Source organism: Rhodococcus sp. AC861, from assembly GCF_979256035.1.
Genome location: NZ_CEEDMW010000009.1, coordinates 1 through 55,895, shown reverse-complemented (window position 1 = coordinate 55,895; position 55,895 = coordinate 1). Strand labels below are relative to the sequence as shown.

General features: G+C 64.5%; 61 protein-coding genes and 1 pseudogene (1 of these 62 running past the window's edge). 24 read left to right on the top strand and 38 right to left on the bottom strand.

All coding sequences use genetic code 11. The annotated features are described in order from the left end of the window. Nucleotides 1-190 carry the end of a 5-oxoprolinase subunit PxpA gene (locus AC0IX4_RS22590; RefSeq protein WP_471831366.1) on the top strand. It extends 536 nt beyond the left edge of the window, so 190 of the gene's 726 nt are visible here — the last part of the coding sequence; its start codon lies off the left edge, out of view; the stop codon is at nt 188-190. A 71-nt stretch (nt 191-261) separates the two neighbouring features. Next, on the top strand, nt 262-1,485 hold the full coding sequence (locus tag AC0IX4_RS22585) for an MFS transporter (RefSeq protein WP_471831280.1): 1,224 nt from the start codon (nt 262-264) through the stop codon (nt 1,483-1,485). A gap of 296 nt (nt 1,486-1,781) precedes the next feature. Here AC0IX4_RS22585 and AC0IX4_RS22580 read toward each other — a convergent pair whose 3' ends face one another. From AC0IX4_RS22580 to AC0IX4_RS22500, 17 genes are all read right to left on the bottom strand, one after another. Then, nucleotides 1,782-3,023, bottom strand: coding sequence for a purine-cytosine permease family protein (locus AC0IX4_RS22580; protein ID WP_471831279.1), 1,242 nt, complete (start codon nt 3,021-3,023; stop codon nt 1,782-1,784). Between the two features lie 275 nt (nt 3,024-3,298). After that, nucleotides 3,299-4,636 carry an acetyl-CoA carboxylase biotin carboxylase subunit gene (locus AC0IX4_RS22575; protein ID WP_471831278.1) on the bottom strand — a complete coding sequence of 446 codons (1,338 nt, stop codon included), beginning with the start codon at nt 4,634-4,636 and terminating at the stop codon, nt 3,299-3,301. 37 nt (nt 4,637-4,673) lie between these two features. Beyond that, the gene (locus tag AC0IX4_RS22570; RefSeq protein ID WP_471831277.1) at nt 4,674-4,919 is read right to left on the bottom strand and encodes an acetyl-CoA carboxylase; all 246 of its coding nucleotides are present in this window, start codon (nt 4,917-4,919) and stop codon (nt 4,674-4,676) included. Between the two features lie 377 nt (nt 4,920-5,296). Then, the gene (locus tag AC0IX4_RS22565) at nt 5,297-6,049 is read right to left on the bottom strand and encodes an enoyl-CoA hydratase/isomerase family protein (RefSeq protein ID WP_471831275.1); all 753 of its coding nucleotides are present in this window, start codon (nt 6,047-6,049) and stop codon (nt 5,297-5,299) included. Nucleotides 6,050-6,156: 107 nt separating this feature from the next. Beyond that, nucleotides 6,157-7,164: a cyclase family protein gene (locus AC0IX4_RS22560; RefSeq protein WP_471831274.1), complete on the bottom strand. Its 1,008-nt coding sequence runs from the start codon at nt 7,162-7,164 to the stop codon at nt 6,157-6,159. A gap of 317 nt (nt 7,165-7,481) precedes the next feature. Beyond that, entirely contained in the window at nt 7,482-8,249 is a 768-nt protein-coding gene (locus tag AC0IX4_RS22555; RefSeq protein ID WP_471831272.1) for a GntR family transcriptional regulator, read from the bottom strand. Nucleotides 8,250-8,333: 84 nt separating this feature from the next. Beyond that, nucleotides 8,334-8,618, bottom strand: a complete 285-nt coding sequence (locus AC0IX4_RS22550; RefSeq protein WP_471831269.1) for a BMC domain-containing protein — start codon at nt 8,616-8,618, stop codon at nt 8,334-8,336. Further along, nucleotides 8,611-8,919 carry a EutN/CcmL family microcompartment protein gene (locus tag AC0IX4_RS22545; RefSeq protein WP_471831268.1) on the bottom strand — a complete coding sequence of 103 codons (309 nt, stop codon included), beginning with the start codon at nt 8,917-8,919 and terminating at the stop codon, nt 8,611-8,613. The genes AC0IX4_RS22550 and AC0IX4_RS22545 overlap by 8 nt, the downstream gene beginning before the upstream one ends. Continuing rightward, nucleotides 8,916-9,356 (bottom strand): hypothetical protein, encoded by a 441-nt coding sequence (locus AC0IX4_RS22540; protein ID WP_471831267.1) that lies wholly within the window; start codon nt 9,354-9,356, stop codon nt 8,916-8,918. The genes AC0IX4_RS22545 and AC0IX4_RS22540 overlap by 4 nt, the downstream gene beginning before the upstream one ends. After that, complete coding sequence (locus AC0IX4_RS22535) at nt 9,353-9,958, bottom strand: hypothetical protein (RefSeq protein WP_471831266.1); 606 nt, start codon at nt 9,956-9,958, stop codon at nt 9,353-9,355. Before AC0IX4_RS22535 ends, AC0IX4_RS22540 begins: the two co-directional genes overlap by 4 nt. Then, entirely contained in the window at nt 9,951-11,303 is a 1,353-nt protein-coding gene (locus AC0IX4_RS22530) for an aspartate aminotransferase family protein (protein WP_471831364.1), read from the bottom strand. Before AC0IX4_RS22530 ends, AC0IX4_RS22535 begins: the two co-directional genes overlap by 8 nt. A gap of 206 nt (nt 11,304-11,509) precedes the next feature. After that, nucleotides 11,510-12,205 carry a microcompartment protein gene (locus tag AC0IX4_RS22525; RefSeq protein ID WP_471831270.1) on the bottom strand — a complete coding sequence of 232 codons (696 nt, stop codon included), beginning with the start codon at nt 12,203-12,205 and terminating at the stop codon, nt 11,510-11,512. Beyond that, the gene (locus AC0IX4_RS22520) at nt 12,202-12,486 is read right to left on the bottom strand and encodes a BMC domain-containing protein (protein WP_471831269.1); all 285 of its coding nucleotides are present in this window, start codon (nt 12,484-12,486) and stop codon (nt 12,202-12,204) included. The genes AC0IX4_RS22525 and AC0IX4_RS22520 overlap by 4 nt, the downstream gene beginning before the upstream one ends. Continuing rightward, nucleotides 12,479-12,787, bottom strand: coding sequence for a EutN/CcmL family microcompartment protein (locus tag AC0IX4_RS22515; RefSeq protein WP_471831268.1), 309 nt, complete (start codon nt 12,785-12,787; stop codon nt 12,479-12,481). The genes AC0IX4_RS22520 and AC0IX4_RS22515 overlap by 8 nt, the downstream gene beginning before the upstream one ends. Further along, nucleotides 12,784-13,224: a hypothetical protein gene (locus tag AC0IX4_RS22510; protein WP_471831267.1), complete on the bottom strand. Its 441-nt coding sequence runs from the start codon at nt 13,222-13,224 to the stop codon at nt 12,784-12,786. Before AC0IX4_RS22510 ends, AC0IX4_RS22515 begins: the two co-directional genes overlap by 4 nt. Beyond that, a complete protein-coding gene (locus AC0IX4_RS22505) occupies nt 13,221-13,826 on the bottom strand; it encodes a hypothetical protein (protein ID WP_471831266.1) in 606 nt (201 codons plus the stop codon). The genes AC0IX4_RS22510 and AC0IX4_RS22505 overlap by 4 nt, the downstream gene beginning before the upstream one ends. Further along, complete coding sequence (locus tag AC0IX4_RS22500) at nt 13,819-15,306, bottom strand: aldehyde dehydrogenase family protein (RefSeq protein WP_471831265.1); 1,488 nt, start codon at nt 15,304-15,306, stop codon at nt 13,819-13,821. The genes AC0IX4_RS22505 and AC0IX4_RS22500 overlap by 8 nt, the downstream gene beginning before the upstream one ends. Nucleotides 15,307-15,661: 355 nt before the next feature. On the opposite strand from AC0IX4_RS22500, the gene AC0IX4_RS22495 reads away from it, so the two are divergent. The 5 genes from AC0IX4_RS22495 to AC0IX4_RS22475 all read left to right on the top strand — a co-directional run bounded on the left by AC0IX4_RS22495 (nt 15,662) and on the right by AC0IX4_RS22475 (nt 19,523). Further along, nucleotides 15,662-16,777 carry a phosphotransferase enzyme family protein gene (locus tag AC0IX4_RS22495; RefSeq protein WP_471831264.1) on the top strand — a complete coding sequence of 372 codons (1,116 nt, stop codon included), beginning with the start codon at nt 15,662-15,664 and terminating at the stop codon, nt 16,775-16,777. Further along, nucleotides 16,674-18,020, top strand: a complete 1,347-nt coding sequence (locus AC0IX4_RS22490; protein ID WP_471831363.1) for a putative manganese transporter — start codon at nt 16,674-16,676, stop codon at nt 18,018-18,020. The genes AC0IX4_RS22495 and AC0IX4_RS22490 overlap by 104 nt, the downstream gene beginning before the upstream one ends. Before the next feature lie 20 nt (nt 18,021-18,040). Then, nucleotides 18,041-18,463, top strand: a complete 423-nt coding sequence (locus AC0IX4_RS22485) for a PAS domain-containing protein (RefSeq protein WP_471831263.1) — start codon at nt 18,041-18,043, stop codon at nt 18,461-18,463. A gap of 194 nt (nt 18,464-18,657) precedes the next feature. Beyond that, a complete protein-coding gene (locus AC0IX4_RS22480) occupies nt 18,658-18,915 on the top strand; it encodes a DUF3263 domain-containing protein (protein ID WP_471831262.1) in 258 nt (85 codons plus the stop codon). Between the two features lie 254 nt (nt 18,916-19,169). Beyond that, nucleotides 19,170-19,523 carry a histone-like nucleoid-structuring protein Lsr2 gene (locus AC0IX4_RS22475; protein ID WP_471831261.1) on the top strand — a complete coding sequence of 118 codons (354 nt, stop codon included), beginning with the start codon at nt 19,170-19,172 and terminating at the stop codon, nt 19,521-19,523. A 669-nt stretch (nt 19,524-20,192) separates the two neighbouring features. On the opposite strand, the gene AC0IX4_RS22470 is transcribed toward AC0IX4_RS22475, so the two are convergent. From AC0IX4_RS22470 to AC0IX4_RS22460, 3 genes are all read right to left on the bottom strand, one after another. Beyond that, nucleotides 20,193-21,200: a hypothetical protein gene (locus AC0IX4_RS22470; protein WP_471831260.1), complete on the bottom strand. Its 1,008-nt coding sequence runs from the start codon at nt 21,198-21,200 to the stop codon at nt 20,193-20,195. A 189-nt stretch (nt 21,201-21,389) separates the two neighbouring features. Beyond that, on the bottom strand, nt 21,390-21,764 hold the full coding sequence (locus AC0IX4_RS22465; protein ID WP_471831259.1) for a hypothetical protein: 375 nt from the start codon (nt 21,762-21,764) through the stop codon (nt 21,390-21,392). A 363-nt stretch (nt 21,765-22,127) separates the two neighbouring features. Continuing rightward, nucleotides 22,128-22,625, bottom strand: coding sequence for a hypothetical protein (locus AC0IX4_RS22460; protein ID WP_471831258.1), 498 nt, complete (start codon nt 22,623-22,625; stop codon nt 22,128-22,130). A 316-nt stretch (nt 22,626-22,941) separates the two neighbouring features. Here AC0IX4_RS22460 and AC0IX4_RS22455 point away from each other — a divergent pair, with 316 nt between their 5' ends. The 4 genes and pseudogenes from AC0IX4_RS22455 to AC0IX4_RS22440 all read left to right on the top strand — a co-directional run. Further along, nucleotides 22,942-23,091 (top strand): hypothetical protein, encoded by a 150-nt coding sequence (locus AC0IX4_RS22455; protein ID WP_471831256.1) that lies wholly within the window; start codon nt 22,942-22,944, stop codon nt 23,089-23,091. A 13-nt stretch (nt 23,092-23,104) separates the two neighbouring features. Further along, nucleotides 23,105-23,365: an excalibur calcium-binding domain-containing protein gene (locus AC0IX4_RS22450; protein ID WP_471831255.1), complete on the top strand. Its 261-nt coding sequence runs from the start codon at nt 23,105-23,107 to the stop codon at nt 23,363-23,365. Nucleotides 23,366-23,411: 46 nt separating this feature from the next. Beyond that, nucleotides 23,412-23,504 (top strand): YegP family protein, encoded by a 93-nt coding sequence (locus tag AC0IX4_RS22445; protein ID WP_471831253.1) that lies wholly within the window; start codon nt 23,412-23,414, stop codon nt 23,502-23,504. A 12-nt stretch (nt 23,505-23,516) separates the two neighbouring features. Further along, nucleotides 23,517-23,588, top strand: a pseudogene (locus tag AC0IX4_RS22440) (DUF1508 domain-containing protein); the annotation flags it as partial. A gap of 180 nt (nt 23,589-23,768) precedes the next feature. Here AC0IX4_RS22440 and AC0IX4_RS22435 read toward each other — a convergent pair. Next, nucleotides 23,769-24,005: an ANTAR domain-containing protein gene (locus AC0IX4_RS22435; protein ID WP_471831252.1), complete on the bottom strand. Its 237-nt coding sequence runs from the start codon at nt 24,003-24,005 to the stop codon at nt 23,769-23,771. A gap of 185 nt (nt 24,006-24,190) precedes the next feature. On the opposite strand from AC0IX4_RS22435, the gene AC0IX4_RS22430 reads away from it, so the two are divergent. Continuing rightward, complete coding sequence (locus AC0IX4_RS22430) at nt 24,191-24,901, top strand: GAF and ANTAR domain-containing protein (protein WP_471831251.1); 711 nt, start codon at nt 24,191-24,193, stop codon at nt 24,899-24,901. A 254-nt stretch (nt 24,902-25,155) separates the two neighbouring features. On the opposite strand, the gene AC0IX4_RS22425 is transcribed toward AC0IX4_RS22430, so the two are convergent. Both AC0IX4_RS22425 and AC0IX4_RS22420 read right to left on the bottom strand, forming a co-directional pair. Then, entirely contained in the window at nt 25,156-25,371 is a 216-nt protein-coding gene (locus AC0IX4_RS22425; protein ID WP_471831250.1) for a hypothetical protein, read from the bottom strand. Nucleotides 25,372-25,523: 152 nt separating this feature from the next. Beyond that, nucleotides 25,524-26,213 (bottom strand): ANTAR domain-containing protein, encoded by a 690-nt coding sequence (locus AC0IX4_RS22420; RefSeq protein ID WP_471831249.1) that lies wholly within the window; start codon nt 26,211-26,213, stop codon nt 25,524-25,526. A gap of 202 nt (nt 26,214-26,415) precedes the next feature. On the opposite strand from AC0IX4_RS22420, the gene AC0IX4_RS22415 reads away from it, so the two are divergent. Continuing rightward, nucleotides 26,416-26,775 (top strand): STAS domain-containing protein, encoded by a 360-nt coding sequence (locus AC0IX4_RS22415; protein WP_471831248.1) that lies wholly within the window; start codon nt 26,416-26,418, stop codon nt 26,773-26,775. Between the two features lie 29 nt (nt 26,776-26,804). On the opposite strand, the gene AC0IX4_RS22410 is transcribed toward AC0IX4_RS22415, so the two are convergent. After that, nucleotides 26,805-27,350: a hypothetical protein gene (locus tag AC0IX4_RS22410; RefSeq protein WP_471831246.1), complete on the bottom strand. Its 546-nt coding sequence runs from the start codon at nt 27,348-27,350 to the stop codon at nt 26,805-26,807. Nucleotides 27,351-27,895: 545 nt separating this feature from the next. Between AC0IX4_RS22410 and AC0IX4_RS22405 the strand changes: the two genes are divergently transcribed. The 3 genes from AC0IX4_RS22405 (at nt 27,896) to AC0IX4_RS22395 (ending at nt 30,237) form a co-directional block, all read left to right on the top strand. Further along, nucleotides 27,896-28,693 (top strand): ANTAR domain-containing protein, encoded by a 798-nt coding sequence (locus tag AC0IX4_RS22405; protein ID WP_471831244.1) that lies wholly within the window; start codon nt 27,896-27,898, stop codon nt 28,691-28,693. Between the two features lie 138 nt (nt 28,694-28,831). Beyond that, nucleotides 28,832-29,026, top strand: a complete 195-nt coding sequence (locus AC0IX4_RS22400) for an ANTAR domain-containing protein (protein WP_471831242.1) — start codon at nt 28,832-28,834, stop codon at nt 29,024-29,026. A 185-nt stretch (nt 29,027-29,211) separates the two neighbouring features. Then, nucleotides 29,212-30,237 carry an NHL repeat-containing protein gene (locus AC0IX4_RS22395; RefSeq protein ID WP_471831241.1) on the top strand — a complete coding sequence of 342 codons (1,026 nt, stop codon included), beginning with the start codon at nt 29,212-29,214 and terminating at the stop codon, nt 30,235-30,237. Between the two features lie 24 nt (nt 30,238-30,261). On the opposite strand, the gene AC0IX4_RS22390 is transcribed toward AC0IX4_RS22395, so the two are convergent. The 10 genes from AC0IX4_RS22390 to AC0IX4_RS22345 form a co-directional block, all read right to left on the bottom strand. Beyond that, nucleotides 30,262-30,636 (bottom strand): GtrA family protein, encoded by a 375-nt coding sequence (locus tag AC0IX4_RS22390; protein WP_471831240.1) that lies wholly within the window; start codon nt 30,634-30,636, stop codon nt 30,262-30,264. 23 nt (nt 30,637-30,659) lie between these two features. After that, nucleotides 30,660-31,340, bottom strand: coding sequence for a TIGR04282 family arsenosugar biosynthesis glycosyltransferase (locus tag AC0IX4_RS22385; RefSeq protein ID WP_471831238.1), 681 nt, complete (start codon nt 31,338-31,340; stop codon nt 30,660-30,662). After that, complete coding sequence (locus tag AC0IX4_RS22380; RefSeq protein ID WP_471831237.1) at nt 31,337-31,993, bottom strand: glycosyltransferase family 2 protein; 657 nt, start codon at nt 31,991-31,993, stop codon at nt 31,337-31,339. The genes AC0IX4_RS22385 and AC0IX4_RS22380 overlap by 4 nt, the downstream gene beginning before the upstream one ends. 2 nt (nt 31,994-31,995) lie before the next feature. Next, nucleotides 31,996-33,057 carry an NAD-dependent epimerase/dehydratase family protein gene (locus AC0IX4_RS22375; protein ID WP_471831236.1) on the bottom strand — a complete coding sequence of 354 codons (1,062 nt, stop codon included), beginning with the start codon at nt 33,055-33,057 and terminating at the stop codon, nt 31,996-31,998. Between the two features lie 38 nt (nt 33,058-33,095). Beyond that, on the bottom strand, nt 33,096-34,475 hold the full coding sequence (locus tag AC0IX4_RS22370; RefSeq protein ID WP_471831235.1) for a hypothetical protein: 1,380 nt from the start codon (nt 34,473-34,475) through the stop codon (nt 33,096-33,098). Continuing rightward, a complete protein-coding gene (locus AC0IX4_RS22365) occupies nt 34,472-35,173 on the bottom strand; it encodes a methyltransferase domain-containing protein (protein WP_471831234.1) in 702 nt (233 codons plus the stop codon). The genes AC0IX4_RS22370 and AC0IX4_RS22365 overlap by 4 nt, the downstream gene beginning before the upstream one ends. 201 nt (nt 35,174-35,374) lie before the next feature. Continuing rightward, nucleotides 35,375-36,064 carry a hypothetical protein gene (locus tag AC0IX4_RS22360; RefSeq protein WP_471831233.1) on the bottom strand — a complete coding sequence of 230 codons (690 nt, stop codon included), beginning with the start codon at nt 36,062-36,064 and terminating at the stop codon, nt 35,375-35,377. 159 nt (nt 36,065-36,223) lie between these two features. Beyond that, the gene (locus tag AC0IX4_RS22355) at nt 36,224-36,730 is read right to left on the bottom strand and encodes a hypothetical protein (protein ID WP_471831231.1); all 507 of its coding nucleotides are present in this window, start codon (nt 36,728-36,730) and stop codon (nt 36,224-36,226) included. Further along, entirely contained in the window at nt 36,727-37,956 is a 1,230-nt protein-coding gene (locus tag AC0IX4_RS22350; protein WP_471831229.1) for a molybdopterin-dependent oxidoreductase, read from the bottom strand. The genes AC0IX4_RS22355 and AC0IX4_RS22350 overlap by 4 nt, the downstream gene beginning before the upstream one ends. A 392-nt stretch (nt 37,957-38,348) precedes the next feature. After that, nucleotides 38,349-39,584, bottom strand: a complete 1,236-nt coding sequence (locus AC0IX4_RS22345; RefSeq protein ID WP_471831227.1) for a DUF3761 domain-containing protein — start codon at nt 39,582-39,584, stop codon at nt 38,349-38,351. 537 nt (nt 39,585-40,121) lie between these two features. Between AC0IX4_RS22345 and AC0IX4_RS22340 the strand changes: the two genes are divergently transcribed. The 3 genes from AC0IX4_RS22340 to AC0IX4_RS22330 all read left to right on the top strand — a co-directional run bounded on the left by AC0IX4_RS22340 (nt 40,122) and on the right by AC0IX4_RS22330 (nt 42,788). Continuing rightward, nucleotides 40,122-40,481, top strand: coding sequence for a chorismate mutase (locus AC0IX4_RS22340; RefSeq protein WP_471831226.1), 360 nt, complete (start codon nt 40,122-40,124; stop codon nt 40,479-40,481). Between the two features lie 661 nt (nt 40,482-41,142). Further along, nucleotides 41,143-42,300, top strand: coding sequence for an ImmA/IrrE family metallo-endopeptidase (locus AC0IX4_RS22335; RefSeq protein WP_471831224.1), 1,158 nt, complete (start codon nt 41,143-41,145; stop codon nt 42,298-42,300). After that, nucleotides 42,300-42,788, top strand: a complete 489-nt coding sequence (locus AC0IX4_RS22330) for a DUF4411 family protein (protein ID WP_471831222.1) — start codon at nt 42,300-42,302, stop codon at nt 42,786-42,788. Before AC0IX4_RS22335 ends, AC0IX4_RS22330 begins: the two co-directional genes overlap by 1 nt. 33 nt (nt 42,789-42,821) lie before the next feature. Here the strand turns inward: AC0IX4_RS22330 and AC0IX4_RS22325 are convergent, their stop codons facing one another. Further along, a complete protein-coding gene (locus AC0IX4_RS22325; protein WP_471831220.1) occupies nt 42,822-43,994 on the bottom strand; it encodes a site-specific integrase in 1,173 nt (390 codons plus the stop codon). 1,495 nt (nt 43,995-45,489) lie between these two features. Between AC0IX4_RS22325 and AC0IX4_RS22320 the strand changes: the two genes are divergently transcribed. After that, nucleotides 45,490-46,410, top strand: a complete 921-nt coding sequence (locus AC0IX4_RS22320) for a ParA family protein (protein ID WP_471831218.1) — start codon at nt 45,490-45,492, stop codon at nt 46,408-46,410. A gap of 915 nt (nt 46,411-47,325) precedes the next feature. Here AC0IX4_RS22320 and AC0IX4_RS22315 read toward each other — a convergent pair. Beyond that, on the bottom strand, nt 47,326-49,263 hold the full coding sequence (locus tag AC0IX4_RS22315) for a bifunctional DNA primase/polymerase (RefSeq protein WP_471831216.1): 1,938 nt from the start codon (nt 49,261-49,263) through the stop codon (nt 47,326-47,328). 230 nt (nt 49,264-49,493) lie between these two features. Next, entirely contained in the window at nt 49,494-49,673 is a 180-nt protein-coding gene (locus AC0IX4_RS22310; protein WP_471831214.1) for a hypothetical protein, read from the bottom strand. 781 nt (nt 49,674-50,454) lie between these two features. On the opposite strand from AC0IX4_RS22310, the gene AC0IX4_RS22305 reads away from it, so the two are divergent. Together AC0IX4_RS22305 and AC0IX4_RS22300 are read left to right on the top strand one after the other, a co-directional pair. Further along, nucleotides 50,455-51,849 (top strand): cytochrome P450, encoded by a 1,395-nt coding sequence (locus AC0IX4_RS22305; RefSeq protein WP_471831212.1) that lies wholly within the window; start codon nt 50,455-50,457, stop codon nt 51,847-51,849. A gap of 64 nt (nt 51,850-51,913) precedes the next feature. Beyond that, nucleotides 51,914-52,933: a GAF domain-containing protein gene (locus AC0IX4_RS22300; protein ID WP_471831210.1), complete on the top strand. Its 1,020-nt coding sequence runs from the start codon at nt 51,914-51,916 to the stop codon at nt 52,931-52,933. Between the two features lie 154 nt (nt 52,934-53,087). Here AC0IX4_RS22300 and AC0IX4_RS22295 read toward each other — a convergent pair whose 3' ends face one another. Further along, entirely contained in the window at nt 53,088-53,585 is a 498-nt protein-coding gene (locus tag AC0IX4_RS22295) for a helix-turn-helix domain-containing protein (RefSeq protein WP_471831208.1), read from the bottom strand. 479 nt (nt 53,586-54,064) lie between these two features. On the opposite strand from AC0IX4_RS22295, the gene AC0IX4_RS22290 reads away from it, so the two are divergent. Both AC0IX4_RS22290 and AC0IX4_RS22285 read left to right on the top strand, forming a co-directional pair. Then, nucleotides 54,065-55,234, top strand: a complete 1,170-nt coding sequence (locus AC0IX4_RS22290) for a hypothetical protein (protein ID WP_471831207.1) — start codon at nt 54,065-54,067, stop codon at nt 55,232-55,234. Between the two features lie 73 nt (nt 55,235-55,307). Continuing rightward, a partial coding sequence (locus AC0IX4_RS22285; RefSeq protein WP_471831205.1) for a hypothetical protein occupies nt 55,308-55,895 on the top strand: 588 nt, incomplete at its 3' end.

The following is a 55,895-nucleotide window of genomic DNA, read 5'->3' as shown; positions in this document are numbered from 1 at the left end:
GTTCACCGACTTGTCATACACACGTGCACAGACAACGAGCGTCCACACGCGCCGTGAGATCGTGACGAATGCGGGCACGGCTATCCCCGTTCCGGAAGCGGAGGCACTGCTCTTTCATTCCGACGGGCCCAATGCGGTCGACGTGGCGGCCACGATCCGCGACGCCCTGAGTACCTCGTCATCGGTCTGACACATCGCCGCGCCCCGAACGATCCGACACGCCGATCACTGGAGTTGATCACGCCGAAACTGGGCCGGACAATGAAGCTGCACCGCCATCGTGCCTACCTCGTCTGGGGTGTCGGAGTTCTGGCATACGTCGCGGCCGTCTTTCAACGGACCTCGCTCGGCGTAGCGGGTCCTCAGACCATCGACCGTTTCGTCGCCAGCCCGGCACTGCTGTCCGGCCTCGTCGTTATGCAGGTGGGCGTGTACGCCGCCATGCAGATCCCTGCTGGCCTGTTGCTCGACCGGTACGGAACGCGCATCCTCGTCACGACAGGATGCATCGTGATGGCCCTCGGCCAGGCAGCACTCGCGGTCACGACGTCGCTTCCCGTGGCAGTAGCGGGAAGGATTCTGGTGGGCCTCGGTGATTCGCTCACTCTCATCGCTGTCCTACGCCTCGTGGCTCGATGGTTCCCCTCTGCCCGAGCGGCACTGCTGTCGCAGATGACTGGAATGATCGGACAACTGGGCCAGGTCGTTTCGGCCCTGCCGTTCGCCTTCTTGCTTCGGCACAACGGATGGTCGGCTGCGTTCGCGAGCGCATCAGCGCTGAGTGTGTTCATTGCCGTGCTGGTGTTCTCGACGGTGATCGACTCACCCGACGAAACCTCTCATACCAACACAGGGGGTCGAACCGATATAACTGCGGCCATCACGGCTGCGGTGCGGAACTCCGGCACTCGACTCGGATTCTTCGTGCACATGGGAACAATGTTCTCCCTCACGTCCTTCGTGCTGCTCTGGGGAGTGCCTTACCTGATTCGCGCGCAAGGCCTCGATCCCGCCACCGTGGGTGCGATGTTGACGGCCTCGGTCGGAGCATCTCTCGTCGGAGGCGTCCTTCTGGGGACAGTCAGCGCTCGCAGGCCCACATGGCGCCGTGGCGCAGCGCTGGCAATCATCGCCGCGAACATGGTGGCGTGGGGCTCGGTTCTGATCAACGATGGGCGGTCGCCGACGTGGCACCTGTACCTCCTCGTCGTCGTCATGTCGCTCGGTGCACCCGGTTCCCTCATAGGGTTCGACATCGCGAGAACCGCAAACCCGCCGGAACGTCTCGGCGCGGCGCAGGGCATCGTCAACACGGGCGGGTACCTCGCCACACTCGTCATCGTGATAGGGATCGGCCATGTCCTGTCTGTCCGCGGTGGCTACGACTTGGAATCTTTTCGGTCCGCGTGGGCTCTTCAATTCATCGTGTGGATCGTTGCCGCCGGCGGGGTATTGATGAGCCGGGATCACACGACGAAGCCGTGAGCGTCGTCACGAAAGCGCCATCACATCCGCGCCTCCGGCATCGAGCCACACCATTTCTGCTTGCTCGACGCCCGCGGACGCCCTGGCCTCCGGCCTAGATACGTGCAGAGGAAACTTTCGAGCGCACGGGAGGCGCCGGCGGACGGCCGCGTGGCGCGAGCGACTGTAGATGCTGCCGCCGCAGAACCCACCGAATCTGTCAGGAGCTCCGCACGACGACTGACACGACATCGCCCCGAGGCATTCGGCCTCGGGGCGATGTCGTGTTCCCCTCCGTGCGTTTACAGATAGCGTCCCTACGCCTCGGTTGCGCCGACCACTGTCGTGCCGTCTGGTTGCGTTCGCGGTTTGCGACGCGACACGACCCACGGTAGGTACAGAGCCACCGTCACCACCACAGTGATCATCGGTGCAAGCAACGAAGTCTCCAAGGACATCTTCTGTTCGACCAGAACAATTCCAAGCACTGACGCGATCACCCACGCCCAAACCGGCCAACCCACCCTGCGCTGCGCCCTATCGCTGTCGGGCTGGTCGGCCGTACGACCGTCCATCTTCAACCAGACCAGGGCGATGATGACCCACGCGGTGATGAACACACCTTGCCAGGCCAGAGCGCGCGTGAGGTAGCTGACCACGTTGGTCAACATGAAGAGGTAGACCGCGACTCCCACGACGACCACCCAGAGCAGACGTGGCGTGGCTTTGCCGGTGATCTGCTCGACGAAGCGTTCCAGGTTTCCCGAAGCAGAGAAGAAGTTCGCGCTCTGAATTCGGATCTGCGAGATGAGAAAAATGACGAGGCCGAATCCGCCGAGCGAGCTCAGGATCGATGTGATGATCGCAGCCTCGCTGTTTCCGTGGTCCCAGGAAGACGTGAGGTAGATGCCACACAGCCCGGCGAGGATGAAGCACACGACATAGAAGACCCACCCGAAGGTCACAGTGGCATGAAACTTCGAATCCTTCTTGTCGCCGTGTCGCGCGAAATCGAAGGTGTACATCATCATGACCCACGCACCCATGAAGATGAGGTACGCCTGTAGCCATCCTGGCAAGGGAAGGTCCGCCGGCGCGGGTGCGGTAAGCCAGCCGTCGGGGTACCCGCGCTTGACGGTCGAGGCAATGATGATGGCGGCTAGGCCGATGACGTAGAACGGCAGCAGGAAACCGTTCAGTCGGTCCAACCAGTTCTGAACACCTCCTGCGACCAGGGGTACGGAGATCACGATGATGACCAGGTACCACACCTTGATGTCGCCCCCGAAATACTGCTGCAGTGCGATCGACATCAGCGAGCCTTCGAACGTCGCAAAGTACAGGGCTGTGACGCCGAAGAGAAGCGCGGCGACTGCTGATCCACTCGGCCCGAAAACGCGATCGGAGAACAGACTGATCGTCTCTCCCGTCGAAATGGCACGTCGGGTCAGTATCGCGTTGATGACACCGTAGGTGATCACGGTGAGCACCATGGCAACGATGGTGTTGACAGGCCCCACCGCTGCACTTGCTGCCTGCCCGATGTAGAGCCAGATCATGGCAGACGTCATGCCCCAGAAGGCCATCATCAACGACCACTTGGGAACTCGTTTGTCGGTGGGCAGTGCGGATCCGTCGAGACTGTCCTCGTCTCCGGTAAGGTTGACTTGCATGTCGCTCCGATTCTGATTGTCGAGGATGCTGAAACATGTGCACTAGGCATCCGGTCAGTTCGCCGCTGGCCGGATGCCTCACTGAACGAGCCCGGTGATTCCGGGAACGCGGGACTTGCATCGAAAACCGTTGTGGCCGGTTTTGGATGTTTTCGAATTCGTCAGAGAATCGACTGTTCGATGAACTTCGTGTGATGGCTCATCGCGCCGAACTCGTCGGTCCGAAGGAGCTGTTCGAGGAACGCTCGGGTGGTGTTCAGGCCGGTCACCTGCAGTTCATTCAGTGACCGCGTCATCCGTGCGATCGCTGCTTGCCGACTGGTGTCCCAAGCGATCACTTTCGCCAGCATCGAATCGTAAAAGGGGGATACGACCGATCCGTTCGCGACTCCGCTGTCCACTCGAACACCGGGACCGCCCGGCCAGGTAACCGTGTTGATGGTGCCCGGCGACGGCATGAAGTTTCGGCTCACGTCCTCAGCGCACACTCGCACCTCGATCGCATGACCACGGACGTCGATGTCGTCCTGATTCAACGACAGTGATGCTCCATCTGCAATGAGCAACTGCTCTCGGACCAAGTCCACCCCTGTGATCATCTCGGTCACGGGGTGCTCGACCTGCAAGCGCGTGTTCATCTCGATGAAACAGATCTCTTCCCGGTCCAGGTCGTAGAGAAATTCGACGGTTCCCGCGCCTCTGTACTTGCAGGCTTCCGCCAATACCACGGCAGCACTGAGCATTTCTCCACGCAGCCGGGGTGGTACGCCGACAGCAGGCGCCTCCTCGATCACTTTCTGCTGCCGCCGTTGCATCGAGCAGTCTCGGTCGAACAGATGTATCGCGCGCTCACCGTCACCGAGAATCTGCACCTCGACGTGGCGCGCGCGCTCTATGTAGCGCTCCAGATAGACGGACGCGTCACCGAAACCTGCCAGCGCCTCTGCGGAGGCTATCGAGAACTGCTTCTCGAGCTGGTCGGGATCTCGAACGATGCGTATACCTCGGCCACCGCCACCTGCCGACGCTTTGATCAACAGCGGGAACCCGATCCGCTCCGACGCGGCACGCAGCGAGTCGAGGCCGTCGATCACGCCGTCGCTGCCCACCATGACCGGCACTCCTGCAGCGTGCGCAGCATCCCGAGCAGCGGCCTTGTTGCCCATCAGTTCGATGGACTCAGGGTCGGGTCCGACCCACGTCATGCCAGCGTCCACAACGGCGGCGGCGAAAGCTGCATCCTCGGACAAGAACCCATAGCCCGGATGTACAGCATCCGCACCGCAGGACACCGCAGCGGAAAGCATTGCATCCCGAGAGAGATAGCTCGCAGACGCCGAAGAAGGTCCGACGAGGACGGTGCTGTCGCTGAGTTTCGCAGCGACGCTGTCCTTGTCGGCTTCACTTACTGCCAGGACCGTCTCGATGCCAAGCTCGCGTGCGCTGCGGATCACACGGACTGCGATCTCGCCGCGGTTGGCGACGAACAACCGCTTCACTCCGTCACCGCCGTGGACGCGACGTCCACCAGACAGATCACCGAGCGACCTCTATGACGTCTTGCCCCGGGCTGACCTCGGCGCCGTCGTCGACGAGGAATGCGACAACCGTGCCGTCGACGTCAGTGACAAGTGGGTGAAAACTCTTCATGATCTCGATCAGACCCACTGTGTCTCCCAGCGCGATTCGCGTCCCGACCTCGGAATAGGCCTCCTCGCTGGGAGATGGACGCCGGTAGAAGATCCCCGGTATGGGGGTCTTGATCGTGTACGTGTCGGTCATCGTGTTTACTCTCACTCCCTGAATCTGATTGCTCATGCGCCCGATGGCGCTGCGACGAGCGGTGCGGCGCGTGTCCATGCGTTCAACTCTTTTTCGGGCCGCATGGTGACCCGAACGGCGACGCTGTCGTTGTGTCGACGATCACAACTGTAGGGGTACGCAACAACCATTACAAGGGTTTGGTTGTTTCGGTTGTTTGCGCGGGAGTTGCTATCTGGTTACGCCTCGCCCCGCGGTTCTCGACGAGTTGTCCTGCGGCTTCTCATGCCGAAACCCATGGCGTCCCCTGCGGTCGGCGAGCAGTGCCGAACTGCACCGAAATCAGAGTGAGGCAAGTGCGGTATCACCGGATACGACCAGGTGGGACACGCGTTTCCTCACCGCGACAACGATTTCAAGTACTGCTCGATGCTGCCGTCCTCTGCGGCCTTCACCCAGGCCGCCGTCACCGCGCGATTCTCCCCCAGGTTGGCTTCGATCGATGCCATGAACGGGGCGCGGAGCTGGCGCTTAGCGGAGGAGAACACCGCCGGCCGCACCGCCGCGAGACGGCGACCTTCCTCACGGGCGATGTCGAGCGGGCTTTCGGTCGTCGCGGTGGTCACCAATCCAATGTCGCATGCGTCTCGTGCACTCATCAGTGCAGCGTCGGCGAGGACCTGCGTGGCGCGGTGCCCGACAGCTGACCTGAGCACTTCGACACCTGCCACAGGAAGAGGCACGCCGACCGAGAACTCGGGGAGTCCGATCTTGCCGGTGTTCATCACGCGCAGGTCTGACGCGATCGCCAACAGGCACCCGCCTGCGATCGCGTGGCCGTTGATCGCTGCCACCACCGGGAGTGGACACTGGAAAATATCGAGAATGGTTGCCGACAGCGCTGGTAGAAACGACCGGACGTGGTCGCTTCCCCCATCGACGATGCTCGCCAGATCGACGCCCGCGGAGAATGAGCGGCCGGCTCCGGTGATCACGACGGCACCATCGTTGGCGCTGTGCAGCGCTCGAAACTGTTTCGACAGTTCGTTCAGGATGTTTGTGTCCAGAGCGTTCACCTTCCCGTTCTCGAGTGTCAGTGTGGTGATGCCGTCTTCGTACTCGACATGCAACAAGAGAGTGCCTTTCAACATCGGAACAAACCGGGAACACACGTCGACTGCTGTGGCCGACGTGACGAAAACACCCGCTCACGGTTCGCCGTTTCCGGCGAACCGTGAGCGGGTGCGGGTGCTGCGAACTACAGAACTGCCAACGGGTTGACCATCGAGGACGTCGAGCCTTTGGTCTTGACCGGGGACATGATGAACAGGAATTCGGATCGTCCGGTGCTCAGCAACTCATCGGTCTTCATGTTCTCGATCAGGTGTGTTCCGGTCTCTGCAAGCAAATGCTGATGAACGACGAAGGGGGCCCCGGCCACTTCACCCGGCAGTACCTCGACTGCCCAGGTATCGGCTCCCACCGCGGACACTCGTCGGTCGCTCAGCCAATGCGCTGCGTCCCAACCGATTCCGGGCTCGTCGTAGTTGTACCTCTCGTTGTCGACCATCCAGAGGGCGCCGTAACCGGTGTGGAGAATCACCGCATCACCGCGCTTGACCTCGACACCTTGCTTCTCACAAGCCTGCTCGAGATGCTCGGGAGTGATGACGTAACCCTCGGTCAACATGTCGACCCCCTCGACTGCCGCCATGTCGAGCAGAACACCGCGGGTGACCCACGGACGCACGTTGTGAATACCCAGCTTGTTCATCGCCGCCGGCGCGTAGAAGTCTTTGTAGTGCAGACCGTTGTAGTAACGACCGCCGATACCGATATGGCTGAGACCGTCGAGATGGGTGCCGATATGGTAGATCTGCGACACATGTTCTTCCATGTACCCGAGTTGATTGGTATCGCCCAGCAGCATTGCGTCCATCTGACCATGCGCAGCAATCAGCTGGTGGTACCAGCGCGAACCTTCTTTGCCCGGCGGCGACCATGTGGGTGCACCGTATTCCAGAACCTGCGCAAGCTCGATGATCCGCCCCTCGCGAACCAGGCGAATGGCCTCGAGTGTCAATTCGGGACCGAGCTCGTTGCCGGCTCCCAGCTCGTCGTCCTCACCGTAGCGGGACGGCCACCACTGAGGACTGTTGTCTCCTGTGCCGTCATACGTGGACTGACCCGTATCTGCGAACGGTTCCAAGTTCACCGATTCGTCGATCTTGCGGGTCGAACCCGCTTCGTTGCAACCGATACACATGTTCGCTCCCTGTCTCCCGCGCTCACCACGCGGCTCGTGAAAGTTGACGAGTCGAGCTCTCGCGTGACTCCGATCACAGAGTAGACGGGGATGCAACCACAAGCAACCAAATAGTTATTTGGGCGAGTGCGCGTATAGTTAGGCGACACACTGGAATTCGACACGACCCCGCGCAGCGGGACTTGCGTGTCTGATCTCGGAGTGTGGCGGAAGATGATGCTTCACCCATCGACCGCACGTCGACCTCGCATCGGCGAATGCATTCCGGCTGCGGTGCGGCATCCCGCAAAGCAGCACGGGACAGATGTTCCGTGTTCTCAGGAATCGATGGTGGTCCTCGACCCGTCTCCGTTGCCGTCGCTGTGGACTGTGATCGTGGTGCGGTCCGCCCTGTAAAGCTCGTGGGAGTACTCGAAGGGTCGGCCGTTCTCGAGCTGTGTGGTCCGGGTGATCGACAGCAATGGGGCTCCGACGGATACCTGCAATATCGCGGAAACTTCTCGTGTCGCCGCTACCGCGGTAATGGTTTCCACCGCGGCGCCTTTGTGTACTCCGTACTGGCACTCGATGACCTCGTACAGAGACCCACCGAGCGGCTGCTCGAGCAGCCCGGGAAAAAGATCGCAGGGAAATCGCGCAGCCTCGAGCACCAGAGGTAGACCGTCTGCCAGGCGAAGCCGGTCGATGTGAAAGATCCAGGCGTCTGTTTCCAGGCCGAGTTGTTTCGCGGTGTCCTCGTCGGCGGGTGCCGCTCGGGTGGCGAGAACGGTACTGCCGGAGGCGACGCCCTGCGCACGCAGATACTGTGGCAGTCCGACCAACGGCGTGGATCGGATGAGCCGCTTCGGCGCTACGAAGACTCCTCCGCTGCGTCCGTGTGTACGAAGGATCTCATTGCCGGTCTCCAGTTTCTGGAGACCCAGGCGTATCGACCATCTGCTGACACCGAGCATGGTGGCCAGTTCGCGTTCTGCACCGATTCGGTCTCCCGGTTCGAGACCCCGGTCGACGATCATCGCCCGAATCGCAGCTTGAATATCGTCTGCGTTCATCGCGGGACGGCCGGGTGTGGTGTCGTCAGTCACTGATCCTCCTGACCGGGAGCCTAGCAAATGGTCGCCACGCCCGACCGCATACCGCGTCGGGTCGATCCTAGTGAACGGGTGTGGTCATTTCTGGGTGGTGCTGACGGTGAAGTGCTTGGTCAGGTCCGTGTGCGGGCGAGGAATGACGTGCACCGACACCAGGTCGCCGATGTTCGACGCCGTCTCCGCGCCTGCTTCCGTCGCGGCCTTCACAGCGCCGACGTCGCCGTTGATGATGACCGCGACCAGGCCGTCGCCGACTTCCGCTCGGCCGACGAGGGTGACGTTGGCCGCCTTGACCATCGCGTCCGCCGCAGCCAGTGCCGCGACATATCCGCGAGTTTCGATCATTCCGATTGCATCACTCATGAGTCGTCTCTTCTTTCCCGGTGGTGGTTGTGTGGTTGGTGGTAGTGGTGTCGTGTGGCGCCGAAGGCAGATCGAGTACCCCCACGACAAGGGCATCGACCGGAGCCGAACCGGGCAGATGGCTCGACACGGAGCTACCGAGAGCGATCAGCACTCGATCTCCCGGTCCGCTGCCGAGATGATCCAGCGCGACGACCCGCTCGCTCGTCTCGTCCCGCTGCACGTCGAGCAACGCCCCGGAGGGAAACCCGTCCACACGCTTCGTAGCCCAGACCGGGCCGATGACAGTGGCTTTGATCATGACGACCGAACCACGTCGAGCGAGTTCTTGCGGATCTGCTCCCGCGCCAGTGGGGTGATGACAACGCTCCGCCCCAGCACCAGGCGTGCCCCGGACGCGACTGCGCGTGCGGCGATGCGCTCGCTCAACACCCCCCGCTCCACCTCGATGGTCTCGACATCACTCGAACTCGCCGTGATCGACGGCACCCTCGCCGAGAAAGCACCCGACTCCGGCAGCCCCTTCTGGAAACGGAAGGTCAGACTCCCCGACCGCACCAGCGGACCCGTCAACGGGCTGTCCAGCAGCTCCACGATCCGACCGACGAACCTCGCCAAATCGTCATCGCCGGCGATCGAGACCGGGAGCGCCGTCGTCAACGCCTGCAGCTGGGGGGCGATCTCACCGATCACATCACGAATGAGCGCCCGCAGATCGTCCGCACCCAGGGCAGTCATCGCCGCATCTCCAACGCCGCCCCGGCCGCCTCCGCCGCCGTCCGGACTGCATCCTCGTTGCCGGCCAGATACACCCGACCCGACGCACCCATCATCCGGTAGTCGACGACCTTGATCGGACTGGCCTTCTCCGCCTCATTGGTAGCCAGGATCGCGTACGACGCCGGCTGCATCTCCATCACGAACAACGAATCGCCGGGCAACAACATCGAACCGGCCTTGTTGCGATTGATCAGGAACGCATGCTCATCGTCGACATTGGAGATGATCTTCGACGCGATCACCTCCGGCGGCCGCGTGTCCGACTCAGACGCCCCTAACGCCTCGAGCACCGCCTGCGCCGCCAACCGCACCGCATCCGCCGACTTCGAATGGATCTCCAGATAACCGAACTGCCGCTCCACCACCAACATGCCCGCGCGCACCTGAGAATTCTTCAACGCCACATCCGTCAGAGGCTCGATGTCGAGCCCGGGCGCGATCTCGATGACCTGCGCGGACATGTTCGCCCGCGGCAGACTCCCCCGAACGAACGTACCCAGATAACACATCGTCTGAGGCTGCAACTTGTCGATGAAGATGAACGACCGCAGATCAGCCATGCGACGGACCGATCAATCCACGCAACTCCTCGACGATCAACCGCCGCAACTCCTCACGCGCCGTGCCGTGTCCCGCTCCGGACGACGACCCGTTCTGCCCGGATCCAGATCGGGTTTGACGTAGATCGCGCGCGACCTTTTCGAACTCGGTCAGCATGCGGTCGGTATCGGACTGACTCAGGATGATCGGCGGGCGCACCTTGATGACGTTGCCGTAGCTACCGGCAGTGCTGGTGAGGATGCGTCGATGCCGGAGGCCGTTGACGAATGCGAGAGTGGTTTGTGTATCAGGCGTCTTGGTGTCCAGATCGGAGACGAACTCCACACCCAGATACAGGCCTGCGCCTCTTACGTCGGCGGCGAACTCGTACCGATCGAGGATCCCCCGCATCCCATCGGTCAGTTGCTTGCCCTTGTCGAGGGCATTCGCGACCAGCTTCTCGTCATGAATGACGTCCAGTACTGCCTGAGCTGCAGCGACCGGCACGTTCTCCCCTCCGAACGTGTTGAAGTAAGCGACGTCCCGAGCAAATTTGGCAAGCAGCTCGCTCTGCGCGACGACCCCGCCGATGGGCATACCGTTGCCCATGGGCTTGCCCATGGTCACCAGGTCGGGAACGAAGCCGCTTCGCTGATAGCCCCACATCGCTTCGCCTGTTCGACCGAACCCCGATTGAACCTCGTCGCTGATCACCAATCCGCCTGCAGCGTGGACGATCTCGGTCGCTGCTCGCAGGATACCCTGATCCGGAAAGATTCCGTCCGACGAGAAGAGACTGTCCACGATGAGCGCGGCGAGTTGTATTCCGCGCCGTCGGAGGTCCTCGATTTGAGCGCGGAGGGCTCCCAGAAAATGTGACTCCATCTCCGACTCTGTGCGGCGGAACATGTCCGGAGGTGGCACGAGACGAACGTCGGCACCGAGGACGGTGCCGTTCCCTGAGGACGGAGACCAGGATGCGACGTCGCGCGTACATCCGTGGTACGCGTACTCGGAGACGATGACCCCGGTTCCCCCGCTGACGGAGCGTGCGATGCGCACCGCGAGGTCGTTGGCTTCCGAACCGGTACAGGTGAACATCACGTTGTCGAGAGCATCGTCGTGGGTGGCGACGAGGTTCTCGGCGTACTCCACGATGTCGCGTTGCAGGTAACGGGTGTTGGTGTTGATCGTGCGCAGCTGACGTGACACCGCGTCGACGACGCGGGGATGATTGTGCCCGACGCTGGGCACGTTGTTGTACGCGTCGAGGTACTCGTCGCCATTGACGTCGTAGATCTTGGTTCCTTCGGCACGCACCGGCTGGAACGGTTGCTCGTACGCCAAGCGGTAGGCGGGTCCCATGACGCGACTTCTTCGCTCGACCAGGTCACGCGTCTGAGCGTCGAGCGAGGACAACCCTTCGGCACTCAGGGTGTTCAAGGAGACGATTTCGGTGCGCTCGGGACCGGTGGTCGACTGTTCCTGCATGTGACGTCTTCTTTCGTATCGGGGTGACTCGATGCTCGGGGTAGGGGCGTCCGCACAGACGCGTCAGAGACCCTGCTGCGTCATCGGCCGGTCACCTCGTTGAGAACACGGGTGATCTCGTCCCGGGCAGCGGTCACACTTTCCATGTCACCGGAGATGAACAAGCGGCCGGCAGCGCCGATCATCTGAACATCGACGAGCGTCAAGTCAGGGGCCACACGTTCCGCGCTGTTCGCTGCGACGGCGGCGAACAGCGCGGGGGCCATCTCGTACACGAGCAGAGCGGAACCCGGCAGGAGCATCGAGGCATCACGAGTTCGGTTCAGGATCACCGCGTGCTGATCCCCGATGTCTTCGATGATGTCGCTGTAGAGAATTTTCGGCTTGAGTTGGTCCTCCGCCTTCGCGTCGAGCGTGGAGAGGATAGCGGCGCCAGCTTGCTCCAACACCGTCGGACTTGGGCTGTGCACCTCAAGTATCCCGTACTGCCGTTCGACGTATAGCAGGCCCGGTTCGACGTCCGGCGATGCCTTGAGTGCGGCGTCGATAACTCGCTGGATCGCGAGTGCCGGCGCAACTTCCACAATCAGGGAATGGTCACCTGCTTTGGGTGGATAGCCGCGCGCTCGGGTCGGCGTCGCCAGGGTGGCGGCGAACTGCGGCTGAAGGCCGTCGATTCGGAGATATACCCTGAGTTCGGTGGCCGGCTCGGATGAGGCAGATGTCGCCGATTTTGCCGTAGTCGTGGCGGGCAACGCCGCGGAGGGTGTGGTCATTTCTGGGTGGTGCTGACGGTGAAGTGCTTGGTCAGGTCCGTGTGCGGGCGAGGAATGACGTGCACCGACACCAGGTCGCCGATGTTCGACGCCGTCTCCGCGCCTGCTTCCGTCGCGGCCTTCACAGCGCCGACGTCGCCGTTGATGATGACCGCGACCAGGCCGTCGCCGACTTCCGCTCGGCCGACGAGGGTGACGTTGGCCGCCTTGACCATCGCGTCCGCCGCAGCCAGTGCCGCGACATATCCGCGAGTTTCGATCATTCCGATTGCATCACTCATGAGTCGTCTCTTCTTTCCCGGTGGTGGTTGTGTGGTTGGTGGTAGTGGTGTCGTGTGGCGCCGAAGGCAGATCGAGTACCCCCACGACAAGGGCATCGACCGGAGCCGAACCGGGCAGATGGCTCGACACGGAGCTACCGAGAGCGATCAGCACTCGATCTCCCGGTCCGCTGCCGAGATGATCCAGCGCGACGACCCGCTCGCTCGTCTCGTCCCGCTGCACGTCGAGCAACGCCCCGGAGGGAAACCCGTCCACACGCTTCGTAGCCCAGACCGGGCCGATGACAGTGGCTTTGATCATGACGACCGAACCACGTCGAGCGAGTTCTTGCGGATCTGCTCCCGCGCCAGTGGGGTGATGACAACGCTCCGCCCCAGCACCAGGCGTGCCCCGGACGCGACTGCGCGTGCGGCGATGCGCTCGCTCAACACCCCCCGCTCCACCTCGATGGTCTCGACATCACTCGAACTCGCCGTGATCGACGGCACCCTCGCCGAGAAAGCACCCGACTCCGGCAGCCCCTTCTGGAAACGGAAGGTCAGACTCCCCGACCGCACCAGCGGACCCGTCAACGGGCTGTCCAGCAGCTCCACGATCCGACCGACGAACCTCGCCAAATCGTCATCGCCGGCGATCGAGACCGGGAGCGCCGTCGTCAACGCCTGCAGCTGGGGGGCGATCTCACCGATCACATCACGAATGAGCGCCCGCAGATCGTCCGCACCCAGGGCAGTCATCGCCGCATCTCCAACGCCGCCCCGGCCGCCTCCGCCGCCGTCCGGACTGCATCCTCGTTGCCGGCCAGATACACCCGACCCGACGCACCCATCATCCGGTAGTCGACGACCTTGATCGGACTGGCCTTCTCCGCCTCATTGGTAGCCAGGATCGCGTACGACGCCGGCTGCATCTCCATCACGAACAACGAATCGCCGGGCAACAACATCGAACCGGCCTTGTTGCGATTGATCAGGAACGCATGCTCATCGTCGACATTGGAGATGATCTTCGACGCGATCACCTCCGGCGGCCGCGTGTCCGACTCAGACGCCCCTAACGCCTCGAGCACCGCCTGCGCCGCCAACCGCACCGCATCCGCCGACTTCGAATGGATCTCCAGATAACCGAACTGCCGCTCCACCACCAACATGCCCGCGCGCACCTGAGAATTCTTCAACGCCACATCCGTCAGAGGCTCGATGTCGAGCCCGGGCGCGATCTCGATGACCTGCGCGGACATGTTCGCCCGCGGCAGACTCCCCCGAACGAACGTACCCAGATAACACATCGTCTGAGGCTGCAACTTGTCGATGAAGATGAACGACCGCAGATCAGCCATGCGACGGACCGATCAATCCACGCAACTCCTCGACGATCAACCGCCGCAACTCCTCACGCAGCTCCACGCCCGCAGATACTGTCGTCGCGTCACCTGCCACGGCCCCAGCCGGTCGCAACCCCTCGAAATCCGGGAATGCCGCATTGTCGGGATAGGCTGTGCGAGTCCACTGCACAAGGTGCTCAGGCGACAGATTCTCGCCGAGTGAGCTCCCCCCGATGAAGCCCGTGCCGATCGACATCGTCAGAGGGAGCCCTGTTCCGATGCCCGCGTTGCCCAGGCTTCCACCGATATTGACGGCGACGCGATGCACCGGGAGCGAGTGCGAGTAGTCCAGTACGTGCTGAGGGTTCTCGCTGTGGATGACTGCCGAGTGCCCGACACCCACGATGTCGACGAGCGCGCGAGCCTCGGAGAGCGCTTGATCGAAGGTCGGAACCGTTCGTACTGCGAGAACCGGACTGAGCTTCTCATGCGTCATGGGTTCCTCGTCCCGCACAGCATCGATCGGCACCAGAAGCAGCGTTGTGCGAGCTGGCACGGACACCCCTGCCTTCGCTGCGATCTCGCGGGCGGGGCGACCGACCACCTTCGTGTTGAACTTCCCCTTCGGATACATGAAGTCTCGAACGCGGCGCGCTTCTTCCGTCGTGCAGAGGTGCGCACCGCGCTCTACCAAGAGCTTTTGTAGGCGTGGTGCCACGGTCTCGACGACGATCAGCACCGATTCGGCCGTGCATAATACCGAGTTGTCGAAAGCTTTCGAAGCCGAGATCTGTTCCGCAGCCTGCACCAGATCGGCGGACTCGTCCACCAGCACTGCCGCGTTACCAGGGCCCACACCGATGGCCGGCGTCCCGGAACGATAAGCCGCCCTGACCACCGCAGAACCCCCAGTTGCGAGGATGAGGTTCACCCGATGATCGCCCATAACCGCTTCGATCAGCGGGACTGACGGCTCTTCGAGGATCTGTATGACGTCTTCCGGGGCTCCGGCGTCGGTCGCCGCCCGTGCGAGGATTCGGGTAGCTTCGATGCTGGTCTTCACCGCCGCGGGATGCGGGCTGATGACGATGGCGTTGCGGGTCTGTAGGGCTGAAAGCACCTTGAAGTAGAGGTTCGCGACGGGACTGGTTGATGGTGTCACCGCGAAAATGACTCCTGCCGGCACCGGGTCGAGGATCATTTTCCTCGCGTGATCGATGCGGTGTGACACGAAGTCCGACGATGCGTACTCACGAAGGAAGCCGGTAGACACAGCCTCGTTCTTGGCCGCCTTGTCCTCGAAAACACCGAAGCCGGTTTCGTCGGTGGCCTTACGTGCGAGCTGGCGACCGTTATGAGACGCGACTTCGGCAACTGCCCGCACGATCGCGTCGACGCGTGCGTGATCGTAAGCACCGAAGGCCGACGACGCAGATCGGGCCCGGCTGAGGGCAGCGTCGACAACTGGAGGAAGAACCGAGTCTGACGGCTTCACGATGACCTTTCATCGAAGTTGATGTGCGCGCTCACGTCCCAGTGGGCTGATCTCGGGAGCGGGACCGCCCAAACTTTATTGGTCGTAAACGGTTGCCTTACCGTCCCATGGTCGTGGGACTGTGTCAAGAAGCACAGCGACACCGTCGACTTCGCCGCACATTGCCAGGCCACAGACCCATATAGCCACTTCAAACACGGACAAGGGGTGGGGGTGGGCACGGACACTTCCCCGAAATCGCTCAGGCAACTCCCTGGTGTGAGGCAGCCTGGGATCAGCCCTCCTGAACAACATTGGTTTGCATTTGGTTGTTGGGTGGTGTACTACTCCATGTGATCACCGTCACCATGACGACGTGTACTGGTGGCATTCATGGCGGCGGGACTGCCAATCATCCGCAAGAGGAGACACAATGCTCGGAACGGCCGCAGACTACGAACCGTTTGCCCGAGATGCGCTACCGATCTACGGTCTCGGCTCTGCGACGCTGACGCTGTTGAGCTTCTCCGAGAACGCGACGTACCTCGCAGAGTCCGGTAGGGACCGGGTCGTGGTGCGAGTGCATCGACCTGGATACAACACTCTCGAAGCGGTGCAGTCTGAACTCGCGTGGCTTGAGAGCGTTCGCACAACCTCGTCCGTCAGGACCCCCGTGGCCAGGAGGAGCCTCGACGGCCGGGACGTCGTCGTCATCGACCGCGGGGACGAAACACGACTCGTGGACGTCATGGAGTTCATACCCGGCCTCGGTGCGGAAGATCCCACATCGGGAATCAGCTACAGCGATCTCGGGGCGATAACCGCTCACATGCACTCTCATGTCAAGTCCTGGACACCACCGGCATGGTTCACCCGTTTCCGCTGGGATCTCGACTCCATGCTCGGGGAGGGAGGGCGATGGGGAAATTGGCGAGATGTCGTCAACCTCACCGAAACGCAGCGTGAGATCATCGAAAGAGCCGAAGCACGGGTCAGACAGCGTCTCGAGGCTTTCGGGACCGGACCCGAACGATTCGGGCTCGTTCACTCCGACCTACGGATGTCCAATCTCATCGTCGCGGATGGCGATATCGTCGTCATTGACTTCGATGATTGCGGGTGGTCCTGGTTCCTTACCGATCTCGCCGCGGTCATCACATGGGACGAAGCCCGCGACTCGTCACCTCACACAATCGAGCAATGGCTCACCGGATACTTCTCCGTCTCGCGCCTCGATTCGACAGCGCTCGCCGAAATCCCCACCTTCATCATGCTTCGTCGGCTGATGATCACCGCATGGATCGGAACCCATCCTGAATCCGAGCCGGCAGTGACCCTGGGTGAGCACTTCGCCGAGGAGACGGCGCACGTCGCCGCGCGCTATCTCGATGACCCCACGTGGTTCGCCTACAACGCCGAGCAGTTCAGATCGGCCTCAGCCGATCGGGGCCTGCTCGATGTCGGCGTCGCAGGGAGAACCGATGTGGATTGAAGGTTTGTCGGAATGGTTCGAGACCCTCGCAGAACCCTTGGTAGACGGGTTCCTCGGAGTGGGTGTTCTCGTCGCCCCCATGTTGCTCGCCCTCCAGATGGGCAGAGCGAGATGGGGCACCACGGTGCGTCGAATGGTCCTGCGTCGGGCAGCGGCCGGACCTGTGCTTGCCGCTGCATTATCGATTCCACCAGGGTGCAGCGGCGTCATCATGACCGTGTCCATGTACTCCCAGAAGCAGGTGACCTACGGTGCGGTCATCGCGGCACTCCTGTCAACGATGGGCGACTCGGCCTGGCTCATCATCGCCGCGGATCCGATTCTCGCCGTCCAGTTGAAGACACTGTTTTTCATCCTGGGCCTGGTTGGTGGCTACACCGTGGACCTCCTCGGAATCGAGCCACGCCGCGAACGCAGCAACAAACACCGGGCGCGAGAACTTGCAATGTCGACGCACCCGGCGTCTCAGCCGGGGATCCCACGGCAAGTCATCTTGAACCGGCCCATGCACCTCGGTGGAGGACACCCAAACCCCACCAGAAGTTGTGACGAAATCCCCACCACCGTCGACCCGACGTGGTGGGCTCGGCTCGAACCTTGCTGCATCACCGACACGTCAACTCCGCAGGCAATACCCGGCTCTGCACGACGCTCGCTCGTGCGGGCCTTCTGGATCGTCGTCACTGTCGGTCTGGCGATCGAACTTCCTTTCGAGTTGAACGTGATCGGAGAAGACTCGGCGCCCACACTCTTCGGTGTGAACGGACACATGCTGATCGGACTCGTCGGCTACGCAACGGCGACGCTGGTGAGCTGGGATGGACGACGGCATACCAGCAGATGCCATTGCGCTGACCACCAGTCAGCATCGACAATGTTGCGGCACACAGCATATCAGGCTAGTTCCATCATCTCGACTGTCGGAGCACTGTTCTTTGTAGTCGCTGCTGCCACCGCTCTGACTGGTTTCGACCCTATGACCCTCCCGTTCGCGGGAATCGCCGGGATTGCGGTAGCCGCACTCCTGGGTCTGTTGCCCTCATGCGGGCTCGAAATCGTCGTGGCAGCGCTGTTCTTGGCCGGCGGCCTCCCGCTACCAGCACTGTTGGCGTACCTCGTCAGTCACGACGGCGCTGGACTCGTACCCCTCTTTGCCGTCCACCGGCGGTCGGCTGTGGTGTCGACTCTGCTGACCACAGTTCCCGCCGTTGTGATCGGCCTGATCGCCCTCGCGTTCCAATGAAACCCGACAGAAGGATTGAAATGAGCGACCGGACACCTGATTTCCAGCGCATCTTCGAGCAGTCACCCGTCAATTACGTTGTTGTAGACAACGACTTCGTCGTCGTCGCAGCGACCGACGGCTATCTCGCAATGGCCATGCGAGTTCGAGAAGAACTCATCGGTCGCAACATTTTCGAAGCGTTCCCCGACAACCCGGAGGATCCCGACGCGAAGGGAACGGACAAGCTGCGCTCAGGAATCGAACAAGCTCGAAACACCGGTGCGGCAGAGTGGCTGCCCGGAGCGGTGAGATACCCGATTGCCCGCCCTGTCGAGCACGGCGGCGGTTACGAAGAACGCTGGTTCCGAGCCCTGAATGCACCCGTCTTTGATGATTCCGGCCAGGTAGTGTATGTCATTCACGGGAATGAAGATGTCACAGACGAGATGCATACAAATTGAGTTCTCGATGTGCGGATGCCCCGGTCATCGTCTGACAATTACGTCACCCATGGTGATGCCCGTGACGGGTTAAGCATGTGACCAAGGCAACCCGCAGACGCCGCTCGAAGAGACACCTCACGACGCCAGTCAGCAAGTGAAGAATATTTGGCTACAGACAGCGAAAGCGACAGTGACTCAGGAAGTTCAGTGCTGTGGACAAACAAGATGAATACATGCTCGCTTTTGACCGAACATGGGCACCCTTTGGCGGGCCGTCAGACGAAGACGTATTCGTGCGCTTCGGCATTACCTCGACGAGGTACCGGGAGCGCCTACGCGAACTTGAAGCAGAGATACCGGACACTTTAATCCGACGGGTAGGAATGAAGCGGGCCGACAACGTCAGCCCGATCATTGGGCAGGAGAACAACGGGCCGTCTTTCGACGAGCCGTCGGCACCGTATACGTAATTGCCTCCACAGTCCACCGTCGAGCGAAGGTATTGCTCGGGTATCACGCACCGAAGCTGAGACGGTGCGACAGCATGTCGGGTGGGTCGTGCGATAGTTCATCGCCTCTCTCGGGGCGACGCCAGATATCACCTTGTACTGCGAGACAATGTTGCGCTGCCGTTTCTAGAAACAAATTCATTGGCAACCGATATCACTACTGGCAGATACGATGATGAGACCGAGCTGTCGAAACGTTCGAGAGGAGGATCCAAGTGGCTCGCAAGATAGATGTGACGTTGATTGACGATCTCGACGGGACACCTGCTGAGGAGACCATCATCTTCGGTTACCGTGGCAAATGGTTCGAGATCGACCTCTCAAAACAGAACGCTGCCTCCATCCAGGCCTCGCTCACTGAATGGAGCACCCGCGGACGGCAGTCGGCGAACACCCCGACGGTGCGGCGTCGCACCGCGGCGGACACCCCGACGGTGCGGCGTCGCACCGCGGCGAACCGGGCTGACGCTACCGCGATCCGCACCTGGGCGCGCGAACACGGACACGACATTTCCAGCAGGGGGCGCATCGCTGCGCACATCGTCACCGCTTATCGAACGAGGAAGTGACCTCCGGTGAACGAGGACCCGGCTGCTAAGTCCCTAAACGTCGCAGATGCGACCGGACATTCGCCCACTGATATATTTCATTAGACACAGGCTATAAACGCGGACTGAGTTGCCAAGACGATAGAAATAGACCCGCTTCGGCGTCGGGTCCGCTGTCAATCAAGTCCATGTTGTCCCTGCAGGAGTCCCCAGAAGACCTCGACTCTGGTCCAGCCACTGTCACGGTCGACTGTCCTCGACATGGTCAATCAGGTGTATTGGAATCTGGCGCCGGTGGCAGGTTTCTCTTACCGCGCCGTTTTATCCGTTCTGCTGATAGTTGCGACATTTGTAGCTCCGGTCCGTCCTGAATCGCTCTCCCGGAGTACTGATCGGTACCCGTTGATGCTGCTAGCGCGTTCGACCTCGCTGCGTTCAATCTCGTCGAGGAGCGCGACCGTGCGGTCCTCGACGTCGTCGAGCACCAGGGCTACATTGGCGAGCGCGGTCTCTGTGTCGCGGCGCGCCACGATATCGGCCGCGTAGGTGTCGCCGAGACGGGCCTCGGTCGGGGGCCCCGGCGCGGCGGATGCGGTGGAAACAACATATGTAAGTACCGAGACGTGAACCGGACGGCACTCGGGTAGCACCGGGTGTCCGGGCCGAGAGGTCGTGCTGTCGCGTCGCTGGTCAGTCCGCATCGAGAAGCGCGAGGGTGCGCCGTAACAGCTCGTCGGCGCGGTCCTCGACGTCATCGAAAACCTCGGCCACGTCGGCGAGTGCGGTGTGCGCAGCACGGCGTGCGGCCACCCCAGCCGCATGGGTGTCGTCGAGACGACCTCCCGCGGCGGCATCGACGCCGGCAGATGTGGACATTGCACCGCCGCCACCGGCCGGATGCGCGGGGCGACTCCGGCGAGTGGGTACCGCGCGGTGCTGCGGGGCGGTACCGGTCAGGTGGGCGGTGACCACCTGCGCCACCGCTGACGGTGTCATCGCTACCGGCGGAAGCGGTACCGCGCCCCACCGGTCGATCGGCACCACCACCGGACCGGAACACGGCAGATCAGCCTCGCCGTCACTGTCGGCGAATACGCCCGTGCGCAGACATTGCTCGAGCACTCGCGTCGACGGGTGCCGATCCACTACCTGCATTACCTGTTCCCAGTTCCGCCACACCCACCCGAACCGGATCGCCGCGGCGGCGTCGGTGGGGGCACCCGGCAGGAGCAGGTGGTGTCGACCACCGATCTCCAGACCACCGTCGGTCGTGACCGTGACGTGGCGCCGATCGAGCGCGGAGATGTCCGCGGATCGAAGCCCCGCGGCGTGCAGGGCGAGGATCACCGCGTCGCGGCGACCGAACATACCGCCCGGCCACCCCGTGATGGGGAGAGCGGCGAGAACCGGCGCTGCGGCGGATCGACGTTCGATGACGCGGGCGACGCGAGAACGATCAAGCTGCAGCCGGATAGCGGTCACCGTTCCCGGTGCGGCCAGCCCTGCGTCCCGGTGCACACGGTTGATCACCGTCACCCGCCGCCGCAACGACTCGGCGCCAGCAGAGTTCTCGTCCAGGAAAACCGCCAGTGTCATCGGCGATGCGGGCAGGGCCGACACCTCCGCCGCAGCGCACCAGTCATGGAACAGTGCCCACTCGTACCGATATCCGCGAGGTACCGGCGGATGCTCACCCATACACGCGGACGGTAGTCCCTCACTCCGACAACCTGCGCAGTTCACTGCCGCGGACCCGCGGCGTCGGTCGAGGACCGTCCGGCGCAGCGGCACCATCACCGTGACATGCAGGTTAGGCCGGCCCGCCCGGTGGGCACGAAATAGAGGACTACCTTGCACGTCGGGTCCGTCCGGCGGTGGGCGCGGGAGTCAGAAGATGGGCAGCTGCGCCGGGTCGGCGCGTGGTCGCCGTCGACGCGGCGCCCCACCGGCTCGCCTGGTCGGCGTCGACGTCGTCTGCGGGGCAGCGGGATCGACGACGCCCGCCCGGTGAGCGATCAACGCCCGAACGGCGCTGCGGCGCTCCGCTCGGACGGCGCGGGTGAGCGTATCCGGGTCCTGGAATCGGTCGCGCCACTGGGCGGAACCGGGTGACGGTGATCCGAGAACGGTGTCGGTGAGACGGTCGAGGAGGACGTCGAGTCGCTCGTGCAGAACCTGCACCGCATCGTCGAGCGCCGCACCGTGCACCGCGGCGCCGCCGTCGGTGCGCATCGGGTCGTGGTGGTCGACGGGTGTCACCATGCGGTCACCGTACGCCGAACCATCAGTGGCAGTGGAGGATGCGGTGGGTCGCGTCAGCGGCGGCGGGGTTCGGCGGGGAGCAACCGGCATCCGCCAAAGGCAGGCCGAAGCGTCGTCGATTCACTCCGTGTGCGGTCACGGAATCGTTGTCGGAAGTACGATCGCTCGGATCACGTCCTGGACGAGCTCATGTGTCAGCGGCGGGCCGGCGAGGGTGCGGATGCGCATGACTGCCATCATGCAGCCGACGTCCGACACCCCGCATCGTGTGCACGGTGCCACGTCGCGGGCCTACGCGCTGTCGGTCGCACCCGAGCCCCTCCGGTCCGCGCACCTGGCTTCGGCAGACCACGACTCGGACAGTCAGTCGCGTGCGCGGCGCGGCGGGTAGTGCCCGTCGGGTGCGTTGCTGACGACGAGCGTCCGACTGCGCAGGGCCGCCGGTAACAGCGCGCGCCACCGCAACGCTTCGTCGAGATCGGCACTGGTCCACAGCGCGGTGACGAGCTCCGGACCACTCGCCGCGCGCGGTGACCGCAGCTCGACGGTGTACACGTACGGCAACGGGTCGTCGATCTGCAGCAGCGGCTCCCACAGCGCGCGGGGAAGGACCTCCCCGTCGGGGCCTTCGACGTGGCGGACTTCGCCGCCCCACCCCGCGGTGTACGCCCGTGCGGCCTCGATCACCGCGGACAACGTCACCGCCGCCCGCACGATGACGGTGTCCCGGTCGTCGATGAGCCACACCAGGAACAGACCGACATCGGCGGTCCCCTCGTCCCCGTCCGGTGACGTCCACTTCGCGCGGACGAGACCGAGAAAATCGCAGGACCGCGGCATGGGATGAGCGGGCTCGAACATCAGGCGTCGGTCGATTCTGTCGGCGAACGGGACCGACAACGCCGGTGGCCCGTGAGAGGAGTCGACACGGCGAACGTCGCATTGCGCTCTCGCCGAGCAACCGCCCGACCGTCGAGCTCCTGCACCGAGTATCGAGCAACCGCAGCGATTCCGCTGACGGTGATTCCAGATGTCGTTCGAGTGAATGACAACACCACCACGGAGCCACTCGTACCGTACGCCCGAGTTAGCCTGTCCGTCGAGACCGGTCGGTCTTGACGACGAAAGGGTTCTCGATAGCGTTCCTCCGTACCGCGGGCGGCGCCGCTCTGGCACTGTGCGCTATCGCCGCACTGTCCGCCGGCTGCTCCTCCGACGAGAGCGCCACCACAACTACAAGTACAACGGCCAGCACGACCACCACAGCCATCCGTACGACCACGACAGCACCATCGACGACTTCTTCCGCACCCAGTTCTGTGTTTAGCACCGTGCCGGCCGTGCCGACGGAGACCCACCTGACGTACGTCGAGCCGATCCCGATGCCCGACCCGGTCCCCTCGTTCGATCCCGAGCCGGTGGCTCCGCTCCCCCTCGTACCCGCACCGGCACCGGCACCGGCACCGGCACCGGCACCGAGCGTGTCCTACGCGAACTGCTCGGCCGTCAAAGCTGCCGGCGCCGCACCCATCTACAACGGCGACCCCGGCTACAGCACGGACCTCGACCGTGACCGCGACGGCGTCGCCTGCGAGAACTGACAACCCGCCCCCTACCGACAACCGCATCGACAGAACCGGAACACCTATGGCCGCCAGATACGAAATCTTCCTCGACGCATCGGGCAAGTACCGTGTCCGCCTCGAAGCCGGAAGCGGTGAGATCATCGCTGTCGGTTAGGCATACAACTCCAAAGCCGCGGCCAAGAACGGCATCGACTCGGTCAAGACCAACGCAGACGCGCCCGTCGTCGACCTCACCTGACGACCAACCTGCGGAGACCACCACCGATCGTGATTGCGCAGTTGACTATCGGCGACTGAGCGATCGGCGTCCCGGCACCGGCGCATCTCGACAAGCCCCAGCGTCGTTGCGTTCCACGCGGAATGTGGCCAGCTCCGCCAGCGCTCCGTCCGGGCACCCGCTTGCACGAGCACGGGGTGGTCACGGGTACCGGTGTGTGCGGCAGATGCTCGCCGCCACGGCAGCCACATCGACATGACAGCGTCTGGCGTGAGCGGTGATCCGTGCGTCCGCTGCCTCGACGTCGATGCCGTCGATGGCCATCACGATGCCGGTGGCCATGGCCCGGGTGCGTCGGCGGTCGAGAACGGAACGGACCCAGCGGGCCTGCCGATCCGGCACGTCGTCGGACATTCTGCGGTGGTCGTTCGGGGGCATGACGCACACTCCTGGGAGCGCATCCTTCGCATGAACGAAGGACACAGCCGAGATCGGATAGAGAGATCCGATCGGCAGGGGCTGTACCGAACACCGCTCACCCTACGCCTGACAGCTGTGACAAGGTGGCGCTCACGAACGGGCGCGTGGCCGCCCGCGTGCTGCAGCAACGAAAGGAGGCGCCCATGCCGGACGACCGACACACCGACACCGGGGACGCGTCCCGGTCGCTCGGGCACGCTATGGCGGAGATGGCCCGGATGATCCAGGAGGACCACGACAGCGTCGACGAGACCCTCTCCGCGATCACCGCACAGGCCGTGCACCTGATCCCCGGCGCCGACCACGCCGGCATCACCCTGGTGACGAAGAACCACAAGGTCGACTCCCGCGCGGCCACCGACGACCTCCCCCGCACCATCGACGAGCTGCAGGAACAGTGCCGGGAAGGACCATGCCTGGACACGGTCTGGAAACACCACAGCGTGCGCGTGGCCGACATGGCCACCGAGGACCGGTGGCCTACGTTCTCCCCCGCCGCCGCACACCGGGGTGTGCGGTCCATGCTGACCTTCCGCCTCTACACCCACCGAGACCACCTCGGTGCGCTGAATCTGTACTCCGACACCGCACACGGGTTCGACGACACCGACGACGACGTCGGAATCATGCTCGCCACCCACGCCGCCATCGCCCTCGTCGCCGCCGAACGCGAAGAGAAACTCGAATCAGCGCTCGCCACGAGAGATGTCATCGGTCAGGCGAAAGGCATCGTCATGGAACGCTACGACCTGCGCGCCGACGCGGCGTTCGCGATGCTGGTGCGCCTGTCGCAGGAGTGGCACACACCGGTCACCGACCTCGCCGAACGCATCGCACGACGCGACCCCAATTAATCTCATGAACGCACGTAATCAGACGGTGATTGTTCATGCTTGGGCTGGCGCGACTGGTTGCGCAGCTCACGCCTCAGCGGATAGACCGGTCGGCGTCCGGGGCACTGAGCTGAACTGATTCCGCGGCAATCCGTTACGAGCACGATGCTTTTCGGGGTCTTCCACGGCGCCAGACGTCCTCGGAGATGGCGATGATGTCCTCTGCCGTTGCGGTGCGGCCCCTCGAGCGCCACGACCGCGGACACGGCGTCGATTCACATTCGTCGGGTACGCCGATGACCGCGACTTCGGCGACGGCGTCGTGTGTGAATGGCGTCTTCGACTTCCCGCGAGGCGACGAGGATGCCGCCGGTGTTGATGGCGTCCTTGATGCGGTCGACGATTGTGATGAACCCGTCGATGTCGCGGGTGACGAGGTCACCGGAGTGGAACCATCCGCCCTCGAATGCGTGAGCGGTCGCTTCCGACACGTCCGCACCGCACCTGCGATGAGCCGGAATCCAGTGGCCTGACGGTAGGTTCAGGAGACGGTAGCGAGGTCGCACGCTTGTCCATACCCCGTTGGGTGTGTTCGGGTGAGGTTCGGTGACTGACCCGACCGATCGAAGGGCGCGACCGACCGTCACCGGGTGTCGTGTCCGCCGATGGAATCGATGATGCGCCGTGCCTCGTCGGCGGTGGTGTGGCCGCGGGCGTAGGCACCGGCGCGCAACAGAGCGGACGCGGCGAAGGCGTCGATGTGGTGCCGGGCAACAAGAATCCCGATGGCGACGTTCACCGTATGGCTGTCGGCGTTCGCATGTGTCGGCACGTCGAGGATGCGCTCGTCGATGATGTCCGTTCCCAGCACCCGTGCCAGATGGGAGATCATGGTGTCGGTGCTGCCCGGCCATGGTCCGTCGGGTGCCGAGGTGCGGCGGTAGAGCTGCAGTGTCCCCACCGGCACGTCCTCGGGACCGATCGGGTGGGCCTGCGCCCACCCGAATCCGAGGGCAATCAGCTCGTCGATCAGCAGCGGCCACCGCACCCGGTCCGCGCAGTCGCTCACGTCCACCGCCTGTGCGGAACGGGTGCTCATCGCGGCGGCCGGCGGGCCGCACCCGAGCATGTAGAACAGGTCGGCTGTGCACGCGGCGGTGGTGTCGGTGGCGTGCAGAACCCGGCGGGTGTCGGGTCGGTGAGGGGCCGCCACGACCACGGCCGCGCCGTCCGCAGCGGCCAGATCCACGCACACCTCGACCCAGTGCGCAACACTGCGGAGCCCGGCGAGCGGGTGGCGTGACGCAAACGGTTCGTCGGCTCCGTCGGTCATGGTGCTGCTCCTGCGTCGGCCCGGAAAGGTGTCGAGTGCGATGACGGTACCCACGCTCGACCACCCGAACCATCCGACGACGGTCGCCTGTCGCGCGCACCGAGACGACACCTGGCGGAACAGCTCATCCGCTGCGCGGTCACGCTGCGTTGCTACTGTGAGCCCTCATCGTCCGACGACACCGGTAGGGGCACCGACGAACGTGGCACCCGACACTCCCGACACCAGTTTCGACATCACTGCCGGACGCTCAGGGGCGACCTGCGTCGTGGCCGTCCGCGGCGACCTGGATCTGGTCACGTCTCCGCGTCTGGCCGACACGCTCAGGGAGGTCGTCCACGCGGGCGCGTCGACCGTGATCGTCGACCTGACAGACGTGACGTTCCTGGCCTCGACGGCAATGACGGTGCTCCTCGACGCCGCCGGGTCACCGGCCGAAGCCGGCCGGTTCGCTGTCGTCGCGGACGGCGCGATCACCCATCGACCTCTGGTGCTGATGGGGCTCGACCAGATTCTGTCGATCCACCCCACACGGGTTGCGGCCCTGGCAGCGACGCACTGACGTTCCCCGTGTCCCGCTGCGCGGTCCGCTCACGCGGTGCGGCGGCGGTTCCGCTCGGGTGTCGATGCCGGATTGGGGTAGTGCCCGTCCGGGGCATTGCTGACCACGAGGGTGCGGCTACGCAGATCCACCGGGAGCAGGTTGCGCCACCGCAGCGCTTCGGACAGGTCGGTGCTCGTCCACAGTGCGGAGATAAGCTCGTCGCGGCCCGCCGACCGCGGTGAACGCAGTTCCACGGTGTAGACGTACGGCAGCGGTGCCGTCGACGCCGCGAGCTGCTCCCAATCGCGACGGTCGACGAGTTCACCGTCGGGTCCTTCGATGAACTGCACGCGCCCGCCCCACGCGGCGCAGTAGGCGCGGGCGGTCTCCGCGGCGGCAGACAACGTCGCAGCCGAGCGGACCAGCACAGTGTCCCGGTCGTCGAGCAACCACACCAGAAACCCCCGTCTCGGCTCGCCCCCAAGGCCATCGGTATCCGCCGCGTGGTCGACACCCGACACGTCGGCGGTGCGCAGGCCCACGATGTCGAGAAAGTCGCACGACCGCGGAGTCCGAGGGAAACGATGGGCCATACGTCCTCTTCGTACACAACGAATGCTCGGATCATATGTTTTCGGTCACAATCACCCTCGGATCCGGCCGCCAGTTCCACGTCCCCTCCCCCGGTCGTCCTTGCCCTTGCCTGCACTTGTCCTCGCCCCCGGCACCGCCCGCCGCCGGATGGAGCAGTTCCCGCTGCAGGGTCCGCCCGATGCTGATCCACGACATGGCACTCCTGCACCAGGGCGCACCCCACGTGCCGGTCGACTACGCGACCTGAGGTCGTGCCGGCCTCGGAAAATCGCCGCGCCCGGGGTAACGGCAGAGCTGGTCGCTGCGATGGCACGGTGGTCGGGGCGTTCGGTCAAGAAGCGGCTGCCGCGCCGGCACCCCTGTCCATCGCTCAACGGTCGACCAACCGAGGTCTGCCTGCCGTCCCTCCCACGACACGTCGTGACGCCACGTAGCGAGTACCTCGGAAGATCGACAGTTGTGCCGGACCCGGCCGCACCCGAACTTGGCGACAGGCGACGGCGTTCGTCGAATGCGCAGCAATTCGGCAGGTCATACTTGAACCATGGACGCGCAGAACGCGTACCGGGCGACACAGGACTCGGTTCGTGAGAACGACCCGCCCCCGGTCAGATGGGGACACGCGGAACAGGACGCGGACGTCCGCGCCGCCTTCGGTAGATCCGTCGACACCGACGAAGGTCTCGACCGAGCACTACGGTCCTTGGTGGCACTGTCGTCGAAAATCATCGACGGTGCTGCCAGCTGCGGAGTGACCGTGCAGGTGGCGAACCGGATATTCACCGCCGTGCACAGCGACGCCCGCACCCTGAGGGTCGATGCCGATCAGTACGAAGTCGGGTCGGGGCCGTGCCTGCACGCCGCCCGCACCGGCGAGGTCGTCCGCGTCGACTCGGTCCAGGCCGAGCGGCGGTGGCCACGGTTCGCCGCCACCGCCCGGGAGGAGAACATCCGTTCGTTCCTCGCTGTGCCGCTGCACACCGAACGCGCACGATTCGGCTCGCTGAACCTCTACGGCGAAGCTCCGTCGGCGTTCACCGACGCCGATGTCGACACCGCTGTCGGCCTGACGACGGTGCTGTCCGACGTTCTCGGTGACTACGACCGGTTCGACACACTCCGCTCCGAGGTGCAAGGCCTGCGCGAGGCGATAGAGCATCGTGGTCCGATCGAGCAAGCCAAAGGCATTCTTATGGCCGTGCACGGCGTCACTGCCGACGACGCGTTCGCGATGCTGGTGCAGCGGTCACAGGACACCAACCGCAGGGTCCGGGACCTCGCCGTCGAGCTCATCGAGTCGGTACGCGACCCCCACCAACGGTCCCCATCGACAACAAAGTAGTCGGCGGGCGTCGATCCACCGGGGGCTGTCCCGGTTCGATCCCGTCACGGCCGCGCATTGCGTTGTCCAACATCGTCGTCACGAAGACGTTGATCGAGATGAGTTCGGAACGATAGTCGGAACGTCGGAGTTGGAGTCATGCTCGCCACTCACGCCGCCATCGCCGCAGCAGAACGTAAAGCCCAACTCAAATCGGCCCTCGCGACCAGGAACCTCATCGGACAGGCGAAAACCATCGTCAGGGAACGCTACAACCTGCACACCGACGCTGCGTTCGTGATGCCGGTGCGCCTGTCCCAGGAATGGCACACACTCGTCGCCGACCTTGCCTGACGCATCGCCCGCCGCGACCTGAAAAGACCCTCAGTTCTGCCAATTAACCGCGTGAGGCAGCAATAATGAGGATGGTGTGTGTCACCGTAAGCTCGATACCACTCGATACTATTGCGGCGGAACAGCCTGGTTATATCGACTTCGAACAGCTCGTAACCGCACCATGAGAAGTTTGGTGGCACCACGTGAAACGACTCGTCATCGCTCTGTCAATAGTTTCTCTCGTCGCGGGTTGTTCCACCGACGACGCTGCACCCACACCCACACAGATACCCGCCGCCGAACCGGCCCGAGCACCCGCGGCACAGGATCCGATCGGCACCGTCGTTCCGCTTCCGGGCGCACCCGAGGGCATCGTCGTCACGGCGTCCGGGATCGCCGTCGCCGCGGTGCGTGAACCCGACGGTCTCAGGCTGCTGGACGCGGCGACCGGGGTCGAGAAGTCGTTCGTGCCCACGGTCGGTGCGCCGCGGCACCTCTCCCTCGCCGGCCCGGACGGACCGGTACTCGCCCCACTCGAGTCCAGCGATGAACTGCTGTTGATCGATCCGGCGAACGGCGCGACGCTCACCACCACCCGCGGAGTCGGACGGCAACCGCACGACGCCGTGGTGACTGCCGACGGCACGACCGTCGTGACCAACGAGATGGGCGGCGGAGTCGTCTTCGTCCGCAACGGTGTCGTGACAGCATCTCTCCCCGCGGGACCGGTACAGCCGGGCGGAGTTGCCGCTGTGGGCGATTACGCAGCTGTCGCCGATGTGCAGGGCAACGGGATCTGGATCTACAGCGGGCCGGACCAGGAACTGGTCTCTCGAGCCCCGCTGGGGACGAAACTGACGCATGCGACATCCCTCGGCCCCGACCTCGCTGCCTTCGCCGACACCGACGGTGGCGCCGTCTACCTCGAGCGCATCACCCCGGACATCAGCGAGGTCGCTCGCATCGACGCACCCGGTAATCCGTACGGGCTCGCCTACGACGCCGATCGGAAGCTACTTCTGATCACGCTGACCGAGAGCAACATCCTCCGTGTCGTCGATGTGGCCGACCCGGCGTCGCCCCGAATCGTGGTCGACTTGCCGACTGTTCGTCAGGCCAATTCCGTTGCCGTGGATCCACGATCGGGAAACGTGTTGGTGACGGGCAGTGATCCCGGCGCGGAGTCGAGCCTGCAGATCATCCCTGCCGAGAGTGTCGACGTTCGGTGACACGGTCCTGTGTGACGACTCCGATCAGCGGTCGGTGAACACCCGGCGCAGCCCGACGAAGCGCACCACCGTGGCCACGAGGTTCGCGGCCACGAGGACGGACACCTCGACTGCTCGCGATGCATCGGGTACCCACCTCTGGAGGAGTACCAACGAGCCGCTGGTGACCACCAGCCCGAGGGCGAAGACGACGAGCCCCTGCACGTACTGGCGAACGATCGCGTCGGTTCCACGGATTCCGAAGGTGAAGCGGCGGTTGATCGCGGTGTTGGCGAGCGCAGAGACCAGGAGCGCGAGCACGTTCGCAGCCTGGGACGACATGACGACTCGGAACACCAGAAACAACAGAACGTACGCGGCGGCGCTCGCACCGCCGACCAGGTAGAAACGGAGCAGCACACTCCGGGTGCCGGAGGTCGCGGTCAGAGCGTCTCCCCCGTCGGCCTCGGAACGGGCAGCGCAGCCACGCATCGGGCGAATTCACTGTCCGGGCGACACGCTCGTGCGATGGGGGCCAGATCGACGAGTTCGTCGGCGTCACGCAGAGTCGGTGCTGTACTGACGACGAGGCCACAGCGCTGCAGGGCGTCCCGGGTGTCGTCCCCGGTGCGGTCGGTGGACATCTGCACTGCCCGCAGGGTCTGCGCATCGGATGCGTCGTGCAGTCCGAGCACCCACCACCCTCCGTCCTCGGCACGGCCCAGGATCGCCGACGAGGGTGCCAGAGCCTCGCCGATGTCGGTGAGCATCGCGGGGTCGACCTGCGGCGTGTCCATGCCTATCTGCACGACGGGACCGGAACCGGCGGCGTCGTGATGCGCGTGGATCAGGCGTTCCGAGAAACCGTTGCCGCGCTGGTCGATGACGTCGAAATCGGCCAGTGACTTCCGGATGTCGGCGCTCCGCATTGCCTCGACCAGGTCGCCGGTCATCGCGACTACCCGCCTGGCGAAAGGGGCCTGTCGGGCCGCGGCGAGTGTGTCGAGCAGCGCCGCGGCCGCCACCGACGCGGCGTTCTCGGCGGTCATGGCGGCCATCAGTCGAGTCTTGGCGAAGCCGGGTACCGGCGCTTTCGCGATGACGAGCAGGGTTGAATCGATCATGGGATCACCTTCGCGAAGTCCCAGACGGCGACCACCGTGCCGCGAACCGACCCCGACACCTTCGACACTCCCCCGGTTCGCGGACGGTACGTGATGTCGTGCTCGGCAACTGTCCACCCTGCGCGAGCGGCGAGTACCAACAGCTGCAGCGGGTAGCCGGAGCGTCGGTCCGGGACCCCGAGCGAGAGCAGGTCGTCGCGACGGGCCACCCGAAGCGCACCGATGTCGTGGACGTCGATGTGCAGCCGTGTGCGTAGACGCCAAGCGATCGCCATGTTGCCGAGGCGGGCGTGCCACGGCCAGCCACTGCGGTGGACCGGACGGCGCCTCCCGACAACGAGCTGAGCGGAGTTCAGCGCTGCGACGAGACCGGGCAGTTCTCGCGGGTCCATCGACCCGTCCCCGTCCATGACAGCCACGACCGTCGTTCGCGCAGCGGCGATTCCGGCGTGCACGGCAGAACCGTATCCGGGTATCGGCTCGACGATCACCTCGGCCCCGTGCGCGCGGGCCGCGTCCGCGGTGCCGTCGGTGGAGCCGTTGTCGACGACCAGGCGGTGATAGCCGTCGGGCACGGCGTCCAGAACATCGGGAAGAGCGTCCGCCTCGTCGAGACACGGGAGCACGACGGTGACATCGGAAGTATCGATCATCGTCACACCACCGGGGCCGAACCATCGGATGCCGCCCGTAGCGGTGCGGACGCGAAGCGTGTCAGCCCCTCGTCCGGACCGACGACAGCTCGGAATCCCAGAAGCTCGTCGGCCTTTGCGGCACCGGCAACGATGTGCCGCACGTCGCCGGGACGGAACTGACCTGTCACCGACGGCTCGATACCGCCGCCGTGTGCGCTGCACAGGATGCGCGCAACGTCACCGATCGAGATCGGATGTCCGGAACAGACGTTGCAGGCCACGAAACCCGCCCCGTCGTGTTCGACGGCGGCGAGGTTGGCGGCAGCGACGTCCCGGACGTCGACGAAGTCGCGCATCTGTCCACCGTCTTCGTACACCGTCGGTGACTCGCCGGACTCGAGCGACGAACGGAACATCGCGGCGACACCCGAATAGGGTGTGTCGCGGGGCATTCGGTCGCCGTAGACGTTGTGGTAACGCAGCGCCGTGACCGATCCACCCGTCGCCAGCGACCAGGCGAGTGCGTAGTTCTCCTGCGCGAGTTTGCTTGCTGCATAGAGGCTCCGAGGCTCGAGCGGAGCGTTTTCGTTCACCGTCTGCCACGTCACCGGCTCGTCGCCCTCCGGACACTTCGCATCGAAGACGCCGTTCCGAAGATCCGACGGGTTCCGGGGGCGCGGACGGACCACACCGTGCACGGGGCAGCGGTAGCGACCTTCGCCGTAGACGACCATCGATGACGCGAGAACCAGCTTTCGGCATTCGGCTCGGGCCATCGCGGCGAGCACTTCGGCAGTACCGAGATCGTTGTGGCTGGCGTAGGCGGGCGCATCGGCCGTGCTGACGCCGGCTCCGACGACGGCGGCCTGGTGGCACACCACGTCCACCCCCGCCATCACCTCGTCGAGGGCATCGGGATCACGGACGTCGACGGCTGTAACGTTCGGAACGACCATCGGGGACGATCCGTGGGCAGAGGGCAGGAACGCGTCGACAGCCGTCACGTCGTGGTCGGCCTCCAGTAGCGCTTCGTGGATGTGTTCACCGATGAAACCGGCCGCGCCGGTGAGTAACACGTGCATCGTTGCTCCTTGTCGTGTCGATCGAGGGGGCGAGTCGCTCACCAGTTCGTGTACGTCAGATGGTTGATCGCCAAGGCCAGCGCGACCTGCGCTGCCAGCCAGAAGCGCACCGAGCGGTCCCCGATCGCGACAGTGGCGACCGTCATCCACACTTGGAACGGCAGCCAGATACGCTCCGTCTCCGCTTTGCTCAGCCTGCTCAAGTCGGCGAAGACCACCGCCAGCAGAGCGGCCACCACGAGCAACGTCACAGGCTCGGCGCGTCGCACGCGCGGCAATGTCACCACCCGCGACAATGCGGCGGGCACCGCGAGTCCCACGGCGCAGATGAGAGCCGCAATGTTGCCCCAGCTCCAGTACTGGAACGGGCGCGCGGTCGCGATCCCCTGCCAATAACGTTCCTGGACCGCGACATACCCGTCGAACCACCAGAATCCCGACGCGGTGAAGAGGCCGGCGACGACGAGGGCGCCGCCGATCGCCGGTACCAGTGGCCGGATACGGCGGGACGCGATCAGGACCGCCAGAGCAGGCAGTCCCATCAGGGCGAGGCCGTAGTTGAGGTAGACCGAGAACCCGAGCAGAACGCCCGCCGCGATGGCCGCGGCGTCGTGGCGCGGTCCTCGCCCGGCTGCTGCGACGGCCAGGAGGGCGATGCCCCAGGCGGACACACCCGTGAAGAACCCGTCCGCGGAGACACCGATCCAGATCGCGCTGGGGGCGATCACGGCGAACGGGATCAGCCGTCGGGCGGTGTCGCGGCCGACGAGCGATGCCACGGCGACAGCGGTGGCGACGGCGGCCGACGACCCGACGATCACGCACAACCATGCGGCCGCTGCGCCTCCGCCGAGTCCGACGCGGTCCAACCACACGAACGTCAGGATCGCGCCGGGGGGATGCCCGGAGACGTGCGTGGTCCAGGACTCCGCCTGGCCGTCGACGATCCGGTCGGAGAAGCTGCGCAGCGTGGCACCGATGTCGTCGATACCACCGACCTCGGACAGATACTCGTCGCGGGACGTCAACTTGTCGACGAACCCTTTCTGCCAGCCGTCGACCGCAGCCAGACCGACGGTCCAGACGAGGGTCGTCACCCAGGTCACGAGAAGCAGCGGACGCCACGACATGCGTGCCGCCACGGACGGGCCGAGGATCACCACCAGCACGCCGACGATCACCGCGACCGGAGTCCCCGGCCCCACATGAGCGCCCCACCGCCCGAACAGAGGCGCGAGCGACGCGAAATCGTCGAAGTCGAAACCCATGCCGCCCATCAGCGGAGTGACGACAGCGTTCCCTCGCCGCGCCACCACCACTGCGGCGACGACCAGTGCAGCCGCAAGTAGTGCGCCGATCAGTTCCGGAAATCGAGGAACCCACCCGCGTCGCCGAACGGTCGCAGTTGAGCCCCTCACTCGGAAGTCTCGGGGGCCGAACCGTACGGGGGTTTGACGAAGTGAGCGAAGTGCCGACCCGCAATCGCGGTCACACCGACCGGTACCAGCCCTCGTGCCGCGGCGAGAGGCGCCAGTGTCCCCGCATCGATTCGCGCCCAGTCGTACCAGGGCCCCGCAGTTTCGTCGCTCTCGATACGCAGACATTCGGCGACGAATCCCGTTCCGGGGGTTGCCACTTCGACGTGAACAGTCCCGCTCTCACATGCGATGTCGTACGCCCGGGCGATGACACGGCCGGGATCACCGCCGATGCCGATGTTCCCGTCGACGAGAAGAACTGTGTCCCAATGCCCTTCGTGCGGAACCGTGTCGAAGATGTCGGCCAGCTCGGCCTTGGCGCCGCGCTCACGGACCAGCGCGACAGCCGCGGGGGACGTGTCCACACCCATCGCCGACACCCCCCGCCGCCGCAGTTCCTCGACCAACCGGCCCGGACCACACGCGAGATCGATCGTGCGCCCGCGGCAGAGGGCCAGCAACGTCTCGTCCACCGCTCGATCATCGGCGCTCGCGTGATCACCGCCGAGCCAACGGTCGACCGGCAACGGGTGACGAGGCCCGTCGCGGTGGCGAACCCACCACGACGTCTGCGGCATCGTCGGGGTGAAAAGAGCGTCGAAACAGTTCGGGTCCTCGCCCGCCGACGTCGTTGTCACACGAATCCTTTCATGACGCGCCCGACCCGATGCCGCAGCAGGTGCGCTCCGCACTCTCCCCCGACAGGAATGGTTCTCGATGCCCGTTCAGCGGCAACGGCAAACGTTGCACCACTAACGGCCGGGACGGCGGTTACAGGTCCGAATCCGCACGCAGGCGGCCCACAGCGATGCAATGTGGGCCGCCTGAGACCACGGCCGTTACTGGGTGTTGACGGTGATCGTGGCGACTCCGACGAGCAGTCCCGCGGTGACGGCGTCGGTCTTGAACGTCTCGTTCAGCAGGCCGGCGGCGGTCTCGGAGATGTGCACGGTCGTGCCCTGCAGAATCGCAGTGTTGTTCGGGCCGGTGGCCAGCGGTTCGAGCGTGCGTCCGTCGAGATCGAACAACACGGCGTCGGTGGCGGCGCTCTCACCGTTGACGGCCACGTCACCCATGAGCAACGAGGTGCCGGGATCGATGACGAAGTTCGTCAGCTCCACCGTGGTGCCGCCGGCGGTCAGCGACAGTCCGCTGCCTGCGTGGTCGATGGAGCCCTGCACGAACGGATCGACCGTGCCCGGCGTCCAGTACTTGACGTTGCCGCCGGTGATCGGGAATCGCAGAGATCCGTCCGCCAGGGTTGCCGTGCCCACCGTTCCCGGGGTCAACCCGAGCGTGGTCAGCGCGTCTGTGAAGCCGGTATCGAGTGCGACGGCGGTGTCCACGCCCGTCAACGCATCGACCTGCGCGGCGGGTTCGGGCTGAGTGGATGTCGACGGGGCGGCGGAGGACGACGTGGACGTCGTCGCCGCCGATCCGCCGTCGTCGCCGGACGAACAGGCGGCCAGCGGGACGAGGGACATCACGCCGATCGCAGTAGCGGCCACGGACTTACGAATGGTGAACATTGCAGCTCCTTGTCGTCGGAATGGTTACTCCACATTCGCCGCGACAGGGCCCACGGATGGTGTTCGACGCCAATCGTTCCCGCGACCGACGGGGCGTCAGCAGTGATGGGACGCCACTCAGATCTCCATAATACGTTGCGACGCAGCAATTTTCGAACCCTACCTAGGCTCAGCCAGGTCGTGGCCAAGGGGCGCATCAGGTCGTGGTCGCCGCGTCGACGCGAGCACCCGCACCAGAAACACCGCGGCGCTGACCGCGACCATGGCCGTCACCAGCAACAACCACCGTTCGAGGTACGGGTCGCGGTTCATCCCCGTGGCGGCGACGACAGCCGTGTCATCTGTGTTCAGGATGCCCGGGAAGAACACCAGCAGGGTCAGCGCGGCGCCGAGGGCCGGCACCCGAACGTGCTGGCGCACCGGGATCTGCCGAACCGTCCAGCTGCGTATCGGTCGCGTCGCTCGATCTGCCACTGAGTAGAGCGGATACAGAACGAAGTCGTGCAGGATCGCCGCACCGACGAACCACACCGCGATCGACTGCCACCACCTGTCCGGATTCCACAGTGCGTCCACCCCGAGGATCCAGACAGCGGCACCCGCGACGACGAAGGACACGACCATGACGGCCGCATGGGCGGCGCCGGCGCCGTACAACCGCCTCATCGATCGTCCTCGCCCGCGAAGTCGATACGCGACACCCACTTGGTGTTGTGGACACCGGGAAGGCCGGGGACGACTACTCGCGCCGGAAAGCCGTGGTCGAGCGACAGTGCCGCACCGTTGACGGTCAACGCGAGGAGCGAGTCCGGATGCCATACCTGGTTCTCCGCCAACGTCGCCTGCGCGAACGCGCCCCCTTGTTCCAGCGACGCAACTGTTGCGTAGCCGTCGGAGACGCCGGTCAGCCCGGCCAGGTCCCGCAGCCGCACCCCGGTCCACTCCTGCGTCGTCGACCACCCCTCGACGCACGCGATCGGCAGCACCGCGGTGTGCTGCTCCATCGCCTGCAGGGCTGCTCGGTCGAGAACGACGCGCGTCGTTCCCGACAACTCCACACGCCACGCTTCCCCTGTGGACGCCGGGTCGATTCCCGCTGCGACCGCCGTGCGATTGACCTGGAAATCGTTCGGGCCGTCGCCATAGGAGCGGCCGCGGGGCAGCAGCAGCGCGGTCGACCGCACCGGGCCGTCGATGGTCTGCCCGATGGTGAGTGCGGCCAGCAGTCCGCTCCCGCCGGCCACGAGCGCGAGGGCCCCACGCCGGGAGATGCCCTCCGGTGCGTGCTTCAGATCCTGCTCCGTCGTCGGCGCAGTCGCCTCGTTCCGATCCCGGAGCACGTCGGACAATGCCCTCTGCCGCAGTGTTCGCCACATCAGCGGGACCTTGATGGCCGCGTGCGAAAGGAACCCGGCGATGAACACCCATGCGCCGAAGTAGTGCGCGGTGTAGAAGTCGAACCCGAAGACGTAGTCGTACTGGATGTTCAGCACACCGGTGACGATCTCGAACAGCACACCACCGACGAGCATCAACAGACTCAGCCGCTCGAGCGCCTGCGCCGGGGATCGGACCGGGGGCCACTGCACCAGCTTCGGCATCACCGACCACAGTTTCGCGAGCACCAGCGGAATGACGATGATGCCGAGCGTGACATGCAGGCCCTGGTTGAGCCGATAGATCCATGCCGGGTCGGTCGGCCAGTCGAAACGAGGAAGCCTCAACCACCCGACGTCACCGGGACGGGCCTGACCGAACTGGGGACCGTACGCGATATAGGACAGCAGCCCGGTCACGGTGATCACCGGCAACGACACCAAAAGGACGGCACCGAACACCGACGTCAACCACGGACCTCGGATCACACTGCGAAATTGGGGCAGAGCAGGCAACGGAACGACCCTTCTACTACCCCGACGGTGGACAGATCGAGCATCGCACGGCGACAGTCGGCCCGTGGGCACGAACACTGACACTGCTCGTGTTCGAGGCGTTGCCAGCTGCGTTGGCAAGCTGCTTCATTCACAGATAAAGCTTGCCGAACCGGCATCTCGATTCAATCGTTATGGGTGGGATACGAGATGCAGCTCAGATGTTCCGATCGCGAAGTCCGGCCGTTGGGTCACCGAACGGTGGCTGCGGCGGTACTACGAAGCGGGGCGTCGGGGCGGTCTTACCCGCTCGCGACCCACTTTTCGGGTGGTCGGTCAACTTACCCGAGCTACTCGGCGGGTCGAATGGGTCGGCGCCTGTACTGCCCGTCCAAGTCCCGCCTCGGTACGTGTCAGAGCCACGTCCCGACGCCGCCGTGCCCGGAGCAGGTCCCGCGGCGTGACTGGGAGAAGGAGTAGGTGCCGTCGTTGCACTGCGCCGAAGCACCCGCCGGGGCGGACGGCGCGGACATCGGCGACTGGACACAGTTGCCGGCGGAGTTGATGTAGGAATCGCCGCCGCACGACCCGCCGCCGTACCCGCCACCACTACTGCTGCTGGGCGGTTCCGGAGCCGGGATGTAGACCGGCTCGGGTGCTGGTGTGTACGCCGGGACCGGGTCCGGCACCACCATCGGGACCACGACCGGTTCGTCGATCGGCGGAGCCGCCGCGACCTCGGTGGGGATGGTGGTGGGCGCCACCGTGGTCGTCGGTGTGGGTGTGCCGCCGCAGTCTGCGAGGATGCCGGCGATGGCGTCGCGTTCGGCGTCGGTCACCCAGAGCCGGTAGTCGGCCTTGACCTCGACCTGACGGGCGACGTAGGTGCATCGGAATGCCTTGTTCGGCGGCAGCCACGTTGCGGCGTCCCCGTCGCTCTTCGCTGCGTTGATCGGGCCGCTGACGGCCTGCAGGTTGCGGGGATCGTTGGCGAAGTTCCGCAGCGTGGTGGCGTCGAGCTGCTGGGCGCCCTTCTGCCAGGCGTCGGACAGGGCGACCACGTGATCGATCTGCACGTCCGTCGAGGACGTCTGTCCGCGGGTGAACGAGACGGAGGTGCCGGTGTACGGGTCGGCGAGGACGCCGGCGGTCACCGTGCAGCCGCGGGACACGGCAGTGGCGACGACGGAGGTGAGGTCGCGCCGCAGAACATCGTTGCGGGTGTCGCATCCGTTGTGACCGGCGTCGACGGTGACATCGTCGGACCAGGCCTGACCGAAAGTGCCTCGGTCGTATCCGGTTTTGGGGGCTCTGCCCTTCACCTCGAGTGTGGACAGCTGAGTCAGCGCCGCCGTTGCCGCTGCCGGGGACTCGACCGTGATCGGGGTGCTCGGCGCTGCCAGCAAGGTGGCCGCAATTGCCTCGGCGGTGGTCGTGACCGGCGGCGGCACAGATGTGGTCGGGGCGCTGGTGGTGGCGTTCTCTGCCACCGATGTGGTGGCGGGGACGGGCTCGGGAGGAGCGAGTCGGCCGACCAGGATCAGCAGCACCAGGACTGCCAGGGTGATCCAGGGCCACCGACGGCGTCGGCGCCTCTGTGCTGGCGGGTTGCCGGGGTGGTTGTAGAACGGGTCGTGCGGACGGGTCATCGAGATCCTCGGTCAAAGGGGGTGCCGGAGTTGGACGCGGACCGCGCCGACGTGAAGATCGGCCAGACCGGTACGGATGTTACGACCGGTACGGATGTTACGACCGGCACGCAGCCGCTCCCCGGGTGGCGCGCGAACCCGACGGGCCCGAAGGGTCACCGAGCGCGACTACTGGATTGGCGCGCTCACGACCGCCGGCATGGTCGGCTTCTTCTGCCCGTCCCCATGACACCGGTGCTCTCCGGCCTGCTCTACGAGACACCCCGCGGCGTCGCCGCAGCGGCGTTGGGCGTGCTCATGATCCGAGGGACGCGCCGAACTCGACGGTGACCTGGACGATCGTCGGGCAACTGTGTGCACGACCCGCTCACCGGCGCCGTCGTCACATGTCACAGTGAACGAACAGTTCCCGTGCGGGCCCACCGGAGTGTCCAGGAGCCTTGCTCTGGCGCGTCGACCGTGCAATTCTCCTGGTTCATGTCTCAGAACAGGGTCGATGGCACGATGTGAAAAGTGACAACGAGGAGTCGCGGTTCCATGAGTACAGTCAGCACCGACGCGGCACTCGAGACGCCCCACCGGGTCGACGAATCGCGGACCGCGGCATTCAAGTCCACCGTCGTCGACCTGCGCTGCGAAGTCGACCGCCTCGACACCGAGATTCTCGCTGCCGTCATCCGACGCTCAGAAGTGGCCCGCCACCTTCGTCACGCGCGCGTGGCGAACGGCGGTCCTGCGCTGGTGTACACCGACGGTGTCGACGTCTTCCGCAGTTTCGACGACCTGGGCCAGGAGGGGCGCACGCTGGCCGCACTCTTGCTCCAGCTGGGACGTGCCGGGCGTCGACATGGGGTCGCTGACATGCCCCGACCGGGCGAGAAGAGTCGGGAGGACTGAGCGAGGTACACCCCGCTCAGAGTGGGATCCGAAGGAGTGTTGCGGGACGCGCTTCTCAAGTCGGCGGCGTGCGATTGGGCAGTGGCGCGCTGCTGTCGCCGCCCGTGCCGTTCCCGGAGGCGGTTCTGATCTTTCACCTCCGCGAAGAAGCCGTGTCTTTCGCCGTGCCCATCCTTGTCGGCACAAATCATGTGACCGGTACTGCGTCAGCTGAATCGTCGAGCGTTGACGACAACCCCTCGGGCCTCGCGTCAGACAATCCACTGTTACCGCACCATCCTCGCGGTGGAACCATTGTTCGCTCGACGCTGGTCAGGACCGATGCGATATGCACCTCACCACAAGATGTTAAAGACCCTGGACGTGGTAACCCCGCCTCAGGATTGAGGGTCATTACCTCGCTCGGTCCCATCTGGGCGCTCACTGCACCACTGACTCGGCGGCCACGAGCGGCGCAGATGTTCCGCAACGGGGTGGCAGTCACGAAGCCCACCCGAGATCCACGGACGCCGCATCCGCAGGCAGTGAAGGGCTCGTCGCCGCCGCCATTGGCGCAGTTCAGCGCCCTCTTTCAGCGGACGAGGTCCGGTGACCGCATCGGCCGTGCCACACTCATCGTGAAGCGAGCGAAACAGAGCGGGAGAGACATAGGGGGCTAGCAGTGGCGGTACGCGTCAACGTGACCCCCAGCCTTCTCGAGTGGGCAACCGAGCGTGCTGGTTGGGACGATGAGACTGCACGACGCCGCGCCCCGAAGCTCGACGAGTGGATCAGCGGCGAGCAGCAACCAACGCTCCGGCAGCTAGAGCGCTTCGCCCAGGCGACTCACACCCCCTTCGGACTGCTCTTCCTGTCTGAACCGCCGAACGAGCCGGTGCCGATCCCGGACATGCGTACCGTCGGCAACGCAGTAGTCCCTCGGCCGTCTGTCGATCTGCTGGACTCGATCTACATCTGCCAAACCCGCCAGCAGTGGTACATCGACTATGCGCGCGATCGCGGTGCTCCCTTGTTGACGTTTGTGGGCTCCGCGACCAGGGATACGCCTGTGAACGACGCCGCGCGGACGATCCGAGCGGCCCTCGACTTCGACCTGACCGAGCGCGGTATGTTCACGACGTCCGACAATGCCCTGCGCCAACTCATCGATCGCATCGAAGCAATCGGTGTGCTGGTGATGGTCAGTGGCATTGTCGGTGGCGACACCCACCGCGCCCTCGATCCAGAAGAGTTCCGCGGGTTTGCTTTGTCTGATCCGATCGCTCCCCTGATCTTTGTCAACGGGGCAGATACCAAAGCTGCGCAGATCTTCACGTTGATTCACGAACTGGCCCACATTTGGCTCGGCGGCAGCGCTCTCTCCGATGCCGCAATGGTCGCGCGAGGCGGCGTCGCCGAGGAACTGTGGTGCAACCAGGTCGCAGCTGAAGTTCTGGTCCCGCTGGCCGCACTTCGCCGCGACTACCAGGGTGAGCCAACGCCGAACGAGCTGACACGCCTTTCTCGCCGATACAGGGTCAGCACACTGGTCATCCTGAAGCGCCTGTTCGACGCACGCTTTCTCGGCTGGGAAGACTACCGAGATCGGTACGAAGAACAGCGCAACCTCGTCATCGAGCTAGCGAAGCGTCGCCGCGGAGAAAATTCCGGTGGAAACTACTACAACACACAGCCTCTTCGACTCAGCCGCCAGTTCGCGCGGGCGGTCATTGCCAGTACATATCAGGGCAACACCAGTTTTCGTGACGCGTTTCAACTGTTGGGTACCAGAAAACATGAGACCTTCGAACGCCTCGCTGACGAAATCGGGGCAAGTTGATGTACTTGATCGACGCGAACGTACTCATCGAGGCGAAGAATCGTTATTACGCCTTTGATATCGCGCCCGGGTTCTGGGCGTGGCTTGAGGCGGCGCACGCTTCTGGAGAGGTCGGCAGTATCGAAGCGGTGAAGACCGAGCTGGTAAGTGGGGCCGATGAACTTGCAGCGTGGGCGCAGAGGAACAGTTCGTTCTTTCAGCCTGTCGACCAAGCCACTACTGCTCATTTTGGGGCACTGACTGCATGGGCCGTATCCCGACCGTTTACCCCTGCTGCACTCGCCGAGTTCGCCGGTAATCAAGCCGACTACCTGTTGGTAGCCCACGCACGCGGCCATGACCACGTACTGGTGACACATGAGCGCTCGGACCCGAACTCGCGCAAGCGAGTGAAGATTCCTGACGCCTGCGCCGCGATCGGTGCTACGTGCATGGACCCGTTCGAGATGATGCGCCGAACCGGGGCGAAGCTGCAGCTGAGCACTTGACCGTCGCCTTCGTGGAGGAAACGGTGTCGCCATCTACAGCCCGATGTCGTTGACGGCGTTGCCGATCAAGGGAGTGTTCTCTCGTGCGTACCGTTCGAGCATGGCGGGCGTGGCGTGGCCGGTCTGACGCATGATGGCGTGGGCGTCGGCACCGTTGCGAAATGCCTGGGTGACGAACCCAGAGCGAAGCGAGTGCCCACCGAGCTGCGCGACGAGGGTGGGGTCGTAGCCGGCGCGTTCGGCACGGCGTCGGATGATCTTGTGGATCGCAGCCCCTGAAACTGGTGTGGTTCCCAGGTTTCCGTTTTTTGCGATGGCGCGGAACAGCGGTGCACGTGCGGCCACCCGTGGCACACCCCCGCGGCACACATGCTTGTCGAACGGGTCGCGACTACGGAGCAGTCGTATGACCGAGGGTCGGCCGCCCGCGTCGAAGGCAGATACAAGCTGCACCCACCGCACGTACGCGCAGGGCGGGCACGTCGCGTGGGACTCAGTCGTCGGGAGTGCCCGGACGACGCCACGGCCTTCCTGGTCGGTCTTGGTCTTCCTCAGTCGGATGTGCAGTCCGTCCTCGCGGTGCAGGCTGACGTCGCGGCTCTCGAGGTCGGCGAGTTCGGATCGGCGGAACGCGCCGGCGAAACCGAGGAGTAGCAGTGCGCTGTCGCGGCGCTCGTAGACGTCGTCGGCCCACCCGTCGCATTGGGCGCGGGCGGTGTCGACGAGGTGTCGGATGTCGGATACCAGCAACGGCGCTCGTTGGGTGCGGGGTCGATCGCCAGCGGTGGCGTACTGCCGGCGGATGCCCGCCAGCGCAGCCGTGACGAGGTGGTGCTTCGTGGGCGAGGCGTGTCCGGTGGTCTGGTGAAAGTGGTTGATCGCTGACGCCCACGCCGACAGGGTGCTGGCGGCGTATGCCCTCTCCCCCGCCGCGGTGACTGTGTCAGCCGCGTCGACGAGATACGCGGCGACCGTGACGGGGTGCGCCGGGAGGGCGATGTGCCCGTTGCGGATGCACCAGTCTGTGAACCGTCTCCACCCTGCGGCGTAGGCGCGGCGGGTGCCGGCCGAGCGGGACGACTCCACCGCGGCGGCGATGCGTGCGGTGACCGCCGCGGGGATCGCCGGCGCTGCCGCGCCCTCCGACGGAGCCGGGACGGCCGTCAGTGGGGTCAACGGGGCCGCTTCGGCAGGTCGGGAGTGCATATCTGCAGCCTAGACCCCTCGTCGGACACGGTCGTGGGCGAAAACCGAGCTGAACTGTAGTTTCGAGACATAATGTGCGTTAAGTGAAATTAATATTTTTAACTTCAGAAGAACGCGGGGCGACGCGACAAGTGTGCGCATCCGGCCCTGTGACCGCCTCTGCGGTCACCGCGATTGAGCGACAGTCAATCGACAGAATCGCAGTTCAACGCCATCGCAAGATTTCGCCTTTACCGTATCCGGCCCTGACGGACGGCGTATGCAGCCGTTATTGGACGGCATCGCTTCTGCGCACTCAGCGCATGAGACTTCGCCAAACCCCGACGAACAGTCACCTGGCGGGGGCTACCAATCAGCGCAGACGCAAGACCACCAGGGCGTCGGTGTCGTTGCTACGCAGTTTCGTCACTGTGACACCACTGAACGAATAGTGGGCGGCGTCGGCAATGCGTCTTTGGTACCCCGTCTGATACCCGATGGTTGATCGCACCATAATTCGCCAAGACCATACGGACCGCCATACCTATGGCCGTACGGGCGATCATGTGAGCGGTTGCCTCCCAGGCCATTCTGCGGGTTGTCGGATTCCCCCGTCACGCGGTCACCTCGGGCGCTATCAGGTTTGGCTGCGATACGGTTCAACACCATCGAGTACGACAGGTCACCGTGAGTACGGGCGGGTACCGCTCCCCCATTGACTGAAGTGCGCGCGCAGCACCCGCTTAAACCATGTCCTCGCCTTGAAGTTAACGGGTCACTTCAAAGCCGGTCCGTAAGCAACGCTGTGAGTGGCATTCACAAATGCTTAATAGCATTTGTTCGTTGCGGGCAGGGCTTGGCGGTGCTCGATCACTGCCCTGTTGCCATTGCGCCAGCTGTCGAGGAAGTGGCGTTGAGCTGACACAGATAACCCATGGCCCTGGCCTACAGTTGAGGCCTTTGCCGCAGCGCACGCCACGCCCCTGAGCCCGTCGTACTATCACGGTCGAGGACGCTTTCGCGCGTCCGCAACCGACGCTCTTGTGGTCTTGAACTGGTCATATACTTACGGTCGAACACATGCCCGCACACAAGCCCATACGCATGGCCATACGTCTGTACACGCTCACGTACGGCACTATGCCCGCACATCACGCTGCAATGACGCTCTAGTAACCACCCACAACAATAGCGATATGCGTGATCTGCGCACAGCGCGTAATTACGCACGGTGTTACGGCCAAAAGCGTAGCCTTATGATTGACGCTCATTACGGCCCGAGTTGCTCCCACTATCGTGTCCGTAGTGAGCGCCGCGCGTATGGCCCGATGCCGCGCTGTCGTACAGGCACAACTTCAGTCGCTATAAGCGACCTTGACTACGGCTAGACTCACGCCCTTAACGATCGCCCTGCGCCCGGCTGTCGATACAGTGCGCCGTCAGCCTTTCCGATAGGTCGAGGGTGCGGCCGTGTCGCTGCACTGCACCCCGGCCGAGATGCAGTACTTTTCTCTGGGTGACGACATCGGGAACATCGCGAACTCTGCTGGTCGCCAATCAGAAAGGAGGCGTTGGTAAGAGCTCCATCGTGTCCGCGGTGGCCGGCATGGTCGCTGCGGCGGGTCGCAGAGTGCTGGTCGTCGACGCCGACCAGCAAGCCAACGTAAGTTCCTCGGATCTAGGTGTCGAAGGCGACGGCGGTAGGGGTTTGAGCATGGCTCTGCAGTTCGCTCAAGAGTTAAAGCCCATCCGCAACGTGCGCCCAAACATGGATGTCATTCCCGGCGGACCTGCTCTTGCGGTCGTCGCATCGGTTGCAGCCACCGCGGGCCAGACAGGGATTGACCTTCGCGCGAATCTCGATCACACCCTGAACTCGTTGTGCGCGACAGAGGGATATGAGCTGATTCTCATCGATTCCGGGCCCGGCGACGCGCCTCTTCTTGATGCGCTGCTCGGCACGGCCAGGTATCTCATCGTGCCCACCAGGGATGACGACGCAAGCTTGTCTGGGGTTGAATTACTCGCTCTTCGGTATCTCCGCGCACGACAAGCAGGGTCCGTAATTGAGCTCCTTGGCGTGGTGCTCTTCGACACCAACCCCCGCGCTACGGCCCGAAATCGCGACGTTTTCGAGCAGGTCAACGACCTACTCGACGGCAGCGGCGCGGATCCATTCGAAGCGTTCATCCGGTCCGACAGAGCCGCTGCGGTCGATCTGCGAACTCGACACCTCACCCCGTTGGAACTCGTCGAGGCCGCTGAGTCGGACCAGAAAAACCGATTGCAGCGACTTCGCCAGAAGAGTAAGCCGGGGGAGCGATTGTGGTCACGAGACCCCTCCGGCCTCGCCAGCGACTACCAAGCCCTCACCCGCGAGATCCTGACCCGCGTAACCCGTGCCGAACGTCAGCGTGTCGAAGGTGGCGTCGCATGAGCAGCCGCAAACGGCGTGCGGCCTTCAATCCCGAGCTCCTGGGGGATCTGGCCGATGTTCTGCCACCTGTAGAGCCCGTGCGAATTTCGGGCGACCACGATGGAAACAACGACAACGACCCTGTGAACACCGACGGAGCGGTCGAGCCGACGGCCACTCTGTCGATTGTGGGGTCGGGTGCGACGGACAACGATTCTCACAAGGGTGATGCAGCCGAATCTGCGCCGCAGCAAGGGTCGACTCCATCGTCATCAGGTCCCCGAGGCGAAAACTCAGCGACTTGGCAGGACTACTCGGAAACCGCCACGACAGCCGTTGTCGTAGAAGACACGAACACGCGTCGCCGTACGGACGCGCGTCGGCGTAACACCCGGCGCGACCCGTCCTCACCATCGAGTCGCATCGCGCCCCCGGAAGTTGCTCTGCCACAAGCTGTCTACGTCGCGTTGAGGTCGCTTACGCTGGACGAGCGCAACTCGAACCCGGCGACCGCACGCTCATACGGACAAGTAGTTCTCGATGCTGTAGAAAAACACGCGGACGAGTTGAAGGCTCACTGGGTACGCGCTACGGGCAGTTCTTCAACAGGATTGTTCAAACGCGCTGAGGTCGGCAGACCGACACGTAGGCGGCACCAAGAACCGCGGGCACGCGTACCCCTCGCAGGGGTCATCAATGCGGACGCATCTCTCCTTGACCAGCTAGCCATCGATTGGGGCGCCGGGAGTAGGAGCGCTTTGGTCGAAGAAGCCCTTCGAAGGTACCTGGACGTTTCTCCTACAGTTTAGTAGTGGAACGGGTTGCTTGTGCACCCACCGGAACGTAGCGCGTTGACCTGTCGCTGCAGACTCCCGCAGATCCGTAGCACGCTTTTCGTCCATCGGTTACACATCTCGAACGGTCGACACGTCCCAGTTATGCGCCGAGGATCGTGATGGTTGTGGGCGTGGTGTTGCGTCGTTCGGATGCGATGGTGGCGGTATCGACAGCGTCGAGCAGGGTGTTCAGTGATGCGTAGGGGTCGTTGTCGGGTCTGTATCGGGGTTCGTCGGCCATGATGGAGTCCCAGAGCCCTTCGTCTGGTGGTGCGATGCCGTCGTCGACGATGACGGCCGCCGTGGACACCGGTGGGGGAGTAGGGGTGCGTTGGGCTTCGCGTTCGGCGAGCCACTGACGCCAGATGACGCGTTCGGCTCGGTGCCGAACAGTGCGCGAGCGTAGTACAGCGGCGAGGCCGTTGCGGTGGGCAATGTCGTCGAGCTCTGTGTCGCCGAGCTGGACGTATCCGTCTGTGACGGTGAGCAGGCCGGCGGTGCGCAGGTCCAGGACGGTGTCGTAGCCGCTGGATCGCCCGATCCGCACCCGCTGGAGCAGAGTATCGACGGTCATGGGGCGGTCGGCGGCCGCGACTGCGTCGTAGAGGACGCGGTGGCGGTAGCCGATGATGCTCCACGCCGGATGGACCGTCTCGATGGCGACCGACCGTATTTTTGGCTCTGAGCGACCCTGTGCCGAGTTGTCCCCGCCAGGGGGTACCAGGGCATAGCGGTCGGCGTTCTGGCCGACGCCGCGGGCAATGAGCAGGACAGGGGATCCGGGAGTGTCTCGCAGGCGCGCCAGCACAGACCACACGGTGGTTTCCGGCAGCAACCCTGCTGCTGTGGACAAAGACCGCCCACCCAAGGCCACCACGGGAACACCCTCGATGACTTCTCCTGCTGTCGCCGCACCCCATGCCAACGCCTGCAGCACCGCGTGGATGGACCACCGATCCCGCCGCGAGGCGTATTCCCGGCCGACCCAGTCTTGCGCCCGAACCAGCCAGCCTGAGACGACCGGATCGGTAGTACCCCCTGTGTGCTTTAACTTGTGCCCCGTATGCCGGACTGGTTCGGGCAGCGACGACGCGGCCCAGTCGAGTGCACGTGCGATGTCGCGGCGAACTGCGCCGAGAAGATCGCCATAGTGGGCGTAGGCGTTCCGGACGCCGGCCCACTCTTGTGTGTCGAGGCGTGCGGCGATGTCATCGGTTGTAGCGCCGGAGAGCACGGCGTGCGCGATGACCGACTGGCGGGCCTCGGAGCGGGACGCCCACCGCGTCCGGTCGAGCCGCCCGGTGGCGGCGAACGCACGCACCGCCGCCGGTGGGGGTGTAGTACGGCAGAATCGGCTGTGCAGCCGAGCTGCGCGGCCCGTTCCGATGACGCGCTCGGCGACCGTGGTGTTCCGGATCTCGTCGTCGACAGTGCGCACCGCCGATTCTGTGTGTAGGCGGGCGTGGGGGAGTCCGCCGAGAAGTGCGGCGAGGCAGGTCAGGACCGCCGGTTCAGACCCGATGGTCAAGATGTCGGTCGCGGTAGCCAAGTCACCGACCAGGTGACGGTGCCCGCCTTCCCGGCATACGGACCCGGGGACAGTGATGCATCCGGTCGCGGCGTTAGTCATAGGGACGATGTCCAACGTCGGCAGGCGAGCGGCCAACAGATTCAGCAGAGGACGAAGCTCGGCAACGCCAGCGGTGACGCCGGGGGCTAAAGGAACCAGGACATGGCGGCCGCCGCTGGTGGAGACGTCGACGATCGCGCGGCCACCGGTCTCTGTCAACCACCCGAGAACCCGCGCCACGTCCGCCTCGACAGCGGCGGCGCCGTGAATCTTGGCGTCGAAGTCCAGTGCGAGCACCCGCGCACGCCCATGGGCGAACAGCGGCACCGCCGCCGGCACGAGCGGCCGTTTGCTCGTCAACGCACGCGATGAGGTGAAAGACCGCGCCGCCGCGTCGTACACACGCATGGACCGGCGCGCCGCCACCATGGGCGCCAGGCGCCGCCACACAGCGTCCGGTGTCGACATCGGCGACACGACACGTGCATCGATACTTGAAGCTTGATCAGGGCAGCATGTACCCTGAGACCTGTCCAGCAAGACAGTCCCTTCGGGGATCAGCAGCACCGAGGTTCGAGTTCCCGCTCGTTCCTAATGACCTTGAAGCCCTCGGCCGCCCCGCCGGGGGCTTCGTCATATCGGTGCTGTTCTATGAAGCTCGTCGGCATCCTTTCCGAACGAGCGTTGTGTCACTGCGCTCAACCCGTCAACGGCAGCTCCTGCGAGTCGTGTTCGAAACCACCTGCAGTCAACTCTTCGACAGTGCTCCCAGCGGCGCGCGCGGTCAGCTCGGCGAGCAGAGCTCCCAATGTGATTCCACGCTCCGCAGCCAGCGCGGTGAGCTGTTGCTTGACCTGAGGGTGCACTTTGGTGTTCATCTGTACCGGTCGATAGGGCAGTTGTGGGCGCCCTATGGGACGTGTTCTCGGTGGCCTAGGCACGGCAGGAATGTTGCCTCGAGACCCCGCGGGTTGTGCCGCGACACGCCGACACCTCGAGAGACTTTCAGATAGCCGGGTCGAGTGGACACATGTCACGTGACAAGACCCAGCGGTCTGGACGGATGTGTGGAGAACCGCCCATGCAGTGGGCGCAAGGACGCGCCAGGTGCTTCCTGGACCTGCATCAGGGTGCGTTGTACCCTGAGACCAGACCGACACAGTCTGTCCCTTCAGTTGGTGAGCAGCACCCGAGGACGAAGTTGGCCCTTCGTTCTTAACACCGAACCCCTCAGCCCACGGGCCGGGGGGTTCGGTGTTTATAGGCTCGCTCGTTTGTTCTGCGCATGTGGATGCCGCGCAAATTTTCGGAGCTGAACTAGCCCGTCAGTGGCAGTACCTCCTGGCTGAGTGCGCCGCGTAGTTTGTCGGGCCGGCCGACATGAAGACTGAGGATGTCCGAGACATAGGCCGTCGTCTCCCTGTAGCCGTGCTGTGCTGCCGCCGCGGTCAGCGCCGCGTAGACCTCCGTCGGGACTGATCCGAGACGAGTAGTCGGACCAAGATGGGGACGTCCCATGAGGTGTACCTCCTTGTCGAGTTCGGTGCAAACAACCACGGACGGCAAGTTGATACTGCCCTGCGACCGGTTCCGCGGGGGGAGGACACGCCGTAATCGCGACCCAAAATAACCGGCACCGCCCTGAGGGACACTGTCTTCATGGATCTAGCTGGACCACCCCTCGCTCGCCTCCCGCATCCGAAGTTCCGGCTCCCCGTCGCCGGAGACCTCCTCAGCGTCGACTCATCCAAGCCTGTGCAGCGAGAGATGAAGATGGCTGATGAGCTCGGGGGCATCTACGAGCGCAAAATCTTCGGACATCGACTCGTGGTGGTGTCCGATCCGATGCTGGTCAACGAGGTCAACAACGAGAAGGTGTGGGCAAAGTTTCTCGGCCTCCCGCACCGCAAGCTACGCGGCATCGCGGGCGACGGGCTGTTCACGGCGTTCAACTCCGAACCCAACTGGCAACTGGGGCATTCGGTACTCGGCCCAGCCTTTAACAAAGCCGCGATGCGCCGCTATCACCAATCCATGCAGCGTTCCATCGACGGACTGCTGACGACCTGGGACAACTTGTCCGCTTCCGAATCGGTCGATGCATACGAAGAGTGCTCGAAACTAGCGTTCGACGTGATCGGGCGGTGCGCCCTCTCACACGATTTCGGAACGTTCGACGGCGACGTGCCGTTCGCCGAAGCGATCGCTCGGGCGCTTCGCCACGTCAATCGATCGTCGAACGATGTACCCGTGGTCCGAGCCGTCACAGGTCGATCCGCCGCCCGGCAACACGGGGAAGATCTGGCGTTGATCCGGGATACTGTCGACTCGCTCGTCGAGAGCCGGATGCCCACTCGCCGTTCCGGCGTCAACGGGAACTCAGACCTGCTGCAGCACATGTTCGAAACGGTCGACCCCACGACCGGGAATGGTCTCAGCGTCGACAACATCAAAAACCAGATCATCACCTTCCTCGTTGCCGGGAACGAGACGACTGCGTCGACCATGGCGTTCGCTCTGCATTTTTTGAGTCGTGACTCGGACCTGCTGCAGTCTTTACGTGACGAGGTGGAAAACGTCGCTCCTGATGGTGGCGCGGTCGAGTTCGACGACGTACCGAAACTCCGTCGCGTTCGCCGAGTGGTCGACGAGACGCTACGTCTGTGGCCGGCTGCACCCGGTTACTTCCGCAAGGCGCGTGAACGCGGCCCGGCCGAACTGGGCGGCTACGAGATTCCCGAAGGGTGGGTCTTTATTCTCCTTCCACAGGTACATCGATCTGCATCCTGGGGGGCAGATGCCAGGAGCTTCGACCCCGATCGGTTCATGGTCGGCAGGATGGACCATGCCCCCGACCGTGTATACAAGCCGTGGGGGACAGGTTTGCGAGCGTGCATCGGTCGTCAGTTCGCCCTTCACGAGGCGGTGTTGGCCCTTGCTTCCATCGTCCGACGGTACGACGTGGTCCCTGACGGCAAATACGAGCTGGACGTAAGGGAAGCCATCACGTTGCGACCTCACGGTGTTCGATTGCAGCTCTCGCGCTGCGATTAAATGTAACGTCTGGTCTCGCCTAGTCGGGGAGAGTACGCGCATGGATGTTGTGAACAGTTGGCACTTGGTCGAGACGCTGACACCGGGAGCGATGACGGTCGTCAGTTCAGGCGGGAGAACCCGGAACTGGACGAAGGTCGACCGTCTCTCACCCGGATCGGACATCGACCTGCCCTCTCTCATCGCGCGCGCCTGCCTCTCTCGGCAGGTCCAAGAACACCGGGTCGCGAGCCGTCGCGGCACATTTCTGATTCGTGTGGTTCCCGTGTTGGGGCCCTCCGGCGAGGCACACGGCGCTCAACTGTGGCTGGGCGAGTCCGACATTGTTCCTGACCCCCCTCGTATCGTTTCGGGGATCTCGTGGTTGCTGCAACGCACGGTGATCGCTCAGTCACTCGAGGCGGCCTTGATGTCCGGTGTGGACCCCGCCGATCACGTCCCTGAACGCACGCCCGCCGAGTACTACGCCAAAGCAGTCAAGTTCGATGATTCGGAGTCGCTGTTCGCTGCGGCGTTGAACCCGGAGCACGGCAAAAGCTGGGAAGGCCCGATGTCCGTCCTGCACGCCGACGGGCACATCATGCGTTGGCACTGCTGGGGCAAGGGGCGCACGGACCCCGGCAACGTCGGTCTGCGACTGCTGTGGCACGACGTCACCGACACGACCCCACCTGACAAGCCGACGCTGCTCGAACTGGGCCTGCCCAGCGCACTTGAGAGCGCGGGCACCCGGATGGCGGTGTTCGATGCACACACCGGAATCCTGACAATGTGGCTGACGGATGCCCCAGAGTGGGTCCGATGGAGGGATGTTGCCAGCGGACGCGATGTTGTCCATGAGGAAGATCGATCGGTCCTGACCGATGCCCTTGACCAGTGGTCGCGATCTACTCATCAACCCGTCGTCGCGCTCGTTCGCATCAGGGCCAAGGACGGCGCTAATTGGCGGTGGCAGCGCACGGAAGTGGAGCTCCGGCCTTACCCGGGACAGTTGAGCGAGCGTCTAGTCCTTGCCGTGTTACCCGCGTCCGCGCCGACGTCTCATGACGGAGCGGCAGGGATTTCGGTCCGGCGGCAGTCGTGATAGTTTCGCCGAGGCACTCCACCTTTTAGGTGGAGATTCCTGTTGGCCGAACGGCCTTCAGACGCAGCCAATCCATCACGGGTGCAATTTCACTCCCGTGACGTCGATAAATGCGTCTGGAGTTGTCTATGTCGTGTCACGTGCCGCTGCACCATCAGGCCGGCTCACCTCGCGGGCGGCGGCGAACGCGTTCGTACGCCGCTACGACGCGTGGAACGGGATACCGCAACACTTCCGCGACCTTTGATGCGGTCGAGTCACCCAATCGGCTCTGGCCCCGCTCCAGCGCCCCGATGTACTGGGGGCTGACACCCACCTCGGTGGCCAGCGCGCCTTGGGTCAACCCGCGAGAAGTCCGCAGGTCACCCAAGTATTCCTCTTCTTCGGCTACGAAAACGAAGTCGCTGATCGGCCGACCCAGTTCCTGTGCGCAACGAGCCAGCGAGTCAATTCGAGGGTGCGATTGCCCCCGCTCCCATTGCGAGTACGTCGACGACGCGACACCCACGAGACGGGCAAGTTCAGCCCCGCTGAGGCCCATGGCAAGGCGACGTGCCCGGAGTTGCTCTGGCGCGAAGCCTCGCAGTCGCCGCCTCAACGAAGGAACCCCACAAGTGGACACGATGCCACTTGCGCCGAAGCTGTAGCACATAAAGGATGTTTAGATGCTACGGTGAAACTGGTTGTTTAGACCGTCGATGTTCGAAGGGGGCCATCCAGCGACTTAGAAAAGTCCCTGAACGCGCAAGCTGATTGCCGTCCGCGTAGCGCGTCCAGGGACCAACCCACACACCAGAAAAGGGCGTGGTGGCTCCAGGTTACTTACCTGCGCAGCTTCGGTCACAAATTGTTCATGACCGCTGCGGTACATGCCCCTCCGAGTCGAAGACCCGGCAGCCGCCCGCTTGCCCGTCATCTTGATCAGCCGTTGTTCTTGGCTCGGCCATTTCAGTACCGGCGACCCAAGCCGACCGTTACGCCATTACTCGCGCTCGCGCACCCGAAAGCTGGCCCTCGCCTTCGGTCGCGCCGCTCCGTCCGTGGCGGGCGTGATGGTTCCACCATCAACGACTTTTCCCGAAGCTGCTCACTGTCACTGCAACGCCGCACTATATGAAAGGCACCCCAGCCATGTCTCCTCAGCAAGGAATCGGCGGCCGACACCGCAGGCGTAAGGAACGAGCTGTCGTCCTGACGGCCGTCCCGATCGCATTCGCTGTGGCGATGGGTTCTGCGACGGCGAACGCCGCTCCGCAGGACTTCGTCACCGCTCCCGACACCGCCCAGTCCGGCACCACCGACACCACCCCGGTCCCGGCACCGACCCAGCAGCGCGAGTTCCTGCCCGGCTTCACCCCGTCCCTGCAGGTACAGCAGTCGCAGTGGCGCAGCTACGACGACTACCAGTCCGGCCGCCAGCAATCGTCCACCGTCCAGACCACCTACTACGCGGCACCTACCGTGCAGCCTGCCCCACAGGTCGGACCCCCGTCACCGATCGCGCCGCCTCCCGTTCCCACCGTCGACCGCAAGATCATCGCTCCGGTCGACGCACCCGAGGGCACCATCCTCATCGGCAGCCAGGCCATCGCCCGACCCGACTGGGTCGACGCTCGATTCGCCGAGCAGTTCAACAACTCCGCCTCCGCCCTGCAGGCGGACGGCGCCAACGCTCTCGTGAACGCCGGCCTCGTCGACGCACCGCAGGCCGACCGCACCGCCGCAGGCGCGGCGACGGGCATCGTCGTCGGCGGCGCTGTCGGCGCAGCCGCACTCGGTGTCCCCGCCACCGCACTCGGCGCTGCCGGCGGCGGACTGATCGGCCTCGGGGTCGGCGCGGCCACCGTGCCGTTCACCTGGTGGGCACCCAGCGTCGGGTGGGTCTTCGGACCCGGAGTCGGCGCAGCCATCGGCGCAGGAGCAGGAGCTGCGGCGCTCGGCGTCCCCGCCACCGTCATCGGTGCCGGCATCGGCGGCGCGATCGGTGGTGCCATCGGTGCGACCGCACTCGGCGGTCAGCAGACCACCATCACCGAACCCGCCCCTGTTCCCGCACCCGCACCCGAGGCACCGGCTCCCGCCCCCGCCGCGCTGGTGTGGACACCGCCGCAGGACGTCCAGCAGGTCGTCGACACGGCCCCGGCCTACGTCGAGCAGGCCCGCCAAGCAGTCACCGACGCGCCCGGTGGCGCGGACGTTCTGACCGCGGTCGACACCGTGATCGCCGACAACGCCCCCGCGTTCGATCAGGGCGCAGCAGCTCTGACCGGCGCACTGTCCGCTCTGACCATCGGGGCCTGACCTTTTGTCGGGTGCGGCCGGCACCGCTCGTCCGCACCCGACGCTCGCCCGATCCGACCGAGGAGGTCCCGCTGTGGCTCATCCCAACGACAGCGCAGCCGACGACTGGTTCGCCGCCGCGCCGCCCGCCACGGGCGAACGCTCGCCCGTCCCGACCGCCAGTCCCGCCGCGTCCACCGATACACCACCGAACCGACGCCTCACCGTCCTCTCCGACCGAAACACCGGCACGGACGACGACGGATGGCTCGCGGACGCTCCGACACCGACGTTCGACGCGACGACCGAGACCCTGCGCAGCGGAGCCGCCGGCCCCGCTGCCAGGCCCTCGTGGTGGCGTCGTCACCGGTCCACCGTGGCGGTCACCGCGTCCCTCCTGGTCCTGATAGGCGCCGTGGGCGTCGCCGCAGCGCTCCTCACCGGAGCCACCGAGGACACCCTCACCGCAGATCCGGCACCACTTCTTCCGACCACGCAGGCCGCTCCTCCTGTCGCGGCGGAGCCGGCAGCTGGCGGAGCTGCCGCCGCGGACTTCACCTGGTGCGCCGGCCAAGGTGCCGGTGAGCCGGTCACCGAGGACACCACCGATCCCGGCCTGAGCGCGATCTGGCGCTTCGAGAAGGCGTTCTACTACGACCGTGACCCGGTCGCGGCCCGCGCC

Bases quoted from the DNA above. Each gene is read 5' to 3' on its own strand.
- AC0IX4_RS22355 (WP_471831231.1), bottom strand. From the start codon at position 36,730: ATGAGGCGGTTGTACGGCGCCGGCGCCGCCCATGCGGCCGTCATGGTC.
- AC0IX4_RS22510 (WP_471831267.1), bottom strand. From the start codon at position 13,224: ATGACTGCCCTGGGTGCGGACGATCTGCGGGCGCTCATTCGTGATGTG.
- AC0IX4_RS22315 (WP_471831216.1), bottom strand. From the start codon at position 49,263: ATGTCGACACCGGACGCTGTGTGGCGGCGCCTGGCGCCCATGGTGGCG.
- AC0IX4_RS22540 (WP_471831267.1), bottom strand. From the start codon at position 9,356: ATGACTGCCCTGGGTGCGGACGATCTGCGGGCGCTCATTCGTGATGTG.
- AC0IX4_RS22435 (WP_471831252.1), bottom strand. From the start codon at position 24,005: ATGCCCCCGAACGACCACCGCAGAATGTCCGACGACGTGCCGGATCGG.
- AC0IX4_RS22305 (WP_471831212.1), top strand. From the start codon at position 50,455: ATGGATCTAGCTGGACCACCCCTCGCTCGCCTCCCGCATCCGAAGTTC.
- AC0IX4_RS22465 (WP_471831259.1), bottom strand. From the start codon at position 21,764: ATGGTGACACCCGTCGACCACCACGACCCGATGCGCACCGACGGCGGC.
- AC0IX4_RS22520 (WP_471831269.1), bottom strand. From the start codon at position 12,486: ATGAGTGATGCAATCGGAATGATCGAAACTCGCGGATATGTCGCGGCA.
- AC0IX4_RS22400 (WP_471831242.1), top strand. From the start codon at position 28,832: ATGCTCGCCACTCACGCCGCCATCGCCGCAGCAGAACGTAAAGCCCAA.
- AC0IX4_RS22530 (WP_471831364.1), bottom strand. From the start codon at position 11,303: ATGGGACCCGCCTACCGCTTGGCGTACGAGCAACCGTTCCAGCCGGTG.
- AC0IX4_RS22325 (WP_471831220.1), bottom strand. From the start codon at position 43,994: ATGCACTCCCGACCTGCCGAAGCGGCCCCGTTGACCCCACTGACGGCC.
- AC0IX4_RS22290 (WP_471831207.1), top strand. From the start codon at position 54,065: ATGTCTCCTCAGCAAGGAATCGGCGGCCGACACCGCAGGCGTAAGGAA.
- AC0IX4_RS22420 (WP_471831249.1), bottom strand. From the start codon at position 26,213: ATGACCGACGGAGCCGACGAACCGTTTGCGTCACGCCACCCGCTCGCC.
- AC0IX4_RS22460 (WP_471831258.1), bottom strand. From the start codon at position 22,625: ATGTTCGAGCCCGCTCATCCCATGCCGCGGTCCTGCGATTTTCTCGGT.
- AC0IX4_RS22375 (WP_471831236.1), bottom strand. From the start codon at position 33,057: ATGCACGTGTTACTCACCGGCGCGGCCGGTTTCATCGGTGAACACATC.
- AC0IX4_RS22410 (WP_471831246.1), bottom strand. From the start codon at position 27,350: ATGGCCCATCGTTTCCCTCGGACTCCGCGGTCGTGCGACTTTCTCGAC.
- AC0IX4_RS22360 (WP_471831233.1), bottom strand. From the start codon at position 36,064: ATGTTCACCATTCGTAAGTCCGTGGCCGCTACTGCGATCGGCGTGATG.
- AC0IX4_RS22580 (WP_471831279.1), bottom strand. From the start codon at position 3,023: ATGATCTGGCTCTACATCGGGCAGGCAGCAAGTGCAGCGGTGGGGCCT.
- AC0IX4_RS22405 (WP_471831244.1), top strand. From the start codon at position 27,896: ATGGACGCGCAGAACGCGTACCGGGCGACACAGGACTCGGTTCGTGAG.
- AC0IX4_RS22430 (WP_471831251.1), top strand. From the start codon at position 24,191: ATGCCGGACGACCGACACACCGACACCGGGGACGCGTCCCGGTCGCTC.
- AC0IX4_RS22345 (WP_471831227.1), bottom strand. From the start codon at position 39,584: ATGACCCGTCCGCACGACCCGTTCTACAACCACCCCGGCAACCCGCCA.
- AC0IX4_RS22310 (WP_471831214.1), bottom strand. From the start codon at position 49,673: ATGAACACCAAAGTGCACCCTCAGGTCAAGCAACAGCTCACCGCGCTG.
- AC0IX4_RS22380 (WP_471831237.1), bottom strand. From the start codon at position 31,993: ATGATCGATACTTCCGATGTCACCGTCGTGCTCCCGTGTCTCGACGAG.
- AC0IX4_RS22385 (WP_471831238.1), bottom strand. From the start codon at position 31,340: ATGATCGATTCAACCCTGCTCGTCATCGCGAAAGCGCCGGTACCCGGC.
- AC0IX4_RS22535 (WP_471831266.1), bottom strand. From the start codon at position 9,958: ATGGCTGATCTGCGGTCGTTCATCTTCATCGACAAGTTGCAGCCTCAG.
- AC0IX4_RS22570 (WP_471831277.1), bottom strand. From the start codon at position 4,919: ATGACCGACACGTACACGATCAAGACCCCCATACCGGGGATCTTCTAC.
- AC0IX4_RS22340 (WP_471831226.1), top strand. From the start codon at position 40,122: ATGAGTACAGTCAGCACCGACGCGGCACTCGAGACGCCCCACCGGGTC.
- AC0IX4_RS22295 (WP_471831208.1), bottom strand. From the start codon at position 53,585: ATGTGCTACAGCTTCGGCGCAAGTGGCATCGTGTCCACTTGTGGGGTT.
- AC0IX4_RS22515 (WP_471831268.1), bottom strand. From the start codon at position 12,787: ATGATCAAAGCCACTGTCATCGGCCCGGTCTGGGCTACGAAGCGTGTG.
- AC0IX4_RS22550 (WP_471831269.1), bottom strand. From the start codon at position 8,618: ATGAGTGATGCAATCGGAATGATCGAAACTCGCGGATATGTCGCGGCA.
- AC0IX4_RS22585 (WP_471831280.1), top strand. From the start codon at position 262: ATGAAGCTGCACCGCCATCGTGCCTACCTCGTCTGGGGTGTCGGAGTT.
- AC0IX4_RS22525 (WP_471831270.1), bottom strand. From the start codon at position 12,205: ATGACCACACCCTCCGCGGCGTTGCCCGCCACGACTACGGCAAAATCG.
- AC0IX4_RS22470 (WP_471831260.1), bottom strand. From the start codon at position 21,200: ATGGGTGAGCATCCGCCGGTACCTCGCGGATATCGGTACGAGTGGGCA.
- AC0IX4_RS22445 (WP_471831253.1), top strand. From the start codon at position 23,412: ATGGCCGCCAGATACGAAATCTTCCTCGACGCATCGGGCAAGTACCGT.
- AC0IX4_RS22505 (WP_471831266.1), bottom strand. From the start codon at position 13,826: ATGGCTGATCTGCGGTCGTTCATCTTCATCGACAAGTTGCAGCCTCAG.
- AC0IX4_RS22490 (WP_471831363.1), top strand. From the start codon at position 16,674: ATGACCCCACGTGGTTCGCCTACAACGCCGAGCAGTTCAGATCGGCCT.
- AC0IX4_RS22330 (WP_471831222.1), top strand. From the start codon at position 42,300: ATGTACTTGATCGACGCGAACGTACTCATCGAGGCGAAGAATCGTTAT.
- AC0IX4_RS22565 (WP_471831275.1), bottom strand. From the start codon at position 6,049: ATGTTGAAAGGCACTCTCTTGTTGCATGTCGAGTACGAAGACGGCATC.
- AC0IX4_RS22485 (WP_471831263.1), top strand. From the start codon at position 18,041: ATGAGCGACCGGACACCTGATTTCCAGCGCATCTTCGAGCAGTCACCC.
- AC0IX4_RS22545 (WP_471831268.1), bottom strand. From the start codon at position 8,919: ATGATCAAAGCCACTGTCATCGGCCCGGTCTGGGCTACGAAGCGTGTG.
- AC0IX4_RS22560 (WP_471831274.1), bottom strand. From the start codon at position 7,164: ATGTGTATCGGTTGCAACGAAGCGGGTTCGACCCGCAAGATCGACGAA.